This is a genomic window from Dactylosporangium sp. NPDC051541 (assembly GCF_044454505.1).
GTDB lineage: Bacteria > Actinomycetota > Actinomycetes > Mycobacteriales > Micromonosporaceae > Dactylosporangium.
Genome location: NZ_JBITDU010000008.1, coordinates 352,787 through 407,378 on the forward strand (window position 1 = coordinate 352,787; position 54,592 = coordinate 407,378).

60 protein-coding genes (2 of these 60 cut by a window edge) are annotated in these 54,592 nt (G+C 71.1%); 26 read left to right on the plus strand and 34 right to left on the minus strand.

The features are described from left to right. Window positions 1-44, plus strand: the final stretch of a protein-coding gene (locus tag ACIA8L_RS33360; protein WP_395910653.1) for a hypothetical protein. Its footprint begins 277 nt before the window's first position; only the last 44 of its 321 coding nucleotides appear in the window; the start codon falls outside the window, past its left edge; the stop codon is at window positions 42-44. Window positions 45-246: 202 nt separating this feature from the next. On the opposite strand, the gene ACIA8L_RS33365 is transcribed toward ACIA8L_RS33360, so the two are convergent. Together ACIA8L_RS33365 and ACIA8L_RS33370 are read right to left on the minus strand one after the other, a co-directional pair. After that, the gene (locus ACIA8L_RS33365) at window positions 247-933 is read right to left on the minus strand and encodes a hypothetical protein (protein WP_395910654.1); all 687 of its coding nucleotides are present in this window, start codon (window positions 931-933) and stop codon (window positions 247-249) included. Between the two features lie 18 nt (window positions 934-951). Further along, window positions 952-1,155: a hypothetical protein gene (locus ACIA8L_RS33370; RefSeq protein ID WP_395910656.1), complete on the minus strand. Its 204-nt coding sequence runs from the start codon at window positions 1,153-1,155 to the stop codon at window positions 952-954. A gap of 565 nt (window positions 1,156-1,720) precedes the next feature. Here ACIA8L_RS33370 and ACIA8L_RS33375 point away from each other — a divergent pair. After that, window positions 1,721-2,425, plus strand: coding sequence for a class I SAM-dependent methyltransferase (locus ACIA8L_RS33375; RefSeq protein WP_395910659.1), 705 nt, complete (start codon window positions 1,721-1,723; stop codon window positions 2,423-2,425). A gap of 164 nt (window positions 2,426-2,589) precedes the next feature. Here the strand turns inward: ACIA8L_RS33375 and ACIA8L_RS33380 are convergent, their stop codons facing one another. Both ACIA8L_RS33380 and ACIA8L_RS33385 read right to left on the minus strand, forming a co-directional pair. Further along, the gene (locus ACIA8L_RS33380) at window positions 2,590-2,769 is read right to left on the minus strand and encodes a hypothetical protein (RefSeq protein WP_395910660.1); all 180 of its coding nucleotides are present in this window, start codon (window positions 2,767-2,769) and stop codon (window positions 2,590-2,592) included. A 205-nt stretch (window positions 2,770-2,974) separates the two neighbouring features. Continuing rightward, the gene (locus tag ACIA8L_RS33385; protein ID WP_395910663.1) at window positions 2,975-3,523 is read right to left on the minus strand and encodes a dihydrofolate reductase family protein; all 549 of its coding nucleotides are present in this window, start codon (window positions 3,521-3,523) and stop codon (window positions 2,975-2,977) included. 747 nt (window positions 3,524-4,270) lie between these two features. Between ACIA8L_RS33385 and ACIA8L_RS33390 the strand changes: the two genes are divergently transcribed. Beyond that, window positions 4,271-4,807 (plus strand): DUF6882 domain-containing protein, encoded by a 537-nt coding sequence (locus ACIA8L_RS33390; RefSeq protein ID WP_395910666.1) that lies wholly within the window; start codon window positions 4,271-4,273, stop codon window positions 4,805-4,807. A 221-nt stretch (window positions 4,808-5,028) separates the two neighbouring features. Here ACIA8L_RS33390 and ACIA8L_RS33395 read toward each other — a convergent pair whose 3' ends face one another. After that, a complete protein-coding gene (locus ACIA8L_RS33395; protein WP_395910668.1) occupies window positions 5,029-5,574 on the minus strand; it encodes a DUF4240 domain-containing protein in 546 nt (181 codons plus the stop codon). A gap of 376 nt (window positions 5,575-5,950) precedes the next feature. Between ACIA8L_RS33395 and ACIA8L_RS33400 the strand changes: the two genes are divergently transcribed. After that, window positions 5,951-6,502, plus strand: a complete 552-nt coding sequence (locus tag ACIA8L_RS33400) for a DUF3558 family protein (RefSeq protein ID WP_395910670.1) — start codon at window positions 5,951-5,953, stop codon at window positions 6,500-6,502. Window positions 6,503-6,679: 177 nt separating this feature from the next. After that, window positions 6,680-7,168, plus strand: coding sequence for a hypothetical protein (locus tag ACIA8L_RS33405; RefSeq protein ID WP_395910673.1), 489 nt, complete (start codon window positions 6,680-6,682; stop codon window positions 7,166-7,168). A 33-nt stretch (window positions 7,169-7,201) separates the two neighbouring features. On the opposite strand, the gene ACIA8L_RS33410 is transcribed toward ACIA8L_RS33405, so the two are convergent. After that, entirely contained in the window at window positions 7,202-7,990 is a 789-nt protein-coding gene (locus tag ACIA8L_RS33410; RefSeq protein WP_395910675.1) for a DUF4184 family protein, read from the minus strand. A gap of 182 nt (window positions 7,991-8,172) precedes the next feature. Between ACIA8L_RS33410 and ACIA8L_RS33415 the strand changes: the two genes are divergently transcribed. The 4 genes from ACIA8L_RS33415 to ACIA8L_RS33430 all read left to right on the plus strand — a co-directional run bounded on the left by ACIA8L_RS33415 (window position 8,173) and on the right by ACIA8L_RS33430 (window position 11,149). Continuing rightward, window positions 8,173-8,754, plus strand: coding sequence for a hypothetical protein (locus ACIA8L_RS33415; protein ID WP_395910677.1), 582 nt, complete (start codon window positions 8,173-8,175; stop codon window positions 8,752-8,754). A 78-nt stretch (window positions 8,755-8,832) separates the two neighbouring features. After that, complete coding sequence (locus ACIA8L_RS33420; RefSeq protein ID WP_395910679.1) at window positions 8,833-9,738, plus strand: septum formation family protein; 906 nt, start codon at window positions 8,833-8,835, stop codon at window positions 9,736-9,738. Window positions 9,739-9,794: 56 nt separating this feature from the next. After that, complete coding sequence (locus ACIA8L_RS33425) at window positions 9,795-10,295, plus strand: SigE family RNA polymerase sigma factor (RefSeq protein ID WP_395910681.1); 501 nt, start codon at window positions 9,795-9,797, stop codon at window positions 10,293-10,295. Further along, complete coding sequence (locus ACIA8L_RS33430) at window positions 10,292-11,149, plus strand: hypothetical protein (protein WP_395910683.1); 858 nt, start codon at window positions 10,292-10,294, stop codon at window positions 11,147-11,149. Before ACIA8L_RS33425 ends, ACIA8L_RS33430 begins: the two co-directional genes overlap by 4 nt. A gap of 13 nt (window positions 11,150-11,162) precedes the next feature. On the opposite strand, the gene ACIA8L_RS33435 is transcribed toward ACIA8L_RS33430, so the two are convergent. Together ACIA8L_RS33435 and ACIA8L_RS33440 are read right to left on the minus strand one after the other, a co-directional pair. Further along, the gene (locus tag ACIA8L_RS33435; RefSeq protein WP_395910685.1) at window positions 11,163-11,825 is read right to left on the minus strand and encodes a response regulator; all 663 of its coding nucleotides are present in this window, start codon (window positions 11,823-11,825) and stop codon (window positions 11,163-11,165) included. Continuing rightward, the gene (locus ACIA8L_RS33440) at window positions 11,822-12,955 is read right to left on the minus strand and encodes a sensor histidine kinase (RefSeq protein ID WP_395910687.1); all 1,134 of its coding nucleotides are present in this window, start codon (window positions 12,953-12,955) and stop codon (window positions 11,822-11,824) included. Before ACIA8L_RS33440 ends, ACIA8L_RS33435 begins: the two co-directional genes overlap by 4 nt. A gap of 111 nt (window positions 12,956-13,066) precedes the next feature. Between ACIA8L_RS33440 and ACIA8L_RS33445 the strand changes: the two genes are divergently transcribed. Next, a complete protein-coding gene (locus ACIA8L_RS33445) occupies window positions 13,067-13,954 on the plus strand; it encodes a CPBP family intramembrane glutamic endopeptidase (RefSeq protein ID WP_395910689.1) in 888 nt (295 codons plus the stop codon). Here ACIA8L_RS33445 and ACIA8L_RS33450 read toward each other — a convergent pair. Continuing rightward, window positions 13,904-14,731: a HEAT repeat domain-containing protein gene (locus tag ACIA8L_RS33450; protein ID WP_395910691.1), complete on the minus strand. Its 828-nt coding sequence runs from the start codon at window positions 14,729-14,731 to the stop codon at window positions 13,904-13,906. The genes ACIA8L_RS33445 and ACIA8L_RS33450 overlap by 51 nt on opposite strands. 130 nt (window positions 14,732-14,861) lie before the next feature. Between ACIA8L_RS33450 and ACIA8L_RS33455 the strand changes: the two genes are divergently transcribed. After that, window positions 14,862-16,982, plus strand: a complete 2,121-nt coding sequence (locus ACIA8L_RS33455; protein WP_395910693.1) for a carboxypeptidase regulatory-like domain-containing protein — start codon at window positions 14,862-14,864, stop codon at window positions 16,980-16,982. Between the two features lie 57 nt (window positions 16,983-17,039). On the opposite strand, the gene ACIA8L_RS33460 is transcribed toward ACIA8L_RS33455, so the two are convergent. Beyond that, complete coding sequence (locus ACIA8L_RS33460; RefSeq protein WP_395910695.1) at window positions 17,040-19,277, minus strand: Hsp70 family protein; 2,238 nt, start codon at window positions 19,275-19,277, stop codon at window positions 17,040-17,042. Between the two features lie 19 nt (window positions 19,278-19,296). Next, window positions 19,297-19,860: a CBS domain-containing protein gene (locus ACIA8L_RS33465; RefSeq protein WP_395910697.1), complete on the minus strand. Its 564-nt coding sequence runs from the start codon at window positions 19,858-19,860 to the stop codon at window positions 19,297-19,299. A 253-nt stretch (window positions 19,861-20,113) separates the two neighbouring features. Here ACIA8L_RS33465 and ACIA8L_RS33470 point away from each other — a divergent pair, with 253 nt between their 5' ends. Next, window positions 20,114-21,160, plus strand: coding sequence for a 3-deoxy-7-phosphoheptulonate synthase (locus tag ACIA8L_RS33470; protein WP_395910699.1), 1,047 nt, complete (start codon window positions 20,114-20,116; stop codon window positions 21,158-21,160). 46 nt (window positions 21,161-21,206) lie between these two features. Here ACIA8L_RS33470 and ACIA8L_RS33475 read toward each other — a convergent pair whose 3' ends face one another. Then, window positions 21,207-21,908, minus strand: coding sequence for a sulfite exporter TauE/SafE family protein (locus ACIA8L_RS33475; protein WP_395910700.1), 702 nt, complete (start codon window positions 21,906-21,908; stop codon window positions 21,207-21,209). A 40-nt stretch (window positions 21,909-21,948) separates the two neighbouring features. Next, on the minus strand, window positions 21,949-23,268 hold the full coding sequence (locus tag ACIA8L_RS33480; protein WP_395910702.1) for an ATP-dependent 6-phosphofructokinase: 1,320 nt from the start codon (window positions 23,266-23,268) through the stop codon (window positions 21,949-21,951). A gap of 77 nt (window positions 23,269-23,345) precedes the next feature. On the opposite strand from ACIA8L_RS33480, the gene ACIA8L_RS33485 reads away from it, so the two are divergent. Continuing rightward, a complete protein-coding gene (locus ACIA8L_RS33485; protein ID WP_395910703.1) occupies window positions 23,346-23,915 on the plus strand; it encodes a hypothetical protein in 570 nt (189 codons plus the stop codon). On the opposite strand, the gene ACIA8L_RS33490 is transcribed toward ACIA8L_RS33485, so the two are convergent. Then, window positions 23,842-24,093 carry a DUF3303 domain-containing protein gene (locus ACIA8L_RS33490; RefSeq protein ID WP_395910943.1) on the minus strand — a complete coding sequence of 84 codons (252 nt, stop codon included), beginning with the start codon at window positions 24,091-24,093 and terminating at the stop codon, window positions 23,842-23,844. The two genes, ACIA8L_RS33485 and ACIA8L_RS33490, sit on opposite strands and share 74 nt — an antisense overlap. Before the next feature lie 72 nt (window positions 24,094-24,165). Next, on the minus strand, window positions 24,166-26,034 hold the full coding sequence (locus ACIA8L_RS33495) for a ricin-type beta-trefoil lectin domain protein (RefSeq protein ID WP_395910704.1): 1,869 nt from the start codon (window positions 26,032-26,034) through the stop codon (window positions 24,166-24,168). 146 nt (window positions 26,035-26,180) lie between these two features. Between ACIA8L_RS33495 and ACIA8L_RS33500 the strand changes: the two genes are divergently transcribed. From ACIA8L_RS33500 to ACIA8L_RS33525, 6 genes are all read left to right on the plus strand, one after another. After that, window positions 26,181-27,185: a LacI family DNA-binding transcriptional regulator gene (locus ACIA8L_RS33500; RefSeq protein ID WP_395910706.1), complete on the plus strand. Its 1,005-nt coding sequence runs from the start codon at window positions 26,181-26,183 to the stop codon at window positions 27,183-27,185. Between the two features lie 21 nt (window positions 27,186-27,206). After that, on the plus strand, window positions 27,207-27,527 hold the full coding sequence (locus ACIA8L_RS33505) for a YciI family protein (protein ID WP_395910707.1): 321 nt from the start codon (window positions 27,207-27,209) through the stop codon (window positions 27,525-27,527). After that, a complete protein-coding gene (locus ACIA8L_RS33510) occupies window positions 27,491-28,438 on the plus strand; it encodes a hypothetical protein (RefSeq protein WP_395910709.1) in 948 nt (315 codons plus the stop codon). The genes ACIA8L_RS33505 and ACIA8L_RS33510 overlap by 37 nt, the downstream gene beginning before the upstream one ends. Further along, window positions 28,345-28,731 (plus strand): ricin-type beta-trefoil lectin domain protein, encoded by a 387-nt coding sequence (locus ACIA8L_RS33515; RefSeq protein ID WP_395910711.1) that lies wholly within the window; start codon window positions 28,345-28,347, stop codon window positions 28,729-28,731. The genes ACIA8L_RS33510 and ACIA8L_RS33515 overlap by 94 nt, the downstream gene beginning before the upstream one ends. A 73-nt stretch (window positions 28,732-28,804) precedes the next feature. Further along, window positions 28,805-29,164, plus strand: a complete 360-nt coding sequence (locus ACIA8L_RS33520) for a hypothetical protein (RefSeq protein WP_395910712.1) — start codon at window positions 28,805-28,807, stop codon at window positions 29,162-29,164. Next, complete coding sequence (locus ACIA8L_RS33525) at window positions 29,161-29,796, plus strand: DUF2306 domain-containing protein (protein WP_395910714.1); 636 nt, start codon at window positions 29,161-29,163, stop codon at window positions 29,794-29,796. Before ACIA8L_RS33520 ends, ACIA8L_RS33525 begins: the two co-directional genes overlap by 4 nt. Here the strand turns inward: ACIA8L_RS33525 and ACIA8L_RS33530 are convergent. The 10 genes from ACIA8L_RS33530 to ACIA8L_RS33575 all read right to left on the minus strand — a co-directional run bounded on the left by ACIA8L_RS33530 (window position 29,762) and on the right by ACIA8L_RS33575 (window position 39,643). Beyond that, window positions 29,762-30,535: a phosphotransferase gene (locus tag ACIA8L_RS33530; protein WP_395910716.1), complete on the minus strand. Its 774-nt coding sequence runs from the start codon at window positions 30,533-30,535 to the stop codon at window positions 29,762-29,764. The genes ACIA8L_RS33525 and ACIA8L_RS33530 overlap by 35 nt on opposite strands. 122 nt (window positions 30,536-30,657) lie before the next feature. Further along, the gene (locus ACIA8L_RS33535; protein ID WP_395910718.1) at window positions 30,658-31,506 is read right to left on the minus strand and encodes an NAD(P)-dependent oxidoreductase; all 849 of its coding nucleotides are present in this window, start codon (window positions 31,504-31,506) and stop codon (window positions 30,658-30,660) included. Window positions 31,507-31,579: 73 nt separating this feature from the next. Then, entirely contained in the window at window positions 31,580-32,773 is a 1,194-nt protein-coding gene (locus ACIA8L_RS33540) for an endonuclease/exonuclease/phosphatase family protein (protein WP_395910720.1), read from the minus strand. A 36-nt stretch (window positions 32,774-32,809) separates the two neighbouring features. Further along, the gene (locus ACIA8L_RS33545) at window positions 32,810-33,007 is read right to left on the minus strand and encodes a helix-hairpin-helix domain-containing protein (RefSeq protein ID WP_395910721.1); all 198 of its coding nucleotides are present in this window, start codon (window positions 33,005-33,007) and stop codon (window positions 32,810-32,812) included. 18 nt (window positions 33,008-33,025) lie between these two features. Continuing rightward, window positions 33,026-34,366 carry a S8 family serine peptidase gene (locus ACIA8L_RS33550; RefSeq protein ID WP_395910723.1) on the minus strand — a complete coding sequence of 447 codons (1,341 nt, stop codon included), beginning with the start codon at window positions 34,364-34,366 and terminating at the stop codon, window positions 33,026-33,028. A gap of 359 nt (window positions 34,367-34,725) precedes the next feature. Then, window positions 34,726-35,967, minus strand: coding sequence for an FAD-dependent oxidoreductase (locus ACIA8L_RS33555; protein WP_395910725.1), 1,242 nt, complete (start codon window positions 35,965-35,967; stop codon window positions 34,726-34,728). A 114-nt stretch (window positions 35,968-36,081) separates the two neighbouring features. Continuing rightward, window positions 36,082-36,690, minus strand: coding sequence for a PadR family transcriptional regulator (locus ACIA8L_RS33560; RefSeq protein ID WP_395910726.1), 609 nt, complete (start codon window positions 36,688-36,690; stop codon window positions 36,082-36,084). Then, on the minus strand, window positions 36,687-37,553 hold the full coding sequence (locus tag ACIA8L_RS33565; protein WP_395910945.1) for an oxidoreductase: 867 nt from the start codon (window positions 37,551-37,553) through the stop codon (window positions 36,687-36,689). The genes ACIA8L_RS33560 and ACIA8L_RS33565 overlap by 4 nt, the downstream gene beginning before the upstream one ends. A 2-nt stretch (window positions 37,554-37,555) precedes the next feature. Continuing rightward, window positions 37,556-38,440 (minus strand): hypothetical protein, encoded by an 885-nt coding sequence (locus ACIA8L_RS33570; RefSeq protein ID WP_395910728.1) that lies wholly within the window; start codon window positions 38,438-38,440, stop codon window positions 37,556-37,558. 177 nt (window positions 38,441-38,617) lie between these two features. Further along, on the minus strand, window positions 38,618-39,643 hold the full coding sequence (locus ACIA8L_RS33575; RefSeq protein WP_395910729.1) for an SPFH domain-containing protein: 1,026 nt from the start codon (window positions 39,641-39,643) through the stop codon (window positions 38,618-38,620). A 76-nt stretch (window positions 39,644-39,719) separates the two neighbouring features. Here ACIA8L_RS33575 and ACIA8L_RS33580 point away from each other — a divergent pair, with 76 nt between their 5' ends. Next, window positions 39,720-40,400: an NUDIX domain-containing protein gene (locus tag ACIA8L_RS33580; RefSeq protein ID WP_395910731.1), complete on the plus strand. Its 681-nt coding sequence runs from the start codon at window positions 39,720-39,722 to the stop codon at window positions 40,398-40,400. An 875-nt stretch (window positions 40,401-41,275) separates the two neighbouring features. Here the strand turns inward: ACIA8L_RS33580 and ACIA8L_RS33585 are convergent. The 3 genes from ACIA8L_RS33585 to ACIA8L_RS33595 form a co-directional block, all read right to left on the minus strand. Then, window positions 41,276-41,902, minus strand: coding sequence for a DUF4386 domain-containing protein (locus tag ACIA8L_RS33585; RefSeq protein ID WP_395910733.1), 627 nt, complete (start codon window positions 41,900-41,902; stop codon window positions 41,276-41,278). 68 nt (window positions 41,903-41,970) lie between these two features. Continuing rightward, window positions 41,971-42,147 (minus strand): hypothetical protein, encoded by a 177-nt coding sequence (locus ACIA8L_RS33590; protein WP_395910735.1) that lies wholly within the window; start codon window positions 42,145-42,147, stop codon window positions 41,971-41,973. Next, the gene (locus tag ACIA8L_RS33595; RefSeq protein WP_395910737.1) at window positions 42,144-42,911 is read right to left on the minus strand and encodes an SDR family NAD(P)-dependent oxidoreductase; all 768 of its coding nucleotides are present in this window, start codon (window positions 42,909-42,911) and stop codon (window positions 42,144-42,146) included. The genes ACIA8L_RS33590 and ACIA8L_RS33595 overlap by 4 nt, the downstream gene beginning before the upstream one ends. A gap of 69 nt (window positions 42,912-42,980) precedes the next feature. Here ACIA8L_RS33595 and ACIA8L_RS33600 point away from each other — a divergent pair, with 69 nt between their 5' ends. Beyond that, complete coding sequence (locus ACIA8L_RS33600) at window positions 42,981-43,487, plus strand: MarR family winged helix-turn-helix transcriptional regulator (RefSeq protein WP_395910739.1); 507 nt, start codon at window positions 42,981-42,983, stop codon at window positions 43,485-43,487. Window positions 43,488-45,009: 1,522 nt separating this feature from the next. Here the strand turns inward: ACIA8L_RS33600 and ACIA8L_RS33605 are convergent. Further along, entirely contained in the window at window positions 45,010-45,258 is a 249-nt protein-coding gene (locus ACIA8L_RS33605) for a hypothetical protein (protein ID WP_395910741.1), read from the minus strand. A gap of 94 nt (window positions 45,259-45,352) precedes the next feature. On the opposite strand from ACIA8L_RS33605, the gene ACIA8L_RS33610 reads away from it, so the two are divergent. Continuing rightward, window positions 45,353-45,802, plus strand: a complete 450-nt coding sequence (locus tag ACIA8L_RS33610; RefSeq protein ID WP_395910742.1) for a MarR family winged helix-turn-helix transcriptional regulator — start codon at window positions 45,353-45,355, stop codon at window positions 45,800-45,802. Between the two features lie 35 nt (window positions 45,803-45,837). Here ACIA8L_RS33610 and ACIA8L_RS33615 read toward each other — a convergent pair whose 3' ends face one another. Beyond that, window positions 45,838-47,112: an FAD-dependent oxidoreductase gene (locus ACIA8L_RS33615; RefSeq protein WP_395910743.1), complete on the minus strand. Its 1,275-nt coding sequence runs from the start codon at window positions 47,110-47,112 to the stop codon at window positions 45,838-45,840. A gap of 77 nt (window positions 47,113-47,189) precedes the next feature. Here ACIA8L_RS33615 and ACIA8L_RS33620 point away from each other — a divergent pair, with 77 nt between their 5' ends. Then, window positions 47,190-47,648, plus strand: coding sequence for a MarR family winged helix-turn-helix transcriptional regulator (locus ACIA8L_RS33620; RefSeq protein WP_395910744.1), 459 nt, complete (start codon window positions 47,190-47,192; stop codon window positions 47,646-47,648). Window positions 47,649-47,654: 6 nt separating this feature from the next. Here ACIA8L_RS33620 and ACIA8L_RS33625 read toward each other — a convergent pair whose 3' ends face one another. Beyond that, complete coding sequence (locus ACIA8L_RS33625; RefSeq protein WP_395910746.1) at window positions 47,655-47,978, minus strand: L-rhamnose mutarotase; 324 nt, start codon at window positions 47,976-47,978, stop codon at window positions 47,655-47,657. Window positions 47,979-48,042: 64 nt separating this feature from the next. Here ACIA8L_RS33625 and ACIA8L_RS33630 point away from each other — a divergent pair, with 64 nt between their 5' ends. Both ACIA8L_RS33630 and ACIA8L_RS33635 read left to right on the plus strand, forming a co-directional pair. After that, entirely contained in the window at window positions 48,043-49,101 is a 1,059-nt protein-coding gene (locus tag ACIA8L_RS33630) for a serine hydrolase domain-containing protein (protein ID WP_395910748.1), read from the plus strand. Between the two features lie 52 nt (window positions 49,102-49,153). Beyond that, entirely contained in the window at window positions 49,154-51,001 is a 1,848-nt protein-coding gene (locus tag ACIA8L_RS33635) for a transglycosylase domain-containing protein (RefSeq protein WP_395910750.1), read from the plus strand. A gap of 138 nt (window positions 51,002-51,139) precedes the next feature. On the opposite strand, the gene ACIA8L_RS33640 is transcribed toward ACIA8L_RS33635, so the two are convergent. Together ACIA8L_RS33640 and ACIA8L_RS33645 are read right to left on the minus strand one after the other, a co-directional pair. Continuing rightward, the gene (locus ACIA8L_RS33640; RefSeq protein ID WP_395910752.1) at window positions 51,140-51,922 is read right to left on the minus strand and encodes an SMI1/KNR4 family protein; all 783 of its coding nucleotides are present in this window, start codon (window positions 51,920-51,922) and stop codon (window positions 51,140-51,142) included. A 49-nt stretch (window positions 51,923-51,971) separates the two neighbouring features. Beyond that, entirely contained in the window at window positions 51,972-52,559 is a 588-nt protein-coding gene (locus ACIA8L_RS33645) for a nitroreductase family protein (RefSeq protein WP_395910753.1), read from the minus strand. A gap of 173 nt (window positions 52,560-52,732) precedes the next feature. Between ACIA8L_RS33645 and ACIA8L_RS33650 the strand changes: the two genes are divergently transcribed. Continuing rightward, on the plus strand, window positions 52,733-53,854 hold the full coding sequence (locus tag ACIA8L_RS33650) for a pentapeptide repeat-containing protein (RefSeq protein WP_395910755.1): 1,122 nt from the start codon (window positions 52,733-52,735) through the stop codon (window positions 53,852-53,854). Between the two features lie 85 nt (window positions 53,855-53,939). Here ACIA8L_RS33650 and ACIA8L_RS33655 read toward each other — a convergent pair whose 3' ends face one another. Beyond that, a protein-coding gene (locus ACIA8L_RS33655; protein ID WP_395910757.1) for a TetR/AcrR family transcriptional regulator crosses the window boundary here: on the minus strand, window positions 53,940-54,592 show its 3' portion. It continues 16 nt past the right edge of the window; 653 of the gene's 669 nt are visible here — the last part of the coding sequence; its start codon lies off the right edge, out of view; the stop codon is at window positions 53,940-53,942.

Here is a 54,592-nt window from a genome sequence, read left to right on the forward strand (position 1 = left end):
CCCTGCTGATGGTGCTGATGGTGTCGCACATGCGCGTGGTCTGAGTGGCCGGCTGGCTCCGGCACCGCTACGGCATCGGCCGGGTGTTCGATCTGCAGGTCGCCTTGACCCGACCCGTCCGTGCTGGAGGACAACGGGCTCGCCCCGCTGGACAAGGCCGTCGCCGAGTCGCACCTCCATCGCCTGCCCGACCGGCACGATGGTCGCCCGCAGCAACCAGTGCAGTGGCTGAGGTCGCGGCCGACCCTAGGAACCACTGGGCTTGGCCAGGATCTTCGCGGCTACCGTGGCGCGGCGGCTGTTCTTCGCGATCGGCACCCCCTGTGTCGCGCCGCGCAGCATGGCCCGCTCGGGCTCCGAGAGGCGTTCCCAGAGTCGCTCAGTGAGCCGCAACGCCTCGTACTGCTCAGTGCGTGTCGCGGGTTTGGCAATCCCCTCAACGAGCGAGGCGACATCGACGAGCGACGGATCGCCGCCCATGAGACCCAGGACCATTACGCGCATCACGGGCGAGCCGTTCGAGAACAGCGCTCGAATCTCGGCGGCATCAAACTTCTCCCGTTCGGCGATTGTGGCTGCCCGGCGGACCAGGACGTCTTGTACGTATGAGCGTGCGTTGGTGTATTCGGGGTCGGGAAGCACCTCTCGCAGTACGCCGTAGGCTTCGGTGAGCTGCGCGAGTTCGCTGCGGTCGATGATGGCTGCCGCCTTGGGTGCTCCCTGCTCGGCGACATCGCGCGAAAGCCCGAGCTCCAGGCCGGTCCCGCTGACCGACACCCGCTCCAGGCGGTCGATCATGAACGGCGCGACGAGCAGCAGCACCCCGGCGACGACGAGCACGCCACCCGCCGTGCCGCTGTCGCTGACAAGCGCCTTCCACACACCCGCGCCCAACGTGAGAAGACCGGGGCCACCGAGCATCCATCGCCGCATTCGCAGGATCGTAGGGGATCACAGTTCCCCGTAGGCGCGCACGATGGCAGCGCCGGCCTCGGCACAACCTGAAAGACGCCACGCGGAGCGCGGCATAGCGGATGGGTCGGGCATGCTGATGATGCGCATTTGATCGGCGGCGAAGGTTACGGCGTGGTTGTGAGGATTGTCGGATACCAGTTCCCCGATGCTGATGATCCGGTGCAGCGTTGCAGTTGGCACATGGTCGACGGGAGGGCGGTCTGCGCTGCGGGTTCCTGGGAATTCCGCTACCCCGCGTTGACGTGCGACGAGTCCCCGCGGTTGGGGCGGTGGTTGCGCGCTGTGGCCGAAGCGCCCGACTCGGCGCCAGCGGGGGGTCGGCGATGCCGGGCAGCTACCGGCCGAGCTGCGGTTTACGGAGCCGAACCTGTCGCTTGCGCTGGTGCGATCCGAACCGGCCTCGGTGGTACTCGGCATCGGCCTGGATCTGGAGTTCGCGCCACCCTGGCAGTCGCGGTCCACTGCCGGTGCGCCGTTTCGGATCGAGTGCGAGGTGACGTGAGATCAACTCGTGCGGGCGGCGATCGAGTGGGACGCCGAGATCGCGCCCTACCCTGAATACTGACCACCGCCTCAGACGTCGGCACAACAGCAAGCCTCGGCCTCAGCCAGATGGTCACCATCGGCGACGAACTCGGCTGGCCATTGCGCACCAACGGCGGCTTGAGCGGAAACGTGATCACGCGGTCACGCCGGCGGCTGGCATGGCCTGCCGGGTCGGTGCCAGAACCGGCAGAATGCTGTCATGGCGCCACAGACGACGAGCACTGACACGATCGAGTACTACCAGCGGCGAGCCCCTCACTACGACGACGTCTACGGTCGACCCGAACGCCAGCAAGATTTGCGGCAACTCGATGCGACCGTTCCGGAATTCTTCCTCGGCCGGGACGTCCTTGAAATCGCTGCCGGCACGGGCTACTGGACTCAGCGAATCGCCGAAGCGGCCAGCAGTGTCCTGGCCACCGACTACAGCGCCGAGCCTTTGGCCGAGGCCGCGCGGCGCACGTATCCTCACGACAACGTCGAGTTCCGCCGGCTCGACGCATACGACCTGAACCAGCTCTCCAGCCGGCACTCGGCCGCGTTCGCCGGGTTCTGGTGGTCGCACATGCGGATCGACGCGATCGACGGCTTCCTTACTGATCTGACCGCCAGGCTGGAGCCAGAATCGCCGATTGTCTTCATCGACAACCGCTACGTCGAGGGCAGCAGCACGCCGATCTCTCGTGAGGACCAGCACGGCAATACCTACCAGGACCGAACCCTGCCGGACGGCACCAGCTACGAGGTACTCAAGAACTTTCCGGAGCCAGCTGTTCTGGAGGACACCGGGTCGCGCTTCGGGACCGGCGTTCGGGTTGTTGAGCAGCAGTGGTACTGGATGCTGACCTTCACCACTCGTGAGCGCGGCAACCTCGCCGACAGCACGACCTCGGCGAACTTGTGACCACCACCCCGCTCGCAACTACTCAGCGCCGGGCCAGTCGTCACCGATGAGCGTCGCCGTCAGGCGTCCGTCGAGTACGGCAACGCCTACATCCGCGCCGCTCGCCGCGGGCTCGGCGAACGCCGTCCCGGTTTGCGGCGTCGAGCCTCTGAGTCGGCTGCGATTCAGCTGCCATAGGTTGCGATCTGCGCTGCTCCTGGACTGGCACGACGGGCGCTGTGCAGCATGCTGATGCTCACCGCGAGTGTCCAGATGCTCCACACCGCACCCGTGCTGGCTGTGGTCCCCCAGCCCTGGGCGCTGTAGAAGTCCGCCGGATCGTCACCGAAGTACACCGCCGGCACGAAGGCGAGGTTGACGGCGGCGAGCGCGTATGCCGAGCGGCCTACCTACTGTCGAGAATCAGTAGGCAGTCGAGGGTAACGCGGCGTCGCCGCCGCTCGAAGCACCAGTGCAGAAGGGTTCGTGCGCTGCCCCGCGATCAGTCGTTACCACGGCGACGTACGGGTGCCTGCGGTCCTTGCTGTTCAACTCCGAACAGGCGTGACTTCAACTCCGGGGGCGTCTGCGGTAGTTCAGCAGCAGGCAACCGCCCGAGCGGTCGGCGCTGACGAGTTCGAAGAGCTGCGAACCGCCGATGTCTTGGAACAGCCGATGGCCACCGCCGGCCAGGCCAGGGGAAACGACGAGACGCATTTCGTCGACGAGGTGTTCGCGCAACAGGGACCCGGCCAAGGTCAGGCTGCCGTGGATGCCGATGTCGCCACCACTCTGACGCTTCAAGCCGGCGACGTACGCGGCTGCAGGACCGGTGACATGGGTGGTCGCCGACCAAAGGGTGCGGGGAGCAGTCGACGAGAACAGAATCTTCGGGGTGTTGTTGATGAAGTCGGCGAACGGCTGCATCGTGGAGCCGGGCCAGTGCGGGGCCCATTTCTCATATGTTCGCCGGCCCAACAACACGGTGTCCTGGCGTGCGATCACCTGAGTGAGATTGCCCATGAGCCGCTCGTCCGCGTCGACGAACCACTCGCTCTCTCCGGGTTCTTCCGCTACACCGTCGAGCGACATCAATTCGTACAGCACAACATTGCGCATCACGTTTCTCCGTTCGTGATTGACGAGTATGTCTCAGCGCTGTGTGGAGGTCAGCTGCTGCGCAGGCATAGCCGGGCTTGCAGCCGTCAACCTCCTGGGTCGTCATCGAAGCTGTCCGGCAAATATGGGTACGGCATGGCTGCCGCACGAATCGCTTATCCTTCGGCTCCCCGGCCCACCGATCGGCGGAAGCGGCCACGAATCAAGCGGCTCGCCTTGCGCGGCGGCGGCGGCGAAGTCATGCCTCAACCGTAGAAAATGTGCGGGGTCGGGTACATCCGACGTGAGACGGGTCCTGCATCTCCGACTTTAGGATGACGACGGGCCAGACCGACCCGAGCCGGGCCAGCCTCAGGCCGCAGGTGAGCGCGACCCCGTGCCTGGTCAGCGACCCACGAGCCACGCCGGACAAGGTCGGCGATACATCGCACACCTGCGGTTCCCGCTCGCGTCAGGCCAGGCCCGCACCGGGTGGGACACGGCCCGAGGTGGGGCTACAGTCTGCCGCAGAGTGCCGGACGAAAATTCAGCCGCTCGACGGGTCGATGAGACCCGCACAACAGGTCCAAGGACAGGTTCGGACACTTCGGCGGCGTGGGCGAGGCGCTAATCGACAAAAAGCCGGAACGCGTGACGTCTTTTGCATGGCAATGACACGGTGCACGCTCATCGGCATGATGCAGGTAATCCGTTGCGAGGGCAGCGGTTGTCGGACTTCGCGCGTAACTGTATGTGAGACTGCCCGGCATGGGGATTTTCGGACGTGGCAAGCGTTTGGTCGCCTCGAAGCCTGAATCCGCAGACCTGGCCACCCTGCTGCTGCAAGGCGAGGAGATGATCGGCCAACTTGCGCAGGCGCACATGTCGTGGGGACTGGGCACGGCGGACCGTTGGGGTCTCGACCAGCGCACCGGCATCATCACGTGGACGTTCCCAGACAAGATCGCGACAGCTGCGGCCCAGATCATCGGCAGCTACAACCCCTCGGCGGCATCCTGGCTCTGGGCATGGGCCAACGAATCCATCCTTCCCGAGATGAGCCGGGACTCGCGCGCTGTTCGCGCCTGGGCTGAGACGCACGGCCAAACGGTTCTCACCCAGCCGAAGGTCGAGACCGATGACGACATGGCCGCAACTCTTTCCGCGCTCGCCGTGAGGATCACCCGCGCGACCGGCTTCTACCGAGGTTCAGGAACCGCCTCGATTCCGATCATCAGTTTTGGAGACGTCACCCTGGCCACCAACGACGGGAAGACCTCGACCTTCAAGGTAGCAATCGAATAGGGCCGGCTCAGCTCGATCGCCGCCTCGGCTTTCGGCCCCCCGCACAGGACCGGCGATCGAGCTCGAGTGGCCACGGTGCCCGCCGCCGTACGGGCCGCCACTTGCCGAGGAACCGCGGGCCGGTCACGAGAGGCAAGACACTCGCCGGGCCGTTGCGCACGTATGGCGGCATGTCCGGAAACCAAGATCGCCGGGTCCGGCGGTGCGTAACCAGCGGCCGTTCAGGCTCCGTCGCGGAGGAAGCGATCGGCGAGTCTGGGCAGGCGGCGGCGGATCTCGGCGTCGTCGTCGAAATCGAAGTCCCAGAGCGGGTCGAGGTCCGGATGGGCGCCGGTCGTGGCATCGTCGGGTAGTGCGTTACCGGTGACCGTCTCGTAGGCGCGCCATACGACCTTGATCATGTCTTCGCCCCAGAGGTCGTCGCCCGTGGTCGCGACCTCAATCACCGCGGGATGGCCGGCGAGGCTGTCCGGTGATGCGAGCGCCCGCTCGTATGTGGTACGCCCTTGGGCGATCAGCCAGCCTCGGAAGGCATCGAAGCCGTCGTCGGAGGCACCGCCGTTGATGAGGTATGCGGCGACCCACAGATCGACCCGGCACGAGTTGACGAACAGGTCCCACATCGGCTGGGCGAACCCGAGGATGTCGACCGGCCAGCGTCGCGTGAGCAAAGCCTCCATCCGTGCGGCGACGTCGTTCGCCCCTGCATGCTGGGGCAACCCGGCGCGCGCCTCGTCGATCAACCGCCAGGCGGCATCGGTGTGCACGCCGAACATTGTGATCGCGAAGCGCCACTGCGGGCAAGATCATCGCACTGTTTGCGAGTCCCAGGGCGCGTCAAACATCGTCGATGTATCTACAGGCGGCTGGAAGCTCATGGACATGGGCACGCTGATCTCCGACGTTTGCAACGAGCACTGGGAGCGGGAGGTCGACCGCATCCCGCCCCCGCCCCCGCGACAGCGCAAACAGCGCAAACGCTGAGCGGTCCGGCGCTTCTCCACCGTCAGGTGGGGCGTCGGCTCCGCCCGTAGGCGGGTGTGCTCCCGGCGTGGTCGGCAGATCCTTGGAACCTGATGGTCTCGCTGCGGTTGGGTGTGCGGTTCGGCTTGATGCGCGAGGTGGAGCCACTACAGTCGGAGCATGCAGCGAGACGTCTGCCTATGTCTTAGGCTCGCAATCGCGCTGACCGCGGCCCTGCTCGGTGCCGGCTGCTCGCGGGCGCAGCCGGTCCGCACGCCGGTCCCGCCGGCTCCGTCGGCGTCCGCGTCCTCGGCAGCGCCGCAGCCGAGCGGCTACCCACAGGCCGACCTGGCCGAACAGCCGTGCCGGGCGCTCGGCGCCGATGAGCTCGCGACCCTCGGCATCGACGCACCGGGCCAGGTGGAGAACAGCCAGAACGGGCCGTCGTGCCACTACAAGGTCGCGGACCAGAACGTCGGCATCGACCTGGACGTGCCGCAGTCCTTCGAGGAATCCAGGATCAAGGACGGCCGCGTCTCGCCGGTGGCGGTCGGCCGGTACATGGGAGTGCAGGCGGAGTACCAGCGCATCTGCTTCACCTTTGTCGCCGTCGGCGGGCCCGACCATCAGGCCGCCGCCACCACCATCCCCGACCCCGGCGCCTCGCAGGACACCACGTGCAACGCCGGCGCGAAGGTCCTCGCGGCCGCCGTCGCGCACATCGCGGTCTGAGTGCGCCGATGCGCCCGGACGGCGGCGACGATGAGCCAGTACTCACGCCGCGGCTATGACCGCGCATCCGATCAGCGACCGCGGCCGATCATCGGGTACACGCGAGCGGGCTCAGTACGCTCCCGATGCCCGCGCAAGATTCTGGTGCCGGCGGACTCTGGCTGGTACACATCTGTAGTGACGCTCGCTGATCGTCTCGCCGCCGGCTCCGCCGCCATCGCCGGCATCGGTCTAGTCTTTACCGGCGCCCAGTTGTGGTTACTCAACCGCCAGGCCCGTTACGAGCGCCGCATTTCGTACGACGGTGTAGTGGTGACCTGGCATCCCATCGAAGCACCGCACCGCCCGTGGACCGACGGCAACGCCCGTTGGACGTACGAAATCACAGTCAACAACCCTGGGCGGCTACCCATCGACCACATCGACGTTCGCTGGGTCTTCCCTTGCCCCGTGCGGCGTTTACATAGCAGCGGCATCCTCGACGAGCCCTCACCGAAGCTGACCCTGGTCACGCCCGTGCTGGCCGGCGGCGGCGCGCGCAGCTGGACCCGGCAGGTGCAAATGCCGTTCGACAACAGGCACCTACTCGCTGAGACCTACGCCGAAGTGACATACGTCGACATCGACGGCAAACCGCACCGCAATCGGTGGCCCAGGATCGCATAAATACGGGACTGTCAAGAAAACGGCTGTTGCCGGCTATGGGTGGCTTCGGCGTGGGCGTGCTGATGCGCGGTGTACGGCCGTCGCGGTGAGCAGGGCGGCGGCGGTGACGCCGAGCAGCCGGGCCGAGAGGACCGCCGGGCGAGGCAGCGGTGGCAGGAACGGCACGATCCGCTCGCGGGTGGCCGGCGCGAGCACCGCGGCGGCGGTAGCGGTCACGGCGGCGGCAGCGGCCGTGCCCCAGAACTGTGCCGGCCGCGGTGGTACCGCGGGCGCCGGGCCGTGCCAGGCCCGGATTCGGCGACGTTGGCCGATTCGGGCCGACAGGGCCACCCAGCCCGCCGCGCCGGCGGCGCTGGAGGCCAGGTGCAGCGGCATCCACCACGGCACTCCGGGCCGGACCTCGCGGCTCAGCCCGGACAGCCCGACCCGGGTGCCGGGCACGCGGGCGTGTGTGACATGGTCCCACGCGATGTGGCTGGCCGCCCCGAGCAGCGCTGATCCGGCGGTGATCCACCATGGGTGCCGGACGCCGCCGAGTGCGCCGTAGTCGCGGGCGGCGAATGGGCCCAGGGCCGGTAGGTGCGCCGCGACGGTGGGCGCCGCCGAACGTACGAGCCGGGCGGCCGCAACGGTGGCCGGTACGGAAAGGAGCGCACCCCACCAGGTGTGTCCGTATGTGTACGGCGGCCGGCATCCGCCGGCGGCGTACGGCAGATCCGGAGCCGCGGCCCCGATCACCAGCGCCACGCCGTCGAACAGGTCCGGACGCCACAGCTTCAGCGGCAGGACGGCGGCGGCGTGCGACGGGAACGTGGCCGGCATGACGGCGACTGTAGCGGCACACCTGGCCGGGACCACGCGTCGGCGCTGTTCGTTCGCATCGGCGCGCGGTGTCCAGGCGCTCCCACCCCGCGCTTCGCGCGAGACCGTACGGCCGGGATCACGGTTGTGCGGACCTCCGGCCGTCGCGGTCACCGCTGGACAGCACCGCGTACCTTTGGAACGTGCGTCGATTGGTACCGCTTGCCGTGTTGGTGCCCCTGCTGGCGGCCTGCGGCGGATCACCGTCCTCGCGACCCGACGAGGCATCGGTCAGCGCGGACGACGCCGCGGCGACCCTGCGGCAAGTCGCGGCGCTCGCCGCCGAGCGCACACCCGACTCCGCCAAACTGGTGTGTGATGCCCTCGCCGACAGCTGCGACGGGATGTCCAGCGGCTATCGCGCCAACCCGGGGTCAGCGCCGCTGTCGGCCCCCGCAATCGTGTGCGACATCGCTCTTCCCCCCATTCCCGGCCAAACCGGCCCGCGAATCCTGGTCATCACCGGCCGGGACGCCGGCGACCGGGACTACGCCGGCCAGGTCCTGGTCATGCGCCGCAACGGCCACGTCGTCTTGCACGAACCGGCGTTCTGGAACGCAATCCGCTATACCCAGCTCGCCGGCGGCCGAGCCTGGGACGCGGCCAGCGACGACCCGGCCCTGCGAGCCGTGCACGACACGGCGGTCCGCAGCCCCTGCGCCGACCCCGCAGCATTCGCCGCCGCCGTCACCACGACAACCACAGCGAGCCCACACCCGACATGAACCAGCACCACGCAACGCGGGAACCCGTCACGACGTAACGCCCCCGCAGGCGACGGGTCCCCCGCTACTCTGACGATCATGGGGAAGTTCGCGGTCCTCGGGGTGGCCGTGCTCGCGTTCGGGCTGGCCGCCTGCCGGGCCGACACCGCGAGCGCCCCGCCGCCGGCCGCGTCGCCGTCGCCGTCGGTGTCGCCCTCGCCGTCCGAGGCACCGCTCGCGGTCGGGCAGTGTCTCAAGAGCGCCGCCCGGCGGCCGTTCGACCCCCGGTTCTACCGTGCCACCCCGATCGCCTGCGAGCAGTCCCACGCGCTCGAGGTGGTGCTCATCGGCGCCGCCGCTGACGGTGCCGCGCCGCCGGCGACGGGGAGTGCCGAATACCGGGCCGCGTATGCCGCCTGCGGGCAGGCCGTCAACGCCTACGTCGGCGGGGACTGGCACGACGGGCTGCTCGGCATCGACGTGCAGGAGCCCACCCAGTCGGACTGGAGTGCCGGGCGGCGTACGACCGTGTGCACGGTCTACGGCAGCGCGAACGCCTACAGCACGATGATCTTCCGGACCGGCACGCTGAAGGACTCGCTGGCCGGGGCGGCCCCGGCGGCGATGCGCTGCCTCGAGGTGGTGGGCGAGGCCGATGCCGACGGCTGGTACCGCAGCCTGGCCGAGATGCGGCCCATCGACTGCGGGCAGCCGCACGGCGCCGAGTACACCGGGACCGTCACCGTGCCGGGGGCCACGCTGCCCGCCGCCGACGAACTCGCGGACCTGATGATCGACGCCTGCTGGGGCCCGACGGCGAAGTTCCTCGGGCTGAGCCGGGCCCGGGCGATGCGGCGGGCGGACATCGCGGTGACCTTCGAGGGCATGAGCGAGAACCGGTGGCAGTCCGGCGACCACGTCCAGCGCTGCTATGCGGCCGTGCCGTACGCGCGCAAGGTCCACGCCAGCCTGCGCGGGCTCGGCTCACGAGCACTGCCGACCTGAACACCGTGACAACCATTTCCCGGGCCGGCGTTGTTGATCGGCCAGGGAGGTGACCGGTGGAGGATTTTGAGGCGTACGTCGGCGCGGCGTGGCCGCGGCTGCTGCGGTCGGCGTGGCTGCTCACGAACGACTGGCACCGGGCGGAGGACCTGGTCCAGACGGTGCTGGCCCGGGCGTACGGCCGCTGGCCACGGATCAGGGACGGCGCGCCCGACGCGTATCTGCGGGCCATGCTCGCCAGCACGTATCTGAGCTGGTGGCGGCGGCGGTGGCGGGGGGAGCTGCCCACGGAACATCTGCCGGAGCGGGCCGCGGACGGGCGCGACCTCGAGGGGGTCGAGCTGCGCCACCTGCTCGCCGGCGCGCTGTCGCTGCTGCCGCGGCAGCAGCGGGCGGTGCTCATGCTGCGGTTCCACGGCGACTTCACCGAGGCTGACACGGCCCGGGTCCTGGGAGTGCGGCTCGGCACGGTCAAGTCACACACATCGCGCGCCCTGGCGGCGTTGCGCCACGACCCGCAGCTGCGGGCACTGTTGAGCGAGGGAGTGGACCGATGAGCGACGAGGAGGTCATCGACCTGTTCGATCGGGCGGTGGCCACGGTGCCGCCGGCGCTGCTGCCGGCGCCGCACGCCGCGATCCGGCGCCGGGTGCGGCGCCGCCGCCGGGCCGGCTGGGGGGCCGCGGCGGCCGTCGTCCTGGTGATCGTGGCCGGATTCGCGTTCGCGCGAACCGATCCGGCGGCCGTGTCGCCGCAGCCGGCGGCGTCCAAGGGGCCGGCGGCGGGGGCGGGCGTGCCGTGGCTCGGCGCGCGGATCGACCGGGCCGGCACCCGGATCACGGTGTATGCGGTGCCGCAGCTCGGCAAGTGCGTCGAACGGGACCCCGAGCGCGACGATCTGGTGGTCACCGACGACAAGATCACGATGTCGCTGGACGGCGCGTACACCGCCTGTACCGATGACACCAAGGTGGCGGCCCGGACGTTCGAGCTGCCGCAGGCCGTCGGCACCCGGCTCCTGGTCGACGGGCGCAGTCCGTGGGGGCAGCCGTTCGTCTTCTCCGACGCGGATCTGCCGGACCTCCCGGCCGGCGGGTGGAGCGAGGGGTCGCCGTCGTGGCTCGGCTCCGGCAATGCCACCCTCGCGCTCCGGTTCACCCGCGCCGGCGGTCCGAACCTGCGGTTGCTGGCGGTCCGCTGGCAGCCGGAGCCGGACGGCCGGGCCGAGGCGCCGGACCACACCCTGGAGATCAACGGTCACCGGATCGACGTGTACGACCGTGTCGGCGGGCCGGCCGCCGGCTGGTGGTCCTCCGACGCTCAGTCCGTGCGCTTCACCCTGGACGTGCCCGACACAGCGGTCGGGAAGTCCGAGTTCGACGCGATGCTGCGGGCCATGGCCTGGACGTGACCGCACCCATGAGCTATCGGGCCAGGCCGGACTGGTAGGCGATCATCACGAGCTGGGCGCGGTCGCGCGCGCCGAGTTTGGCCAGGAGGCTGCTCACGTGGGTCTTCACCGTCGAGTAGCTGACGTACAGGGCGGCGGCTATCTCGGCGTTGGACAGGCCCCGGGCGACCGCCGCCAGCACGTCCGTCTCGCGCTGGGTCAGGCCGGACAGCGCGGCGACGGCGGCGGGGGACGCGGGGGTCGGGTGGGTGAACTGGTCGATCAGGCGGCGGGTGACGGACGGGGCCAGCAGGGCGTCGCCGGCCGCCACGACGTGGACGGCGCCGGCCAGGTCGGCCGGGGCGATGTCCTTCAGCAGGAAGCCGCTCGCCCCCGCCCGCAGCGCCGCGTAGACGTGCTCGTCGGTGTCGAACGTCGTCAGGACCAGGACCCGCACGCCGGTGGTGTCCGGGGCGGCGGTCAGGTGGCGGGTGGCCTCGATGCCGTTCATGTCCGGCATCCGGATGTCCATGAGCACGACGTCCGGGTGCCGGGCCCGGCACAAGGTCAGGGCCTCGACGCCGTTGGCGGCCTGGCCGACGACCTCGATGTCGTCGTAGGAGTCCAGGATCATCGCGAAGCCGTTGCGCACCAACGCCTGGTCGTCGGCGACGACGACCCGCACCGGCCGGGTCACGAGCGCACCCGCGTGTCCATGGGCAGGACGGCGCGGACCCGGAAGCCGCCGCCGCCGGCGCCGCCCGTCTCCAGCGTCCCCCGGTACATCGCCACCCGCTCGCGCATGCCCGTCAGGCCCTGCCCGCCGGGGCCGTCGCGCCGCACCGGTCCGACGCCGTCGTCGGTCACCTCGATCTCCACCGCCTCCGCCGTGCGGGTCAGGCGCACCTCGGCGCGGGCCGCCCGGGCGTGTTTGAGGCAGTTCGTCAGGGCCTCCTGCACGATCCGGTAGGCGGCCAGCTCCACGCCCTCCGGCAGCGAGTCCGTCTCCCCCACCACGGTCAGGGTCACCGGCAGGCCGGCCCGCTCGACCCGCTCCACGAGGCGCGGCAGCTGGGTCAGCCGCGGCGCCGGTTCGGTGTCGAAGGGGTCGCCGGGGTCGCCCATCCGCAGGACGGTCAGCATGCGCCGCATCTCGGCCAGCGAGCCGCGGCCGGTCTCGGCGATCGCGGCGACGGCCTGGCGGGCCTGGTCGGGCCGGCTGTCCATGAGGTGCTCGGCCACGCCGGCCTGGACCACCATCACGCTCAACGCGTGCCCGAGCACGTCGTGCAGCTCGCGCGTGATGCGCAGGCGCTCCTCGGCCTCCGCCTGGGCCTGGGCCCGGGCCAGGTCCTCGACGTGGCGTTCGCGGCGCTGGCGGACGCCGGTGCCGAGGACCCAGCCGCCGAGCAGGACCGCGCAGTTGACCGCGATCCCTTCGAGGCTCAGGTCGACCGGCCGCAGCGCGACCGTCGCGCCGAGGCCGGCCAGCAGGACGAGACCGGCCCGGCGGGCCCGCGCGGCCGAACCCCACGCGACGACTGTGTAGAACCCGACTTCGACGCCCAGCACCGCGGCACCGACGGAGTAGTGCAGCGCCATCAGCGCGAGCAGGCCCGGCCAGCAGGCGACGAACACGGCGAACGGGCGAATCCGGCGCAGCACCAGCGGTACCACCGCCGCAATTGTGCAGAGCAAGGACAACACGTCCGGTGCCCGGTTCGTGGCCACCGCGTCGTAGCCGCTGCCGTGCACGATCAGCGCGGCCGTGAGCACGGCCGTCGTCAGCAGCAGGTCCCCGGGCCGGGGGTGCGTCGCGGCGGTCATACGCGGGACAGTAGGCCCGCCGGCCCGGGGCGCGCATCGGTCCCGAGACCGAGAAGCATTCCGTGCTGCGGGCCGAGGCCGGCACCCTCGCCGCCGCGCCACACTCGCGCCATGAACCCAATCGGCACCAAAGAGGCCGCCGGGCCGCAGCCGGTCACCAGCGCCAACCCGATCATGCGGCTGGTCCGGCGCCGCCCGCTGCTCACGTTCTTCGTGCTGTCCTGCTGCCTCGCCTGGTGGCCGGCGCCGCTGTACACCCACGGCTGGCTGCCCGCGGCGCAGGCCGGCTTCGGACCGTTCCTGGCCGCCCTCATCGTCCTGGGCGCGACCGAGGGCCGCCCCGGCGTACGCCGGCTGCTGGGCGCCATGGTCCGCTGGCGGGTGCCGATCCGGGCCTACGTCGCCGCGGTCGGCGCGCCGCTGCTGGTGAGCGGAGCGGCGATCGGCCTCAACCTGGCCGGCGGGGCGGCCCGACCGGAGACGGCGGCCCTGGCCGCTTGGGTGCAAATACCAACGACAGCTTTGGTGGTACTGCTCATTCCCGGCATCGGCGGCGCGTGGGAAGAGCCGGGCTTCCGTGGGTACTCCCTGCGGCCGCTCGAGCACCGCTTCGGTCCACTGGGCGGTCCGCTGCTGCTCGGCGCCCTGTGGGCCGGATGGCACCTGCCGCTGTTCCTCACCGGCGGCATCCTGTGGCCGGACGTCCTCGTGATCGTGGCCGCCAGCGTCGTCCTGGCGTCGGTGTTTCACCTGGGCCGGGAGAGCGTCCTCATCGCGATGCTGCTCCACGCCACCAACAACGCGGTCGGCGGCGGCTACGCCAGCGGGCTGTTCCACGGCGCCGACCAGACCCGGCTCGGCCTGTTCACCGCGGCCGGCTGGATCGTCCTGGCGGTCGTCGCCGAACTGCTCCGGCGACTCCGGCCGCCGCGCAAGGGGACCGAGCGGTCAGGCCGGGTCCTGGGCGCGGGCGGCGACGGCGGCTTGAATCCGGCGTAGCGTGCGCAGTGCCTTCTTCGCCGCGACCCGGACCTCGCCGTCGAAGACCGTCGCGCCGCGGTCCTCGGCCTGGAGGCGCTCCAGCACCGGGGCGACCCGTTCGTCGCCGGTCGAGCCGAGGGCGACCGCGGCCCAGTAGCGGCGATTCGGGTCCGGGTCGTCGGCCGCGGCGGTCAGGCGCGGGATGACGTCCGGGGTGAACGCGGCCAGGGCGCTGGCGATGTGGCCGATGCGGGCAAACCGGCGGTGCTCGAACTCGTGCCACAGGGCCTCGAGCGCCTCCGGGCCGCCGATCTCGGCCAGGGCGTCCGCGGCCCGCTGGCGCACCCAGTCCACGTCGTCGGCGAGCAGCGGACCCAGCCGCGGTACCACCGACGCGTCACCCAGACGACCGAGCGCCTTCACGGACTCGTCCACGATCATCCACTGCGGACTGTCCAAAAGGTACACAAGCTCGGGTATCGCCTCGCGCACACCGAGCGCCGCGCAGCCCATCGCGGCCCAGGCCTGGCAGTTGTAGCGGGTGTCGGCCAGCGCGTCCAGCAGCGGCTCCCGCAGCACGTCAGCCGGTGTGTGGGCGGCGATGACGTCGGCCTGGTTCATGGCCCGGGTGTACAGCGAACGGTGATACTGCGGGTAGTCGCGGACGAGCGCCTGCAGCGCCGCGACCGCTGACGGGTCGCCGAAGCGGCGGGCCCGGTCCAGCAGGTCATACAGGTGGGCCTCGCGCGTCTCCAGGTCACCGGCGCGCAGGCCGTCCCGGTCGGCGTCCGTCACCGGCCCTCGTCCATCGCCATGACCAGGAGCTTACCGCCGCCGCTGTACCGTCGATGGCGGGTGCCCCCACGGCGGCGCCGATTTCCGTCATCATGTGCGGGCGGTACACCACCCTCGCCCAGGAGCGCACATGCGACAGCATGCCCCGCGCCGTCCGCTGCTGCTCGCAGCACTGACGGTCATGATCGCCGCCGTGGCACTGGTCCCGGCCGGCCCCACACTCGCCGCGGCCGGCACGGGCACCATCTCCGGCCACCTCACCGATGCCGCCGGCCTCCCCGCCGCCGGCGCCTTCGTCTGGGCCCAGACGCGCGACATGAGCGCGACGGCCTCGGCCACCACCGACGCCGCCGGCTCCTACACGATGACCGGCGTCACCGCCGCTGACTATGTGATGAGCTTCCGGGCGTCCCCCGGTGGGTTCACCCAGTGGGCGCACCAGAAGACCGGGTTCGGCGAGGCCGACACCGTCACCGTGGGTGCCGGCGCGGCGGTCGTCGTCAACGAGCAGCTGCTGCCGACCGGGGTCATCACCGGGAGTCTGCTCAACCGGGACGGCACCCCCTCTACCGGCACCGTCACCGCCTACACGATGCCCGGCCAGGCCTACGTGGACTCCAAGGGCGTGTCCGGCGGGGCCTTCCGGATCGAGCTGCCGGTCGGGGCCTACAAGCTCCAGTTCCGGGTGCGTGACGCCTTCTACCAGTGGAACGGCGGGGCGAAGAGCTTCGAGACGGCCTCGGCGATCCAGGTCGTCGCCGGCCAGACCGTGCAATTGCAGGAGACGGTGCTGCCGACCGGCTCGATCGCCGGGCGGCTCACGAACGCCGACGGTTCGCCGGCCGCCGGGACCAACCTGGCGGTGATCCAGGACAGCCGGTCCTTCTACGGCAACGCGACGACCGACGCCGATGGCCGGTACCGCGTCGACAACCTGCTGCTGGACGACTACACCGTCGGGTTCTACGGCTCCACCGGGGTGCAGCAGTTCGCGCACCGCACGCTCGACCCCAACGCCGCCGCCCGCATCCCGGTCCGCGACGGCCAGGTGACCACCGTGGACGAGGTGTTCCTGCCGAAGGGCAAGATCCGCGTCGTCGCGCACGACGCCACGACCGGCGCGGCACTGTCCGGGTTCTGCGCCTCCTACACGATCCTCACGTGGGTCGGCGGCTGCACCGACGGGACCGAGGTCGTCCTCAACGACGTGTTCGTGGGGGCGTACAACCTGGAGGTCCAGATCGACGACCGGCGGCACTTCAGCGTCCCGAGCGTTCCGGTCACGGTCGCGGCCGGGCAGACGGCCGGCATCGACGTCGGGCTGCGCCTCGGCGCCGCCGTCAACGCGACGATGGTCAAGCGGTCCGGCGGGGCGGCCACCGACGGCTGCGTCCAGGCGGCGCGGGTCGGGGGCGCGTTCAGCTCCTCGCCGTACGGCTACTGCTCGGACTGGCAGGCGAACCCGGTCACCGGCAAGGCGCTGCTCGGCCCGCTCGAGCCCGGGACCTACCAGGTGTTCGCGCAGCCGCGTGACCCGGCGCTGGGCCTGCAGTGGGTCGGCGCGGCCGGCGGCACCGGCGACCGCGACGCGGCCGCGCAGTTCACCGTGGCGGCCGGTGATGTGCTGAACCTGCCGGTTGTGCGGTTCGACCCGGGCGGCACGATCCAGGGCAAGGTCACCGACGTGGCCGGCGGCGCCCCGCTGCCGTACAGCTGTGTCTGGGTGGCCGCGCTGCCCTCGACGTTCAACGGCTCCGGCGACTGCCCGGCCTTCACCGACGCGGACGGCGTCTACACCATCAAGGGTGTCGGCCCGTACCAGTGGCCGGTGGAGTACGCCCGCGGGGACCGCGAGTGGCGCTGGTCGGGCAACACGGTCGACCGGCAGTACGCCACCAAGGTCCAGGTGACGGCCGGCCAGACGGTCCGGGCCGACGCCAAGATGGCGGCCAACGGCGGCAAGCTGACGGGCACGATCCGCACCGCGGGTGGCCAGCCGGCCGACGCGATGGTGACCGCGTACAGCGCGGCCACCGGGGAGCCGGTGCAGTTCTTCGGCGGCCTGTACTCGCCGGACCCCCAGCCACCGGCCACGTTCACCATTCCGAACGTGGCACCGCAGCGGGTCCGGCTGCACTGGTCCACCGCGGACGGCCGCAGCGGCTGGGTCGGCGGTGCCGACTTCGCCCACGCTCAGGTGTTCCAGGTGCGCCGGGACCTGACGCTGACGGTGACCATCACCCTGCCGTGACACCTCCACGGCCGGGGTCCGCGGCGGCGGGCCCCGGCCGTTGCCGAGCGGCGCGGCTCAGGACAGCGGCCACAGCCAGGCGCGGCTGTCGACGGAGCCGGCCGCCAGGAACTTCCCGTCCGGGCTGAACGCCACCGAGCGGACGCTCTCCTTCGGGCCGGGGAACGTCTTCGCGGACTTCCAGGCGGCCACGTCATACAGGGTCACCGGGCCCGCGCTCGTCCCCATCGCCAGGAGCTTGCCGTCGGGGCTGAAGGCGACCGAGTAGGCGTTGACATCCTGAGCCGACGGCAGCTTGTGCAGCTCGGCGGCCGTGGTGCCGTCACGCAGCCGGAACGTGCCGTTCTCGTCGACCGTCGCCAGATGCCGGCCGTCGGGGCTGAACGCGACGCCGCTCACCGACCAGCCGTCGTCGACCTGCTTGAGCTGCTTGCCGTCGGCCACCGACCACAGGCGGACCGTGCCGTCGTCGCCGCCGCTGGCGAGGGTGTTGCCGGCACCGCTGAACGCCAGGGCCTGTACCGGGCCGTCGTGGCCGGTGAGAGCGCGCAGGAATTTGCCGTCGGCGGCGTTCCAGAGCCGGATCGAGCCCTCGTTCCCGCCGGTCGCGAACGTCTTGCCGTCACGGCTGAACGCGACACTCCACACGGCGAGCTCGTGCCCGGTCAGCGTGTGGGCGGACTGGTTCACGTTGAGGTCCCAGATGCGGGCGGTACCGTCGCCGCTGCCCGTGCCCAGGGTGTCGGTCTTCGGGTTGAACGCGACGGCCAGGACGGAGTCACCGTGCCCGGCGAGGGTGTACTGCGCCTGCTCCGGTGCGCCGACGTCCCACAGCCTGACCGTGCCGTCGTTGCTGGAGGTGGCCAGGGTCTTGCTGTCCGGGCTGAACGCCACTCCGGAGACGATGTCGGTGTGTCCGGCGAGGACCGTCCCGCCGGGCGCGGCCGCCGACGGCGCCTTGGAACCGGGCGCGGACGCGGACGCCGAGGTGGGCGTGGACGCTCCGGGTGACGGGCTGCGCGCTCCCGGGTCGGACGCGGAGGCGTTGGCGTAGATGACGATCCCCGCGGCCACGGCGACGGCCGCCGCGGCCCCGGCCGCGACGAACGGCCGCGGATTGCGCCGCCGCGGAGGCGGGGCGGGCATGGGCACAACCGCCGGGGCCGGGGCTGGGGCTGGAACTGGGGAAGGCGCGGCCGGCGAAGGCGCGGCTGGGGCTTCCGGCACGGCGAGGCCGTGCAGGCTTCCTTCGGCGACCACGAGCTCCGGCTGGTCGAGGACCGTCGGAGCGATCCCGAGCGCCCGGTGCAGCAGCGTGGCGGCCAGGGGAATGCGGGTGGAGCCGCCGACCAGGAACACCGCGGCGAGGTCGGCCGGGGTCAGCCCGCACTCGCGCAGGAACGTCTGGGTGCAGCCGACCGTGCTGTGCAGGAACGGGGCGGCCATCGCCTCGAACTCGTCGCGCACGACCCGCACGTCGGCCTCGGCGAGGGGCACGTGCAGGTCGGCCGCCGGATGCCGGGACAGCTGCTCCTTCACCGCCCGCGCGCCCCGCCACAGCGTGTGCCGGGCCTGCTGGTCGGCGACGGTCCGGGGCCGGTCAAGGCGCGGCCACGCGTCGGACGCGCCGGCGGTGAGGGTCCGCGCGGCGGCGACCACGGCGGCGTCGAGGTCGAGGCCGCCGACGTCGGTCAGGCCGGCCGAGCCGACGATCCGGTAGCCGTCCGCGGTGGCCCGCACAGCGCTCACGTCGAACGTGCCGGCGCCGAGGTCGTAGACCAGCAGGGCGCGGTCGGGCGGGATAGTGCGGCCGAGCACGCCGGCGAAGTAGCTGGCCGCCGCGACCGGCTCCGGGACGAACGTCACCGGGCCGAGCCCGGCCCGGTCGGCCGCCGCGGCCAGGACGGCCAGGCGGGCCGCGCCCCAGCCGGCCGGGTGGGTCAGGACGGTCTGCTCCGGCTCGGCCCCGGTGACCCGGCGGGCCTCGGCCGCGACCCGGCCGAGGACGGCGGCGATCAGGTCGACGACCGGATACGCACGGTCACCGAGCCAGACGGCGTTGTCGTCGATGCACCGCTTCGGGTTGGCCTCCAGGCCGGCCGGGTGCGCGATCGCGGCCCGCTCGGCGTCGGCCCCGGTGAGCAGGGTGCCGTCGGGCCCGGCGAACACGGCCGAGGCCAGCAGCGGCGACGCGTCGAACAGCAGCGGCCGGACCCGCCCGTCCGGGCCGCGGGTGACCGCGACGGTCGTCGACGACCCGAAATCGATCCCCAATTGACACCGGGCGATGGGCACCGGCCCACCTTACACACAGTCAGCTCAGCAGGCTGACGACGTCCACCACGCCGTCCACGCGCTCGACGCGGCGGACGAACGACGGGATCGCGGCCTCCCGCCGGACCCGGCCCAGCAGCGTGACGACGCCGTCGGCGACCTCGACGTCGACGCCGGCCCGGGCGCACAAGCCGGCGACCTCGCGGCGGATCTCCTCGTCGCTGCGCAGGAAGACCTTCAACAGGTCGCGGCGGGTCACCATGCCGATCAGGCGGCCGCTGTCGTCGACGACCGGGAGGCGTTTGAGCGCGGCCGCCTCCATGATGCGGGCCGCCTTCGGCAGGGTCGCCGTGCTGACGACGGTGATGGCCGGGGCGCTCATCAGCTCGGCGGCCGCGGTGGCGTGGGCCTTGTCGGTCCCGGCCACCTCCAGTTTCGGTAGCAGATCCGCGGATGACACCACGCCGACGACCCGGTCGGCCGCGTCGACCACCGGGACCGCGTTCACGCCGTGGGCCTCCAGCAGGTCGACGATCGCCTTGAACGGTGTGTCCGCGGTCACGGAAACCGCCCCGAACGTCATGACATCAGCGATATTCCACATGAGCTGACGTTAAGCCTGGCACTCGCCGAGCCCACAGGGCCGAAAGACCCGCCTTCATGCGGTACAGTTGCCGCGTGCTTTTGGGTTATCGCGCCTTTACCGTGGCTCCGGGTGGAGCCGGCGGCATCATGCGCTGACCTGAATTCACCCGGAGCCAGCAAGGGCAGAGACGTCGGAGTCTCTGCCCTTTGTCGTGTCAGACGGCGGGCTGGTTTCGACGGGCCCGCCTCCTCGGAAGGAAAATGAGACGGGCATGGAAACCAGCAACCTTCGCGTCACCGGCTACCGCCCGCTGTTCACGCCGCGCGAGCTCACCGCCGAGTTGCCGATGGACGACGGGCGCGCGGCCGTGGTGCAGCGCGGCCGGGACGACGTCCACCGCATCGTGTCCGGCGCCGACGATCGGCTCCTCGTGGTCGTGGGGCCGTGCTCGGTCCACGATCCGGTGGCCGCCGTCGACTACGCCCAACGCCTGGCCCCGGTCGCCGCCCGGCTCGCCCCGGACCTGGCGATAGTCATGCGGGTGTACTTCGAGAAGCCGCGCACCACCGTGGGCTGGAAGGGCCTCATCAACGACCCGGGGCTCGACGAGACCTTCGACGTGCCCCGCGGCCTGCGCCTGGCCCGCCGTCTGCTGCTCGACGTGCTCGGCCTCGGCCTGCCCGTCGGGTGCGAGTTCCTGGAGCCGACGAGTCCGCAGTACATCGCCGACGCTGTCTCCTGGGGCGCGATCGGCGCCCGGACCCCGGAGAGCCAGGTCCACCGCCAGCTCGCCTCGGGCCTGTCGATGCCCGTCGGGTTCAAGAACGGCACCGACGGCGACGTCCAGGTCGCGATCGACGGCTGCCGCACCGCCGCCAGCCGCCACGTCTTCTTCGGCGTCGACGAGGACGGCCGCGCCGCCGTCGTCTCCACCACCGGCAACCCGGACTGCCACATCATTCTGCGCGGCGCCCGCACCGGCCCCAACCACGGCCCCGCCGACGTGGCCGACGCCCTGGCCCGCCTGGAGAAGGCCCAGATGCCCGGCCGGCTCATCGTCGACGCCAGCCACGGCAACAGCGGCAAGGACCACGTCCGCCAGGCCGCCGTCGCCCGCGAGGTCGCCGGCCAGGTGGCCGCCGGCCAGGACGGCATCGCCGGCGTGATGCTGGAGAGCTTCCTGGTCGCCGGCCGCCAGGACCTCGGCGGCGAGCTGACCTACGGCCAGAGCGTCACCGACGCCTGCATGTCCTGGGACACCACCGAGTCCCTCCTGGACGACCTGGCCGCCGCCGTGCGCGCCCGCCGGGCCGCGTAACCGGGCCCGTGGAGCAGCTCGACGAGCGCGCCGTCGAGCTGCTCCGTCATCGGCCGAGCAGGAACAGGACCCCGGCCGCGACGAGTCCGATCTCGACCAGGAGCACGAACACCCGGTCGCTGATCCGCCCGACGACCCGCTTGCCCAGCCAGGCGCCGGCGAGGGTGGCCGGGGTCAGTGCGGCCCCGAACAGCAGGACCCGGGAGGTCAGCAGGTCGCCGGCCCCGTAGGCGGCGATCTTCGACAGGTGCATGGTGAGGGCACTGGCCGCCTCCGTGCCGATGTACGCCGCCCGGGTCAGCCCGGCGGCCAGGAAGAACGGCGCGGTCAGCGGCCCGGTCGAGCCCAGCAGCGCGGAGCCGAGCCCGGAGCCGGCCCCGACCACGGCGAAGGTGCGATCGGCCGGCTTCGCCGGATGCGGGTTGCGGCGCCGCCAGACGACCACACCGATGAGGAACGCCCCGAGCAGCCGTTTGAGCGCACCCAGCGGCGCGTGGGCCAGCAGCAGCCCGCCGCCGACCGCGAACGGCACCGCGCCCAGGGCGAACCACCCGATCAGCGGCCATCGCAGGTCCCGCCGGTTGAGCCACATCCGCGACGCGTTGCTCGACACCTGCGTCAACGTCAGCATCGGTACCGCCACCCGCAGCCCGAACAGCGCGGAGAACACGGGCAGCAGCAACACCCCACCGCCGAACCCGGCCACCGCCGACAACAACGCCAGCCCGAACGCCGCTCCGGACGCCACCAGCAAAGTCAGCCACGGTTCGATACCCAGAAGGTACCGCTCAGGCGAACACGGGTGGCTGGCCGGTCGCCTCGAGGACGGACAGCCACAGGTCCCCGTCGGGGTCGACGAGGTTGCGCGAGCTGATGGCGAGCGCGATCGGCACGTGCACGAACCGGCCCCGCCAGCGGCCGACGACCATCTCGGTGCGGCCGGCCATCGCGGCGTGGACCGCGGCGTGGGCGAGGCGGATGCAGTAGACGCTGTCGTACGGGTCGGCCGGAACGCTGCGGATCGTGTAGCTGGGGTCGATGTACTTCAGGTTGGCCTCGACGCCCGCGGCGGCGAAGTGCTCGGCGATCCGGGTGCGCAGATAGCGGCCGAAGTCCTCCAGGCGCACGTTGCCCGACACGTCTCGGCCGGTCGCCGTCAGGTACTCCTGGCCCGCGCCCTCCGCCACGACCACCATCGCGTGCCCGCGGTCCACGACCCGCCGGCGCAGGTGCTCCAGGAACCCGTCCGGCCCGTCGAGCGCGAACGGCACCTCCGGGATGAGCACGTAGTCGGCGTCGTTGTTGGCGAGGGCCGCGTAACAGGCGATGAAGCCCGAGTGCCGGCCCATGAGCTGCACCAGCCCGATGCCGTTCGGGAACGCCGTCGCCTCCACGTGCGCGGCCCGGATCGCCTCGGTCGCCTTGCCGAAGGCGGTCTGGAAGCCGAAGGAGCGCTCGATGTACGGGATGTCGTTGTCGATCGTCTTAGGCACCCCGACGACGGCGATGCGCAGGCCACGCTCGGCCACGGTCTCGGCGATGCGCAGCGCGCCGCGCATGGAGCCGTCGCCGCCGATCACGAACAGCACGTTGACGCTCAGCTGCTCCAGGCAGTCGACGATCTCGCCCGGGTCCTGGTTGCCGCGTGAGGCGCCCAGGATCGTCCCGCCGTACTCGTTGATCCCCGCGACCACGTCCGGGTTGAGATCCAGGACCGGCCGCCCGTACCGCGCGATCATTCCCTGGTATCCGTTGCGGAACCCGAAGATGCGCCGCACCCCGTAATGGTTGGTGAGCTCCAGCACGAGGGCCCGGATCACGTCGTTGAGACCCGGACAGAGCCCGCCGCACGTGACGATCCCGACCCGGGTCTTCGACGGATCGAAGTAGATTCTGGACCGCGGCCCTCCGGGCTCAAAGCCAGGAAGCTCCTTGATCGGTACTCCCCGGGCCGCGACCAGCGCCACCGTGTCGTCGAGCAGCACCCGATCGGCCTCGTCCACGTAGTGCTGCGTGGTGCCCTGCCGCCGCAGCAGCGCCGAGAGCGGCGAGTCGACCCGGCACGAGCCGAGCGTGGCCACCTCGAGCTGCGCGCGTTCGTCGACCATGCGTCCATGCTCCGGCAGCGTCGTTTCAGCCCGGTTAATCGGTTGAGCCGCGGCGGTACCGGCGCCACGCTGGAGGCATGCGGGTGACGTTCATTCGGTTCCCCGACCACCAACGGGCCCACGTGCGGATCGAGCGGGACGACGGGGTCGTGTATCGGCTCGACTCCGGGCCGGCGAGTGCTGAGACGCCGCACGACCTGGTGCACTACACGGTCGAGGACGCCCTCGGGCTGTCCGACGGGATCTGGGGGGCCATCGCCGGTGGCGTGGTGTTCCGCAGCATGCGGCACGAGTCCGGGCGGCGGCCGCCGCACGCCGGGGAGCGCTCCAAGGACATGATCCGGGAGCATCGGGAGCTGCTGCAGCGGGCCGAGCTCATCGGCGGGCTGTGCGAGCGGGCGGCCCATGCGCCGGACGGGGAGCTGCCGCGGTTCCACGCCCGGGAGCCGTTCATGCCGATCACCGTCGAGCAGCTGCGCACGGCCGCGGCCGCGCTGCACCGGGCTCAGGGCGCGTGGTCGGAGCTGGCGGTCGGGGGCGAGCTGCACCTCGAGTGGCCGGCCTGGCGGAAGCTCAGAGCAGCGGCGACGCCTGCGCGGACGGGACGACCGGAACGATCTCGAAGTCGACCAGGTCGCTCCAGCTAGCCACCCAGCGCATCAGGAGCGTCAGGTCGTCGCACTCCATGAGCTGGTAGCAGCGGGCGAAGTCGGCGGCGACCCAGCTGTCGACGTATCGGAGGCCGTCGGGGAGCAGGCGGCCCTGTTCGCGGGCGCGGGAGTACACCGGCCGCGGTTCGCCGTTCTTGAAGCGTTCGATCACCATGAAGAGCACGGCTCAACATAATCCGGGTCCCGGGCGGCCACCCCACCGGTGCCGCCCGGGACCCGGACGTCTTTACGCGGGCAGGCTCCAGCGTTGGTTGGCGCCCGCGAAGCACGTCCAGATCTGCAAACGCGCACCGTCGGCCGTCGAGTTGTCCGACACGTCCAGGCACTTGCCCAGTGAACGCAGCGTCCCGTCGGCGTTGGCCGTCCAGGTCTGCGCGGCCGAGCCGTTGCAGTCGTAAAGCTGCACCTTCGTGCCGTCAGCGGCGTTCGCTCCGGTCACATCCAGACATTTGCCCAGTGCGCGAACGGTCCCGTCCGTCCCGACCGTCCACTGCTGCGCACTCGATCCATTGCACGTGTACATCTGCACAGCCGTACCGTTCGCGGTGTTCGCGCCGGCCACGTCGACGCACTTGCCGCCGAGGCCGGTGATCTGACCGGTCCGCGCACCGCCGCCGCCACCGCCGGACACCCCGGACTTCCAGGTGAACGTGGCCGACGTCTTCGTGGGCAGGCTGTACGTGAAGTGCTGGCCGCCCCAGTTGACGGTCACCGGCTGCGCGGACCCGGTGTTGTTGTACGCGATCAGCGCGCGCGTCCCGTCCGGGTTCAGATACGCGATGTTCGGCACCGACGCGTTGGCGGTCGAGTCGACCCGCCACGCGCCGGGCTTCACGAACTTCGTCAGGTGGCCCATCGTGTAGTACTCGACGGTGTAGTCGACCTGGCCCGACCGCGAGTCACCATTGTGGACGGTGATGAGGCCGGTGCAGGTGCCGCAGCCGCCGTTGTGCGGGCCCATGTTCTGGTCGACGGCGAGGCTCCACTTGGTGAACGACTTGGACCAGTTGCGGCCGTAGTCGATCAGGTTGAGCATGTCCTCCTGCTGCTGGTTGCCGATCCAGGTGCCGCCGGAGTGCTCGGTGCTGTACGCGTCGACCGCCGGGTACTGATTGTGCACGGACGTCTGCTTGTTCACGTCGCCGCCGTAACCGTGCCAGGCGATGCCACCGAAGAGCGGGTCGTTGCGGATCGCCGCGTCGTTCACCGACTGGGCGGCGTAGGCGTCGTACACGTCCCAGTTCCAGTCGTGCACGAGCACCTTGGTCGACAGCCCGGCCGCGTGGAGCGCCGGCAGCAGGTTGGAGGCGACGAAGAAGTCGAGGCCGTTGCCGTTCCAGCTCATCGACGGATAGCCGGCGCAGCAGGTGGGCTCGTTCTGCGGCGTCACGAAGTCGACCTTCACGCCCTGGGCCTGATACGCCTGGATGTACTTCACGAAGTACTGCGCGTAGGCGGCGTAGTACTGCGCCTGCAGCCAGCCGCCGTTGAGGCTGCCGCTGTCCTTCATCCACGCCGGCGCGGTCCAGGGGCTGGCCATGGTGGTCAGCTGCGGGTTGAGCTGCTGCGCCTGCTTGGTCAGCGGCAGGACGTCCGCGAGGTCGTGCGCGATGCTGAAGTTGGCCAGGCTCGGGTCGGTCTGGCCCGCGGGCCGGTCGTCGTAGGAGTAGCCGGACCGGGCCAGGTCCGACGCGCCCATCGGGTTGCGCAGGAAGCTCACGCCGATGCCGTTGACCGGATCGAAGAGCTTCTGCATCACGGTACTGCGCGTGCCCGCCGACAATGCCCCGGAGCTGTTCATGAGCCAGGCCGCGGTGTCGGTGAACGATGCACCGCCGCCGGTGAACGTCTGGTATCTCGTGGCGTCGTTGACGTTGATGGTTTGCGCGCTGGTTGCAGTACCCCCGGAGAAGCTTATGGCGGTTTGTTGCGCGAGTCCGCGCGTCACGTTCCGGCCGCCGGCGTCACTTGTCGTCGTGAGCCAGACGTTGACCGTCTCGGCCGCGGCGAGTGCGTTCGGTGCAACGATGAAACCGACAGCGCCGAGCAACACCGCGGCAACCGCGGCGAACGCGTAGCGCAACTTGATGCGCATGTGTGGCCTCCTAGGGCCAAGCTGTGTGGGCGGGGCGGACGCCGACAGGCGATGTAACGGAATGAAACGTCATGTAACATCGCTGGGCATCAGCAAACCGTGCGCGAGATTGACTGTCAAGTGTCCTAAAAGAAAGAGGGGTGACGATGGCCGGCCATCGGCGGGTGACCGTGCGGGACATCGCGGCCGAGACCGGCATGTCGATCGCGACCGTCTCGCGCGCGCTCAACGACCATCACGCCGTTACGCCCGCGACCCGAGACCTGGTGCACGAGGCGGCCGAGCGGCTGCGGGCCCGGATCGGCGTCAGCGGCAAGTCGAAGGGCGGCACGGTGTTCGTGCGCTGCCCGTATGTGCTCACCGACTACTTCGGCGTGATCGTCTCCTCCATCGCCGAGACGCTCACCCTGCACCGCCGCCAGCTGGTGCTCACGGCCGGCGAGGCGGCCCAGCGCACCCCGCTGCTGGCCGACCTGGACGGCCGCGACGGCGTCACCGGCGTCATCGTGATCCTGCCCCCGGAGCCCGGCGACGACCTGGTCGAGCTGCAGCGGCGGCGGATGCCGTTCGTGGTCGTCGACCCGCGCACCACGCTGCCGAAGGACATCGTGTCGGTCTCGGCCGCGCACTTCGCGGGGGCCCGCCGCCTCACCGGCCACCTGGTCGAGCTCGGCCACCGGCGCATCGGCGTGATCGGCGGCCCGACCGAGTGGCTGGCCAGCGACGCCCGCCTGGCCGGGCACAACGCGGCCCTGGCCGACGTCGGCGTGCTGATGGAGCCGGAGCTGCTGCACAGCGTCGAGCCGACCACCGAGCGCGGCCATCGTGCCGCGGCCGAGCTGCTCGACCGGCCGGACCGCCCGACCGCGCTCGTATGTTTCAACGACAAGGCCGCCGTCGGTGCGCTGCGCGCGGCGGCCGAGCGCGGCTTGCGGGTGCCGGACGACCTGTCAATCACCGGATTCGATGATTTGGACCTGGCCCAGGCGACGGGTCTGACGACGGTGCGCCAGCCCCTGCAGGAGATGGGCCGGATGGCCGTGTCGTTGCTGGTCCGGCTGCTGGAGCAGCACGAGCTCGACGCCCTGCACATCGAGCTGGCCACCCAGCTCGTGGTGCGGGCATCGACCGCACCGCCACCTCTGGTCTGACCGGGTGCGATCCTGGTGGGCATGACGCCGCGCATCTGGTTCGTCCTGCAGCACCGCCCCGGTCCGGCCGCCAAGCCGGGGGTCCGGGTCACCGACCAGCCGGGCTTCGCGGAGCACCTGGCGTTTCTGAACCGGCGCGCGGAGGACGGCACGTTAGTGATGGCGGGGCCGTTCGACGATGTCGACGGCGCCGTCGACGAGGGCATGACCGTCCTGGCCACTGCCACCCTCGAGGACGCCCGCCGGCTCGCCGAGACCGACGACGAGGCGGTCCGCTCGGGCCTGCTCGCGGTGACCGTGCGCACGTGGACGGTCGTCATGACCCCGGTCACCGAGGACTGACCGCCGTGCTCTTCGTCTACCGCTCGCACTACGAAGGCCCGTGGAGCAAGCTGATCCGGCCGTTACCCGACCGCAGTGTGCTGGACTTCTTCCGCCGCGCCTGGTCCTGTGACAACGCTGAGGCCTTCCTCGAGGCCGAGCTCGGCGCCGACGTCTACGGCCTCGACTCCGTCTTCGAGCGGGCCCGCGAGCACCGCCTGCCGGCCCCGACGAGCGTCGATGAGCTGCGGAAGGTCCTCCACGAGCACCTCTACGTCGAGGGTGAGGCGGGCGACTACATCCGCCTCGACGAGCACAGCCTGCGCGTGCGGACCGACGACGACGAGGTCGAGCTCGCCTACTTCTTCCTCGACGACGTCGCGATCGCGCGGTCGCCGGACCGCCTCGCGTACGTCGTGCACCCCACCGCGCTGCCCACCGACATCATCGCCGAGGCCGCGGGCGACCACACGACGTTCGCGGTCTTCCTGACGTACTACGACGGGGCCAGCCTCGACTGCCCGCCGCCGTTCGCGTTCCCCGGCATCACGCTGCCCGAGCTGGCTTCGCACCTGCGCGCCACCACCCCGGACGCCGAGGCCTGGCCGCCGGAGCTCGTGGTGCTGCGGTCCCAGGTCGCCGCGGACGACACGTCGATCGGCCCCGCCTTGCAACGTTGCAACCTCTGGCCGGGCTTCAACCTCAACGCCGACCCGGTCGCCGTCCCGGCATCGGACGAACTCACGTCGGGCCGCCGCCCGGAGCTGAGCCGGCTCGAGGTGTCACCGCACATCGCGCAACTGGCCATGCACTGCGACGAATTCTTCGGATTTCAGCAGTGGTACCTGTTCGACACCGTCTGGGCCGACGCGCACCCCGATCTCGCCTCGTCCCTGCTCCGCTACGCCACCGACTGGGATCCGCTGGGGTAGTACCCCCGCCCAACGCCATAACCTTCGCCGACGCGTCCGCCTGGGCCCCCGATCTCGACGCGATCGGACTGCGCCCGCGCACCGGCGGCATCTCGGCGACCGGCACCCGATCGGGCCGCCGCGTCGACATCGACCAGGCCAACCAGCAGTGGACCGTCAACACCGACGGCACCGTCCGGGGTGCGCAGTCGGGCCGGTGCCTGGACGCCGACAACAACGCCACCGCCAACGGCACGAAGCTGGTCCTGTGGACCGGCAACGCCCAGTCCAACCAGCGCTGGACCACAGGCTGATACGCAGATTTACGTACACCCGGGCCGCCACGGGGCGGACGCCTCGGCGGCCCGGGTCACGCATCCTCGGACGGTGACGAAAACAACGCTTTCGCTGGCGGGCCTGGGAGTCGGCATCCTAGGCCTGGTCGTGCAGTGGATCGCCGACCCGGGCAAGTTCGGCGGCTTCCCCTTTCCGCCGGGCATCGCCTTCATCGCCGTCTTCGGCGCCCTGACCGCCCTGCTGTCCCGCCGCCGGCACTGGCGCTGGGCCCCGATCTTCGCGGTCCTGATCTCGCTGTGGATCGTGGTCGGCGGGACCGCGGCCGGCCAGATGCTGCCCAACTTCACGTCAGACAATCCAGGGACCGTCATCGGTACCGCCGTGATGACGATCGGTCTGCTGTTCGCCGCCGGCACCGGGGTCGCCGCGATGGCCGCCCGCCGCCGATGACGCGCACCCGGCTGCCGTGGCTGGTCCTGGCCGTCGCCGTCGTCTTCGCCGCGGTGCTCGCCTACCCGTACCTGAGCCTGGACATCGCGAACAGCCGGCTCGACGTGCGCGACCAGCTGCAGTACACGGTGCTGGTCGTCCACATCTTCACCGCCACCGTCGCCCTGGTCCTGGGCCCGCTGCAGTTCGTCCCGAAGCTCCGCGCCCGCCGCCGCCTGCACCGCGCGCTGGGCCGCACCTACCTCCTGGCCGGCGTCCTGCCGTCAGCCGTGGCCACGATCCCGGTCGCGATCTGGTCCGGCCGCCTCCTGACCCAGCTGGGCCTGACCACCGCCGCCGTCCTATGGCTGGCGACCGCCGCCCTGGCCTACCGGGCCGCCCGCCGCCGCGACTTCACCGCCCACCGAGCCTGGATGCTGCGCAACTACGCCCTGACGTTCCTGGCCGTGACCGCCCGCATCCTGGTCCCGCTCATGCTCCTGGCCCAGATCCCCTTCGGCGGCCTGGAACCGGGCGAGATCGGCGAACGCGCACCCGAGATGATCCCGATCGGCCAGACCCTGGGCTGGATCGTCAACCTGCTGCTGGTCGAGCTCCTCATCCGCCGCAAGGAAAGTCGGCCAGCTCGCTGACCGCGGTGTCCAGGGACCGGTCGACGCCCTGCTCGACCATGCGCTGATAGGCGGGGTCGCCGGCGATGGCGAGGCGCCGGATGCCGTCGGCGGAGGCGGTGACCCGGCCCCGGACCGCTTCGATGAACTGCTGTACCGGCCCGTTCCAGCCATGTGTGTCGAGGAACAGGCGCAGACGTCGCGGCCGCTCGGCGAGCTCGGTGAAGCCTTCCGCGGCGACGACGTGCCGGGCGTGGAGCGGCACCCAGGCGAACGCGGTGAACGCCAGGTCCTGCTCCGGGGTGACCGGCCCGGCGAAGTCCCAGTCGAAGAAGCCGGTCAGCCGCCCGTCGACCCAGACGGCGTTGTACGGCGCGGCGTCGTTGTGACCGATCACCAGGCCGGCCCGCCAGGTGCCGCCCTCCCGCCAGGTCGCATCGGCGGACGGGGTGAACGTGGCGATCGCGGTGTGCAGCTCCCGCAGCCACCCGGCGACCTGCACCAGCGCCTCGTCGCTGTGGACCCAGGACGGCCACGGCCGGGTGTCGCCCACGACGTTGCCCGGGAGGAAGGACAGGATCTCGCGCCCCCGGTCGTCGAAGCCGAGGGCCCGCGGGGCGCGGGTGAAGCCAACGGACTCCAGGTGTCGCAGCACCTCGTGCACCGACGGCGTCCACGGGCCGGCCGCCCGTCGAACCGTGTCGCCCACTCGGACCGCCCCGCCCGTGTTGCCGCCGGCCAGCCGCTCTTCCGCGTCCATGGTGGACCGATCCTACGCAGCCAGCACGTTCGCCGTCGCTGTGCGGGCCGGGTTGGCGCTACCCCAGCCGGCGTCGGGGTGGACCCGGTGCCGCGCAGGCCGTGTTCGGCGGCGGGCCAGCGTCACTTGGGTGCTCGGATGGCCTCGTAGACGGCGGCCAGGTCATCGTCGCCGTGACCGCGGGCGACGGCTTCGTCCAGCAGGCCGCGGGCGGCGGTGGCCATCGCCGCGTCCACGCCCAGCGCGCCGGCGAGCTCGGCGACGAGCCGGGCGTCCTTGGCGGCACCGGCGGCCGGGAACGCGACCGGGTACTCCCGCTCCCGCATGAGCGGATGCTTGAGCTGCGCGTAGGGCCAGTCGAGGGGCCCACCGGCGATCAGCGGCAGGAAGTCGACGCCGAGCGCGTCGGCGAGGGCGGCGCTCTGGGCCAGGGCGGCGGTGACGGTCACGACCCAGCTGTTGACGACGAGCTTGACCCGGCTGCCCTGCCCGGCCTCCCCCACCCAGGTGACCTTCGCCGCGATCGGCGCGGCGAGCTCCTCGACCCGGGCCCGCACCGCCTCCGGCCCGGACGCGAGCACGTTGAGCTTGCCCTGCTCGGCCGGGCCGCGGGTGCCGAGAACGGGCGCGTCGACATACACGAGCCCGAGTTCGTCGGCCAGGCCGGCCAGCTCGTCGGCGGCGTCGGCGCCGACGGTGCTCAGCTGCAGCCACAGCGTGCCGGGCGTGAGGCCGGGCGCGGCCGCGCGCATGACGTCGGCCACCGCGTCCGCGTCGAACAGCATCGTCACGACCGGGTCGGCCCCGGCGACCGCCTCGGCCGGCGTGCCGGCGACCTCGGCTCCGTCCGCGGCGAGCGGCTCGGCGTTGGCGCGGGTGCGGTTCCAGACCCGCACCGCCTGCCCGGCCTTGAGCCAGTTACGGGCGATCGCCGCGCCCATGATTCCGGTGCCCAGCACTGCCAAAGTCATGCCGCGATCCTTGCACGCCGAGCGGCCGAGCGTTTTTGCGGTCCGCGTTTTCTCACCTTGTGCAGTCGGTTGACTACAGATCGAGGTCGACCCAGACGGCGGCGTGATCGCTGGCCGCGTGCTTGGCCTCGGTGAGCTCCGGGTAGATGCCCCACAGCTTCGGCGGGGTCTTGTTCGCCGGACTCCCCCACAGGCCCTTGCGGAAGACGCCGCCGCCGGTCACCTTCGCCGCCAGCTCCGGCGAGAACAGGATGTAGTCGAGCCGGTTGGAGATCGTGCAGGACTGGAACGTGCCGGGCCGCTCGTGCTCGTCGTCCTTCGGGTCGAACAGCTCCCCGAACGCGTCCAGGTCGAAGCAGCTGACGAGCGGCGACGCGGCGCCGAGCAGGGCCTCCAGGGTCGGGTGCAGCTTCGGGTCCTTGCGGTCGGGGCCCCTGTTGAAGTCGCCGAGGACCGCGACGTACTCCGCGCCGTCGGCCCGCAGCCGGTCGTAGATCGCGCGGACCTCGGTGCTCTGCCGTGTGCGCAGCGGGTCCGGGTCGCCGGACGCGAACGACTGGCTCTTCAGATGGTTCAGCAGCAGATAGAGGGTCTCCCCGCCGGTGAGCCGCAGCTTGTACAGCGGGCAGTCCCGGCTGAAGAGCCGCTTGCCCGGTGTCGCCGGATCGGGCACGTCGACATGACTGCGCACCCAGTCGATGTCGATACCGTTCGTGCACAGCAGCCCGACATCGATCCCGCGCGGATCGTTGCCGTCGACGAGCATCGCGTGCTCATACTGCCGCCCCAGCAACTCGTCGTTGAACCGCACCAGCGCCGGCCGGTTCTCGGCCTCGACCAGACAGATCACGTCCGCCGCGACGTCCTTGATGACCCGCGCCGTCATCCGCGTCCCGACCTCGTCGACGGGCTCGGTGATCAGCTCCACCCACCCGGTCCAGTCCCCGCGCCCGGACGCCACGATGTGCGGCTCCCTGTCCGCGGGCGCGGCGAGGAAATCACCCCGATTCTCCCGCAGCAGCGCCCACGCGGTGTCGAACTGGCGCGGATTGAGCCGCCGCCCGTCCCGCGTCTGCACGAGCACGCCGAGCGTCACCAGAGCGTCGAGCATGGCCACTTTGTCTTCGCTGGTGTACTGCTTGTGGGCAGCGACCCGATTGAAGACCTCGAAGGCCGCGAGCGCCGGCTCGCCGACATCACGCACAGTGTTGTCCATCGCCTTGGCCCGGGCGAAGAGGTTCTCCACGTTGAACGAAGCGAGCCGCATGTCACGCAACGTAGCAGCCGCCCACGCTCGGTCAGGTCAGCTAAACGACAGCCCGTGCCGCTCCAAGGCCTCACCCAGGATGCCGAGCGCCTTCGGCCCCATGCCGTGCAGCTTGGCGAGATCGGCCCGGGCGACCCCGGCGAGCTGACGCAGGCTGGTGTAGCCGGCGTTGTGCAGCGCCCGGGTCGCCGGAGCCCCGATCTTCGGCAACGAATCCAGCTCCGCGTCGTCCATGCGGACGATGCTATGTCCTCAGCCCCAGGTCGCCGTGGACCAGTCGTCGCTGGACCAGTAGTGGCCGGACCACGTGCCGTTCGACCAGTAGTGCCCGGACCAGTAGTGCCCGCTCCAGTCCGGGTCGGACCAGGAGCTCGCGCCGCCCCACGGGGAGCCGGTCCAGCTCACGGCGGCCCAGGTCTTCGAGGCCCACGACTTGCCGGTCCAGCCGTCGCCGGTCAGCCGGTAGCCCATCCACGTGCCGCCGGTCCACGCGTCCCGGCTCGCGCTCTTCGGAGCCCAGACCGTGGTCGTCAGCGGGCCCCAGACGGTCGCCTCGCCGGACAGCGTCACGTTGTCGCGCACCACGTGGCTGTCGCCGCGGGCGTCCTCGATGCTGCCGGTACCGCTCGACCACGCGTAGTTCTGCGTCGACGCCGGCGTCGTGGCGGCGAGCGCGGTGTTCACGTTGACCTCGCGGTACCCGAGGCCGGCCGCATTGCCGGAAGTGAGCACGCTGCCGTTGTACATCACGAGGTTCTTCACCTGATCCGGCGTCAGCTTCGGCCGGGCCTGCAGCAGCAGTGCGACGGCCGCGCTCGTGACCGCGGTCGCCTGGGAGGTGCCGCTGCCGCGGAACAGCGTCGCGCCGACCTGCGCGGACGGGTACGACGTGTCGATGTTCGAACCCGGGTCGCGCAGCGACATGATCGACTGGCCGGGGGCGACCACGTCCATGCGGCGGTTGCTGGCCAGCCCCGAGTACTGGTTGGTGAACGTCGAGATGGTGTCGTCGGCGGTCGTGGCGGTGCCCTTGGTGTCGGAGGAGCCGACGCTGAGCACGAACTGGTCCGTCGCCGGGTCCGTCATCTGGCCACCGCTGTTGCCGGTCGCGGCCACGACGACGATGCCGGCCCTCCACGCCTGCTCCGCGGCGAACTGCACAGGATCAGTCCAATAATTGGGGGTACCGCCTGTGCCGTACGACAGATTGACAACGCGGATCGGGTTCGCCGGATCGTCGTTGCGGTGCTCGACCACCCAGTCGATCGCGGCGATCATCTGCGACACGTCGACGGCGCCGTTGGACGTGCCGACCTTGATCGAGGTGAGCTTCGCCTTCGGCGCGAGGCCGACGGTCCCGGTCGCGGTGTCGTTGCCGACGATGATGCCGGCCATGTGCGTCCCGTGGCCGTACGTGTCCAGGTACCGCAGATCCGCGGACTGCGACTCGAACGAAAGGTCAGGCCCGTTCACGACCTGCGCGGCCGGGAGCCCGGCGACCGGCGCCACGCCGGTGTCGATGAGCGCGACACCCACACCGGCCCCGGTCAGGCTCGCCGCCGCCCCAGTACTCGCCCCGATCGCCCCGCGCACGTCAGCGAGCGTGAGCCCGCTACCGGAGGCGGCCGTACCCATCCAGATGTTCGACGCCCAGGCACCGGACTCGTGTCGCCCTGCCACTGGTGTGCCTTGACCGCCGACCAGCGCGACGGGCAGCACCACAGCAACCGCCGCGGCGCCGAACCATGTCTTCCGTAACATGAGCCCAACGTTCCGCACGCAAGCCGCCATCGTCATCGGCGCGGACCCGATCCTCACCGAACCGCACCCGCCCCCTGTCACCCGCCGCGCCGCGATATCCCCCGAACACCCGTCAGCATTCGACGACGAGGCCACACGAGCCGACGGCCAGCAACCGATCGCCAGTAAGCCCGGCAGCGGACGACCGGACTTCAGCGGACGGCGGCGGCGAGCGGCACGACCGGGGCGGCGAAGTCGATCGGGTAGTCGAACTGCCACGCGAACTTCTCCGGGTCGCCGAACGCCTTCATCGCGATCGGCATCAACGCGTCGCGCAGGACCCGGGCGATGGGGCCGGCGGCCTTGTCGGCGTTCGTGCGGGAGGCCATCTTGATGATGCGCTCGACCCGCTCGCGGCGCATCCGCTCATACTCGGCGAAGGCCTGCGGCACGGGCAGGTCACGCAGGCAGCGGGCGAGCTGCACGGCGCTCTCGATGGCCAGCGACGCGCCCTGGCCCGAACTCGGGGACGTGGCGTGGGCGGCGTCTCCAAGCAGTACCACCGAAGCCTTGTGCCAGACGGGGACGGTCGGAATGTCCTCGAGGCCGCCGGTGATGACCAGGTCCTCGGGCCGGGAGCGGCGGACCATCTCCACCGCGGGCGTGCGGTCGTCGCGGAACGCCTCCGCGATCCGCCGCAGCCACTCCTCGGTCGGCACCCGCTGCGCTTCCGCGGCCCGCATCGGCGTGGGGTGCGGAAGGTTCGCGAACCAGCCGGCCTCGTCGGGCTCGATCTGGTACCCGAAAAATGCGCGTTTGCCAAAAACCATGTGCATCTTCGGCCCGGTCGGCACCAGTCCCTCGCCGGTGCAACGGGCACCAAAGCCCAGCAGCCCGGCGTACCGCGGTGCCGGCGCATCGGGATCAATCGCCGAACGGACCGTGGACCGAATCCCGTCCGCACCGATCAGCACGTCCCCGATGGCCGTGCTGCCATCCGCGAACGCAGCGCGCACCCCACCCCCGTGCACGCTTCCGCCCCCGTGCGCGTTTGTGGCGTCGTGCAGCGAGACCAGGCGTTTGCCGTGCTCGATGCGGATGCCGCGGCGGGTGGCCTCGGCGTAGAGGGCGCGGTAGAGGTCGGAGCGCCAGATCAGCAGCTGCGCGGGGAGCCGCTCGGGCGCGCCGAACTCGGCCAGGCGCTTGCCCGTCCAGCTCTGCATGACCATCGCGCGCATCGGGCGGCCGGCCGCCGCCACCGCCGCGTCGGCGCCGATCGCGGCCAGGGCCTGCCGGCCGTTCGGGGCGATGCTCAGGGCGCCGCCGACTCCGGTGGCCGGGCCGTCGTACGCCTCGTAGACAGTCGCCTCGATGCCCGCCTGTTGCAGCGCCATCGCCGCGACCGGACCCCCGATGCCGCCGCCGATGACGATCGCCTTGCCGATTCCGGCCATGACCAGTCCCCGCTTCCGTCAGGCGGCAGAGGCCTCGTCCGTGAAGACACGGCCGCCTGGCGCCAACTTGGATTAGTTGACTCCAACTATCCATGGGCGACTAGTCAGTGTCAACTATTCAGGGACGTACTCCGCACCGTGGCCGGCGGCCCACATCGGGCCCCACCCCTTCTCGGGATCCGTGATCTTGGTGATGAATTCGGTGACGAAGACGCTCTCGGCTTCGAGCAGGCTCAGTCGGTACACCTCCTCGATCAAAAACAAAGGGGGAAGTCCCTGCGCCTCGGAGGTGTCGATCACCTCCTGTGCGGCCCGGCGCTGCTCCGCGAGGCCGACCAGCCGCGCGCGCAGGAGCGGCACGACCTCGTTCGGGGTCAGCGCGGCGACCAGCGACAGCGCGGAGACGAACGCCGGGTATTCGTGCTGCGGCTCCCCCACCAGCTCCCGCAGCCAATCGCGCAGCTCAGCCCGTCCGGCGTCGGTGATCTGGTAGACGGTCCGCTCGGGCCGCGCGCCGTCGCGGTTGACCTCCTGCTCGGCCACGAACCCGGCCTTGGCGAGCTGCTGGACGACCATGTACAGCGAGCCGTGGTTGAACTTGATACTGCGCGCGTCGCCGTGGTTACGCAGCGTCTTCGACAGCTCGTAGGGGTGCATCGGCTGCCGACTCAGATACGAGAGCACGGCGAGCGCGAGGAGGTTGCTGACCTGCCGTTTTTTCATCCGGGGGTACCGGCTGCATCGAGGTCCCGCCGCGCCTCGCCGTCGAGCTCGAGGCGGCCGGCGGCCACGTTCTCCTCCAGGTGCTCCAGCGACGCGGTGCCGGGGATGAGCAGCGTGTTGGGTGCGACGGCGAGCACCCATGCGAGCGCGACCTGGGCCGGGGTGGCGTCGAGGCGCTCGGCGACGGCCTTGACCTTGGGGTGCCCGATGACCCGGGCCCGCCCGAACGCCGCGCCGAGCGGGAAGAACGGCACGAAGGCGATGCTCCGTTCGCGGCACAGGTCCAGGACCGGCCGCGACTGCTGGTCGACCAGGTTGAACGGGTTCTGCACGCAGACGATCTCGGTCTTGGCGAGGGCCTGCCGCAGCTGCTCCTCGTCGACGTTGCTCATCCCGATCCCGTCGATGAGCCCTTCGTCGCGCAGGGCGATCATGGCGTCGAGCTGCGCGTCGAGCTTCTCCGGCGCGTCCTTGGCGTGCAGCCGCAAGTTGACCGCGTGCAGCTGGTCGATCTTCAGCGCCTGCAGATTTTCCAGCACGCCCGCGCGCAGCTCCTCCGGCCGGTCGGCGGGCAGCCAGGCGCCCTTCTCGTCGCGCCGGGCCCCGACCTTGCTGACCAGGACCAGGTTGTCCGGGTACGGGTACAGGGCGCTGCGGAGGATCTCGTTGGCGACGTCCGGGCCGTAGTACTGGGCGGTGTCGATGTGGTCGACGCCCAGGTCCACGGCCCGGCGCACCACGGCGAGCGCCTCGGCGCGGTCCCGGGGCGGCCCGAAGGCTCCGCGCCCGGGCAGCTGCATCGCGCCGAACCCGACGCGGTGGACGACATGTTTGCCCAGCGGGAAGGTTTTCACGCCCCCCATCGTCACACGACGAGGTTGAGCCGTCGTTCGGCGACGCCGATGCTCACCCGCTGCCCCCACGCGAGTTCGAGCCGGTCGCCCTCCAGCCCGTCGGCGAACACGACCAGCCGCTCCCCCTCGCACCCGAGCTCCAGCCGCTCGTCCTCCCGCAGTTGCCCGCTGGTCAGGGTGGCCCCGGTCGCCGGCGACGGCCACGCTTCCCGGACGAACCAGCACACCGCGGCCGCCTGCGGCTCCGGCAGCTCGGGCGCGCCCTTGCGATCCAGCACGATCGATGAGCACCAGCCGGTGGCGCCGGTCCCGGTGCCGACCACCACGCCGGACGAGGACTGCCGCTCGTGCTCGCCGCCCGGTTTCCTGAGGGTGTACCGCGCGGACTGGTGACTGACGTGCCCGAAGTACACCTCGTTCAGCCCCAGCAGCTCCTGCCCGTCATCGAGCTTCGCCGACACCATCGTCCGCCGCTCAAGGTTTCGGTTCTTCTGCAGGAGCCGCGGGATCGCCTCGGGAGCGTGCCGGACGAGCACCCCCGGGTTGCGCCCCGGCTCGGGATCGACCCCGATGACGGGCTGCCCGTCGAGGTACTTCGCCACGTTCGCGACCAGCCCGTCCGGCCCCACCGCGACGACGATGTCCTCGGGCCCGAACAGGAACCGCGGCAGGTCCTCCCGATCGATGTGCCCCCGCCGCCAGTCCGCCGGAATCCCCGACCCGACCACGGTCAACGCCTGCCGCAACGCCGCGTGCCGACCCGCGACCTCGTCGAGATCACGCCCCCGCTGCCGCAGGTAGTAGTCGGCCGCCGCCCTGGTCCCATGCCGGGCGAGCAGCTCATCGAGCTCACTGCGCCGCGACACGAGCACAACTCTCGGGGCGAGGCTGCTCATGGGATCTCGCTCTCCTTCGCCCGAGCCGTCATCAGTTCTCGCACGTTCTTCGCGCCGGCCGTTCTCGGTTTTCGTTTGCCACTCTCATCCGCGCCGGCCGTGCTCGGTCCTGGTTGCCGCTCTGGTCCGCGCCGGCCGTGCTCGGCTTTTGGACGCCGCTGTTCTTTGCCCGGGCCGTTACCGGTTCAGCCGGTTGAGCAGGTCGGTGACCACGTCCGGGGTGATGGTGAGCTGCCCGATCTCCGGCAACTGCCCGGCCAGTTCGCGAAGGGCGAGAGCCTGCAGTACCGCCGGCGGCAGATCCCGGTAGGCGGCGAGCCGAGCCGCCTCCGCCTCCCCTTCCGCGAGCCCGACCGCCCGCACACCGTCGGCCCGGGCCTGGGTCCGCACCCGGTCCGCATCGGCTTCGGCCACGGCCGCAACCGTCGCCCGCTCCGCCTCGGCCTGGGCCGCGACCAGCGCCGCCGTCGCGTCGAGCTCGGCCTGCCGCTGCGTGTTGGCGCCGTGCTGCTCGACGAGCTGCTGCTCCCGCCGGGCGAGCTCGATCTTGTTCTGCAGCTCGTTCTCGGAGATGGCCCGCTCCTGCTCGACCGCCCGCGCCCGCCGGGCGTAGGTGGCGCGGTCAGCCTCCTGCTGGACAGCCTCCCGCGTGGGCGTCTGCAGCGCCCGCTCCAGGTCGGGCTCGGGCCGGATGGCGACGACCCGCGCCGAGACGACACTCACCCCCGTGTCGGCCAGCCGCGGATCACTGCCAAGCGCCGCCGAAACCGCTTCCCGCACGGGCGCGATCCCGGCCGTCAGCGCCTCGGTCAGCGGCAGCCGCGCGAGCAGGTCCAGCGCCGGCTGCTGCGCGAGCTCGGCGAGCAGCGTCGCCACCTGGTCCAGCGGCTGCGCCCGCCACTGCCCACCTTTGGGATCGACGGAGAAGTCGAGCCGCTCGGCCGCGGTAGCCGGCGCACTGATCCGGTACGTCACGGTCGCCTGCACGGTGACATCGGCGAAGTCGCTGGTGCGAGCGTGGAATAGCAGCGGCAGCTCGCGATCATCGATGGGCACTTCGGAGAGCACGGCGGTCAGCGGCCGGTACCAGAACGACTGCCCAACCCCTTCGTGCCGCACCTTCCCCCCGACGTGGTGCCGAACCCAACTGGTCGGCGCCCCACGCAGGTGCCGCATGAACATCCGCCGAGACACATCCGCCATGACGTCCTCCCCATGAGTTATCGTCACGTAGACGATATAAGTCGTCGCCCTTTCTCGTCAACGTGGTGATAAATACATGGCATTCGCGGTCACGGTCGACCTGGTCATGCTCACGGTCCGCGAGGACGCCTTGTGCGCCTTGCTGATCCGCCGGGCCATCCCCCCGTTCGAGTCGTCCTGGGCGCTGCCGGGCGGCTTCGTGCAGGAGACCGAGGATCTGCCGGAAGCCGCGATCCGCGAACTGTCCGAGGAGACCGGCATCCACCAGGAGGCCGCGCACTTGGAGCAGCTGGCCACCTACGGCACCCCGTCGAGGGACCCGAGGGCGAGGGTAGTGACCGTCGCCTACCTGGCCCTGCTCCCAGCCGCCCCCACCCCACGAGCAGGCACCGACGCCGCCGAGGCGAAGTGGCTCCCGATCAGCGACCTGCCCCCGCTGGCCTTCGACCACGCGAAAATCCTGGAAGACGGCGTGGAACGAGCAAGGTCCAAACTGGAGTACTCCTCCTTGGCCACAGCGTTCTGCCCTCCAGAGTTCACGATCGCCGACCTCCGCGCGGTCTACGAGGCGGTCTGGTCGGCCCCCTTGGACCCAAGGAACTTCCACCGCAAAGCCACAACAACCCCAGATTTCGTACTCCCAACCGGCCGCTCAACCACAGGCGACCGCGGCCGCCCAGCCCAGCTCTACACGAAGGGCCCAGCAACAGTCCTCCACCCTCCGCTCCTAAGAGCCCTCCCCCCGACACCGAAATAGCCTCTCCTTCCGCGAGTAGCCCACCGACCACCAGACACGACATGCCAGCTCCCGTTTAGCGCCCGCTTTCGCCCCGCCGCGGCGGCCATGAAACCCGTGTCCACGGACCCGGGCTCGCTCTCCGCGAACCGCGCCTGACAGATGCCCGTTGACAGACGATCAGCCCAGCTGCGACAGCCCCGGATCGCGCAGGTCCCAACCGCAAACGCCCACACCACACACCCGTTCGCACAGAACCGCTTCCCAATGCCCGACGCCCGCCAGACCGATACAGCCGGGCCAGGCCAGTACAGCCGGGCCAGGCGGATACAGCCAGGCCAGGCCGATACAGCCGGGCCGGACCGATACAGCCGGTCAGACAGATACAGCGGCGGGGCCACGGAAATGCAGCACCCACGCATTCGCGCACCCCACGGGCGCCGACAGCGTGAAGCGCTCTGACCGCAAAGTGAGCTGAAGCGCTCTGACCCACAGTGGTCTGAAGCGCTCTCGCACGGCGGTCAGAAATCTCTCTGCGCACGGTGATCTGAAGCGCTCTGACCACACGGTGATCTGAAGTGCTCTATCCGCACCGCACGATGGCCCGAAGTGCTGTCTCCGCACGGTGATCTGAGCGCTCTGACCGCACGGTGGCCTGAAGCGCTCTCGCCGCACGCTGATCTGAAGCGCTCACACCGCACGATGGCCCGAAATGCTGTCTCCGCACGGTGATCTGAGCGCACGGTGGTCTGAACTGCTCTCGCCGCACGGTGGTTTGAAGTGCTCACACTGCACGGTGGTCTGAACTGCTCTTGCCGCACGGTGGTCTGAAGTGCTCGCACCGCGCGGCGGTCTGGAGTGCTTCGCCGCGCGGCGGTCTGGAGCGCCGGGGTTGGTCATGCTTCGGCTCGGGCCCTTTGGCGCGGCAGGCGGAAGCCGGCGATGATGAGCCAGGCGAACGCGGTGAAGCGGGCGACTGGCAAGAGGTACGCGGCGCCGTCCACCAGCAGTGCCAGCGTCGACAGCTCGGCGATCCCCGCGATTATCAGGCCGGCCCAGGCTAACCACGCGGGCATGAGGCGGGCGAGCAGACCCGGCACGGCGATGCCGGCGAGCAGCAGGCCCAGCGGGACGACGTGCCCGACGCCACCGGCGGCGAAGTTCAGCATCTGGAGCGCTCGGACCAGTGCCGGCTCGGCGTGCAGCTCGGGCCGGCCCAGCGTCCAGCCGATCAGACCCGACAGTGCCAGGAAACCCGAGGCGAGCAGACCGCCCGAGAGCGCGATCGTCGGACCGGGCACCCTGATGCCGAGCTGGTGCAGGCGGGCGCTTGCGGTCGCCGCGTAGATGGCCAGCGGGATGGCCGCGCCGAACTGGAACGCGCCGCCGATCCTGACCGCATCCGCATTGTCGCGGAAGTACACGAGAATGCTTGTCGCATCTCCAAACGGGGACGGGTAAGGCTTGCCGCCGGCCAGGATCGTGCTGAGCACGAGGCCGAGCAGGAACAGCGCCGCGAACACGATCGCCAAGGCACCCAGATGCGGACCGCCCTGCGTCCGCCGTCGCGGGCCCGTAGGCACGGTGCTGGTCATGCGATCACCGCCCCGCCGGCCAGCGTCGTGCTGGGCAGCCCCGGCCGCACGTGGATCCACTCGGCGCCGGTGACACCGAGCAGGGACAGCGCGGCAAACACGATCGCCAATGCGCCCAGGTGCGAACTGCCCGGCGTCCTGAGCATCAGGCCCGTGGGCGCGGTGCCGGTCATACGATCACCCGCCCGCCGGTCAGGTCCAGCGTGGCGCCGGTGATCCAGGAAGAGGCGTCGGAGGCGAGGTAGAGGACGGCTTCGGCGACGTCCTCCGGCCGGCCGATGCGACCGAGCGGGAAGTGCGACGCGAGCTCGGTGAGCTGCTCGTCGCTCATGTGCTCCTGCATGCGGCTGTTGAGGACGGCCGAGGGGGCGAGGCAGTTGACGCGGATGCCGTGCCGGCCGACCTCCGACGCGAGGTGCTTGCTGAACATGACCACGCCCGCCTTGGCCGCGGCGTAGGCGGCGCTGGCCAGCCCGGGCATGCGGCCGGCGGTCGACGACATGGTGACGATCGTGCCGGTGCGGCGCTCGATCATGCCGGGCAGCACTGCACTCACGGCCAGGAACACCGAGGTCAGGTTGACATCGACGGTGGCGCGCCACTGCTCGGCGCCGAGCTCGTGGGTCGGGACCGGCCGGCCCTGGCCGCCGACGAACGGGGCGAGAATGTCGATCGGTCCGAGCGCCTGCTCCACTGCCTCATGGATGCGATGCACGGTTTCCGCGTCGGCGGCATCGCCGGGCACGGCCAGCGCGTTGCCACCGGTCTCGGCGATCGCGCCGACCAGGCCCTCGACGGCGGCGGCGTCACGGCCGTTGACCGCGACCCGCACACCGTTGGCCGCCAACGCCCGGCTGGTGGCCGCGCCGATTCCCCGCGATCCGCCAGTAACGAGCGCGACCTTCCCGGCGAGGTCGGGATGACTGGTGAACGACATCAGGCACTCCCTTCTTGATGATGAATAGTTCAGTGGAGTGAATCGTTCGTTGTGGTGTACCATAACGGCATGGAGCGACGCGGGCAACCCCGGCGGCCACGAGGAGCGGCTTTCCTTCTGGCTCAACTCGGCGCACACGCGGCCGAGAAGTTCGCGGGCCGCGTGCAGCAGCTCGGCCTCTCACCGGCGGAGGTCGGCCTGCTGCGGATGATTTCCGGCCAGCCGGGCCGCAGCCAGCAGTCGGTCGCGATCGACCTGGGCGTGGTGCCGAGCCGCGTCGTCGTGCTCATCGACAACCTGGGCCACAAGGGCCTGGTCGAGCGGCGGACCGGCGCGACCGACCGCCGGCACCACGAGCTGTACCTGACCGTGGACGGGGAACAGATCATGATGGACATGCGATCGATCGCCACCGAACACGACGATGAACTGCTCACCGCCCTCGCCCCGGAGGAGCGGGCGCAGCTGACCGAGTTACTGCAGCGGATCGCCGACCAGCAGGGCCTGACTCCCGGCGTACATCCGGGCTACCGTCAAGCGGCCGTGCGTCGAAAACCCGTCGCCCAGGACAAGTAACGGCGCGGGGCGCTCGAGGCGAGAACGGTCATCGCACGCGAGCGATGACCGCCGAGGCTCTTTTCCTGGAGACCTGCGGCGCGGGCACATTGCCACAGCTGGGCGGCATTGCGCAGGCCGGGCGGCGTTGTTCGTGCCGGGGCGCATCATGTGTGGGCGAGCCGCGTTGCGCGTGCCCGGGCACATCGGCAGAGTTGGGCGGCGTTGCGCAGGCCGGGCGGCGTTGTCCGCGCCGGAGCGCATCGTGTGTGGGCGAGCCGCGTTGCGCGTGCCCGGGCACATCGGCAGAGTTGGGCGGCGTTGCGCAGGCCGGGCGGCGTTGTCCGTGTCGATCGCGTTGCACAGGCTGGGCGGCATGCAGCGGGTTCGCTCTGTTGTGGGCTCCGCTCCAAGCTACCGGGTTCGCTCCGCCGCTGCGGGTTCACTCCACGCTGCGGGTTCGCTCCGCGATGTGGGTTCGCTCCGCGATGTGGGGTTTCGATCTGCGCTGCGGGTTCGCTCTGGGTGGCGGGCTCGCTCCGCGCAACCGGGTTCGCCCTGCGCTGCGGGTGCGCCATGTGCGGTGGGGTGCGCTCTGGGCGATGGGGCTCGGTGGGCGGTTGGGGTGGTGGCGCCGGCGCGGCCGGGCCCTTGTTGGCCACGATGGCCTCGCCGAACTGGGTGAAGCTGCGCGGCTGGGCTAGGAGGTGGGGCTGGGGGGTGGGACTTTAGTGACGTACGTCGGGGTGGGGGCTACGGTCTACGGGCATGAGTGGACCGCACGAGGGGCTGGCTGGGGTGGTTGGCGGCTCCGTGGTTGAGGTGGGGTCCTCTTCTGGGGCTGGAACAGGCGCTGGGGCTGGGGCTGTTGGGCTTGGTAGCCGGATTGTCGCGTTGGTTGGAGCGGTTGCCGCGCTGCTTGCGCTGGCGTTGCCCTGGGCTCGGGAGGACAACACCGTCACGGTTGAGACTGACCTTGGGGCGGCTACGTTGTTGCAGCGCGGTGGGGTTGTTTGGAGTGGGTGGGCGTTGCATGGGGCCAGTCGGATCGATGGGCATCGGCCGGTCAGCGTGGCCATGGCTATGTTGTTGATTACCGCGACGCTGGTCCTGCTGGGGGCGGCCTGGGTGACCTTTGAGCGGCCCCGGATGGTTTGGGTGGCGCCGGTCATGGCTTTGGCGGCGATTTTGACGCTGGTTGTCAGTGTTCCTGGGCTTGATGGGGTTGGTGGGCGGTTTGGGGCTGGGCATGCGACCACGCCGGAGTTTGGGATTGTGGTTTGGCGTTCCGCCCTCGCTGTCGTCGCTGTGGGTGCGGGTCGGCTGGTGTTGCTTCAAGGGATCCGTCGGGCGTAGCTGGAAAAGCGCAACGAGATCAGAGAACTGCTGGAGACCGGAGACCCCCAAAGACGAAAGACCCCGCGAGACCGAAGAGTCCGGGAGGCCGAAGAGGCCGAAGAGACCGGGAGACGAAGAGACCGGGAGAGCCCATAGGACCGGAGAAAGGCCGACCGGCGTAAAGGCCCCGGTGGACCTCTCAGAGCTAGCGGTCGGTGGGGGCGGGAGTGGTGGTTCGGCGGGCGGCGGCGGCTTGTTTGTGGGACTCGCGCATCTTCTTGTACTGGGCCTGGGCCTCCGGGCTCCAACCCTGGATCGCGCCCTCGACCGTCGCGGGGCCGAAGATTTGGAAGAAGAAGGTGCCCACCCGGTCCGGTTTGGCGGCGGGGCGGCGCTTGCCCGAAGACTGGTCCCCCGACGTCGGGGTCGCAGGAGACGGCTTCCTACCGAACATCGCGAGCTCCTTGGTGGGCTAATGATTGGTGCACCAATCGTTGGTGTACCGCTAGTATGGCAGCACACCTCAACCGAAGGGAAGGCGAAGTCGCGTGACCGAGGACGCAGTGGGCCGGGATCCGCTCGCGCTGGAGCATCAGGTCTGCTTCGCGCTGGCCGTGGCCTCGCGGAACGTCATCTCGCTCTACCGGCCGCTGCTCGAACCCATGGGGCTGACGCACCCGCAGTACCTCGTGATGCTGGCCCTCTGGCAACAAGCGCCGCTGTCCGTCAAAGAGCTCAGCCGCCTCCTCCAGCTCGACCCCGGCACCCTCTCGCCCCTGCTCAAACGGCTCGAGTCGACCGGGCTCATCCACCGCGGGCGGGCCGGGCACGACGAGCGGCTGCTCGAGGTGACGCTCACCGAAGGCGGGCGGGAGCTGCGGCGGGAAGCCGAGAAGATCCCGGCCGCGGTGTTCGAGCGGCTCGGAATGCCCATGGACGAGCTCCTCCAGCTGCACGCCGCACTCACACGCGTCATTGCGATCACCAGAAGCGAATAACGAAGCGAATAACGAGGCGAATAGCTGAGTAGCGCTCAGCCCCGCGTCTCATACAGCGAAGCCTCGAAGCGCCGCTTCATCGCCGGAATCCGGTCGGTCGCGCGCAAAAAGGTGCGCTGGAAAGCCAGCGCCGCGCGGCCGATGACCGGGCGGTGGACGAGCTGGTCGCCGCCGGTCTGCGCCTTGGACGCCTCGACCGCCCGGAAGCCGTAGTCGAGCATCTCGCGCTCATAGTCCGCGACCGCTGCGAGCGTCGGCCGGCCGCTGGTGAGCGCCTCCACCAGGTGCTGGGCGTCGCGTAGCGCGGTGTTGGCGCCGACGCCCTGGCCCGGCGTCATCGTGTGGATCGCGTCGCCGAGCAGGGTGACGCTGTCGGTCGGCCACGGCGGGATGCGGACCGACGTGCGGATGTTGATCGGGAAGCACGTGGTCGGGTCGGTCAGCGCGAACAGCCGGTGCAAGCGCGGATCCCAGCTCGGCGTCATCGCGGTGACCAGGCCGATCAGATCAGCGCCGGCCAATCCCATGACATCGGCCGGCCACTTGCCGGTGGCGGCGGACAGGCCCCAGTTCAGGTAGTTGCGCGTGTTGTCGAACAGGAGGCTCTCCGCGCCACCCCCGTCAAAACGCTGGTCCAGGAACGGAAACTCCATCGAATGCAGAATGCACGCCATTCCCCGCGGCGCCAGCACCATGCCGATGCCCGGAAACAACCAGTCAGGCACAAGCGAAAGACTTTCCGGCGTCATTGGTACTTTCGCCGCGACCGCGATGATCCCGGCGTCCTCGAGCCGAGCGTGCGGCAGCCGCTGTTTGCGCACCGGTGAGTTGACCCCGTCCGCCCCGACGAGCAGGTCCCCCGTGGCGCTGGTGCCATCGGCGAAGTGGGCGGTGACGCGGCCGTCGGGCTCGTACGAGTACCGCCGAAACGTCTTGTCGAAATGCAGCACGTCCTCCATCCCGGTGAAGAGCACCTGGCGCAGGGTCATGCGGCTCACGGACTTCTCGTCGTTGACGTCGTCCGCAGGCTCACGCAGCGTGATCGTCAGGGTGGGGCGGAGGTGCTCGTCGAGGAACGCGAAGCGCTTCGGGGGCAGGGCGCAGGTGTCGACGAACGTGCGGTACAGCTCCGGCGGCAGGCACGCCTTGAGCGCCTGGGAGCCGTGCGGGTCGATGCCGACCCGGTAGCCGTGCAGGCCACTCGTGCGGGTCCGGTCGCGCTCGTACACGGCGACGTCGATGCCGGCCCGGCGCAGGCCGTGGGCCAGGCACATGCCGCCGGTACCGGCACCGATGATGATGACCTTCACGTCAGGTTACCTCGCTGATCTAGTCGCTAGAATTTCTAGTTACTTAGCGTACGAGGCAAGCCGGTAGGATCGCAAGGGTGAGTTCGGAAGACCTCGTGGCCGCATTCGGGCGGGCGATGCAGGAGTACCAGCGGGCGGTCGACCTGCTCGACCAGCGCGTCGCCGAGCGGCTCGGCCTCAACCGGACCGACATGCGCTGCCTGGAGCTGCTGCTGGAGCCCGAAGGCGCGGCCATGTCGCCGGGCGAGCTGGCGGTCGCGGCCGGCCTGACCACCGGCGGCGTGACCACAGCCATCGACCGGCTCGAACGGGCCGGATACGTGACCCGTGAGCGGGACGCGGGCGATCGCCGGCGGGTGACGGTGCGCCCCACCCCGCTCGCGCAACAGTCGGCGTGGGAGCTCTACGGGCCGATCGTGACGGCCGGTGGCGAGTTCCTGCGGCGCTACAGCGACGAGGTCCTGCAGAGCATGATCGAGGTACTGGAGTTCTCCACCGGCCAGTACGACGAGCACGCGAAGCGCATCAAGGATTGACCCCGGCTAATCCAGGTGCCAGACCTCGGTCAGCGGAGCCCACTGCTCACCGTCCGGGGTCCCGTCCAGGCGCTGCTGGCACGGGTCGGTCAGCGTCCACCATTCACGGGTGATCGGGTCGTTCGCCACCGCGGCGGCGTCGGTCCGATAGTCGTCGCCGGTGTACTCGTAATAGGCGAACAACACATCCCCGCGCACGAAAATCGTGTAGTTGGTGAAGTGGCTCTCGGTGAGGCGGGCCTCGACCCCGGGCCAGACCCGGCGGTGCAGGCGAAGATACTCCTCACGGTGTTCGGGGCGCAGCCCGATGACGGCTCCGAATCGACGCATGCCAAGAGCATCAACGAGAAAAGGGCGAGCCGCACGTCGAGGAGAGCCGGTAAGGTCCGCGAGCATGGTGGATCCTGTCGGCGGTACCGTCGCGAAGGGCTTCGAACCCGTCGCCGAAGCCTTCCGGGCACAGCTGGAGTCGGGGGCCGAGACAGGCGCCGCGGTCGCCGCCTACGCCGGTGGCGAGCTCGTCGTCGACCTGTGGGGCGGCTGGGCCGACGCCGCCCGGACCCGACCCTGGACGGCCGACACCCTGGTCACCGTGTTCTCGGCGGGCAAACCGGTCGCGGCCCTGGCCGTGCTGGCCCGGGTCGCCGACGGGCGGATCGGCCTCGACGAGCCGGTCGCGAAGTACTGCCCGGCGTTCCGGGACCCGCGGGGCACGGTCCGCCACGCCCTCGCCCACCAGCTCGGGCTGCCCGCGATCGCCGAGCCGCTGAGCGCCGCCGAGGGCCTCGACTGGGCCCGCTGCACCGACGCCGTCTTCGCCTCGCCCTTCGAATGGGAGCCGGGGACCGCGGTGGGCGAGCACGCCCTGACCTACGGCAACATTCTCGGCGCGATCCTGCGCGGCGCGACCGGTGAGACCGTCGGCGACGTCGTCCGCGGGTTCGGCCTCGACGTCCATTTCGGACTGTCCGCCGCGGACCAGGGCCGCTGCGCCGAGGTCGAGCACGGGACGCCGGACTGGCCCGAGCAGTCCGTGCACGGCCACGGCGACCTGTGGGCCCGGGCCCTCGGCAACCCGGCCGGGCTCCTCGACACCGCGGTGCTCAACGGGGCCGGCTGGCGCGGCGGGGAGCTGCCGGCGGTCAACCTGCACGCGAGCGCCCGCGGGCTGGCCGGCGTGTACGACGCCCTCCCCCGCCTGCTGCCGGCCGGGCTGCTGACCGAGGCCCTGGCCCCGCAGGCGGTCGGGGTCGACCGGCTCCTCGAGGAGGAGGCGGTGTGGACGCTGGGCTGGCGGCGCGATGAAAACTGGGTCGGCATGGGCGGCATCGGCGGCTCCTCGGCCGGCGGGTTCGTGGGTCCCGGCGGATACTGGCTGGCCTACGTGACCAGGCACCTCGCCGACCATGACCGCAGCACCGCCGTCTACGATGCGATCGAGGCGTGTATCTAAGGCGAAGTTCGAGCAAGTACGATGCGTCCGTCCATGGGGAGGACTGACGCTGATGAACCGGAAGCAACTGCTCGTCGGAGCCGCGGTCATTGTGGTGCTGCTCGGTGGGGCCGCCGCCGCGGCCGGGATCTACGTCGGCAGCGTCACGCCGCTGGAGCTCGGTGAGCCCGGCGGGTCGACCGACGTCCTGTATGCCGACGGCTCGATCATGGCCCGGAACAGCCCGGACGACCAAGTCGCGATCGACACGTCACGGCTGCCGGGGTACGTCGCCGAGGCCGTCGTCGCCGCACAGGACCCCGGGTTCCCCGACGGGCACTGGTTCGGCCGGCCGACCCGGATCACCGTGCAGCTCGCCCGTCACCTGCAGCCGGACACGGACACCGGGACGGCGAAGCTGCAGGCCCAGGCCGCCCGCCTGGAGAGCCGCTACGGCCGCGCCGCCGTCCTGGACCGCTACCTCAACACGATGTACTTCGGCCGCCAGGCCTACGGGATCGAGGCCGCCGCCCAGGCCTACTACGCCAAGCCGGCCGCGACCCTCTCCCCCGGCGAGGCGGTGATGCTCGCGGCGCAGCTGGACGCGCCCGGCGACGCCACCTACGACCCGACCGTGCACGCCGACGCGGCCCGGAAGCGGTTCGAGGAGATCCGCAAGAACATGACCGGGGCCGGGACCGGGGTCGTGTTCCCGGAGGGCACCACCCGCACCGCCGAGGACGCCAAGCAGCGGCACGACGCGCTGCGCCCGAAGGACAACGCCGGGCTCATCGCGGCCAAGGTGCTCGACGAGTTCAAGGCCATCGAAGTCCCGCGCGAGGGCGCCCGGATCACCACGACCATCGACCCGAAGCTGCAGAACTCGCTGCTCGGCGCGGTCGGCACGGCGATGGGCGGCCAGCCCGCCAACCTGACGGCGGCCGCGGTGGCGGTGCAGCCGGGCACCGGCCGGGTGCTGGCGTATTACGGCACCCCGGCCGGCACGACCATGGACTACGCGGCCCTCGGGCACCCGGCGGGCGGCGCGTTCGTGCCGATCACCCTGGCCGCGGCGCTCAAGGCCGGCATCTCGCTGGAGTCGAAGTGGCTGGCCCCGGCCGAGGGCGAGTTCCCGGCATCCGGTCGCACGATCCGCAACGGCAACCCGATCCGGGACGGGAAGAAGTGCCCGGGCGGCAAGCCGTCGTGCACGCTGCTGGACGCCCAGCGCGACGTCCTGCGGGTGCCGCTGTTCGCGGTGACCGAGAAGTCGGGGCCGGCGACGGTCATCGACATGGCCCGCGCGGCGGGCATCGGCACCATGTGGGTGAACAGCCGCGACGGCGGGAGCAAAGCGGTGCCGCTCGACCAGCCCGGCAAGGAGCTGTTCCCCGAGTACTTCGGCACGGAGATCGGATACGGGCAGTACCCGGTGAAGGTCATCGACGAGGCCAACGCCATGGCGACGTTCGCCGCCGACGGCAATCGGGCCAAACCGCACTTCATCGCCCAGATCACCTACGGCAGCAAGACCCTCTACCGGGCCACCGAGCAGTCCGAGCCGGCCATCGACGCGCCGATCGCGCAGAACGTCGCCTGGGCCATGACGCAGCAGCCGGCCGGGCGCCTCGCCGACGGGCGGCCGACCGCGCTCGCGGCCGGGGAGTGGCAGTTCGGCGCCGACACCAGCCGGACCGGCAACGCGATGGCGGCCGGCTTCGCGCCGCAGGTGGCCGTGGCCGTGTGGGTCGGCAACAAGACGAACGAGCAGCCGCTGGTCGACAAGGGCGGGGCTACGATCACCGGCACCTCGCTGCCGGCCGCGATCTACCGGCAGTTCGTGAGCTCCGCGCTGGGGACCGCCCGGACCGACATCGACCAGCCCGCGCTCGTCGGCGACCCGAAGGCCGGCAACGCTTGACGCACTGACGCGGGCCGTAGTGGCGACGGTTGCGTGGGCTTATGGGGTCGGCGCCCGGATCGCCGTCGACGCCGCATCGCCGCGCGGGCTCAGGCGACGACGGGCGACGGTTGCGTGGACCTGTGGGGATCGCGGGCCTCAGGGGGTACCGAAGCCGAGATTTTGCAATGCTTTTCGGGCTTCTCCGGCGTCGTCGTCGGCCGTCTCGACGATGATCCGGCAGCGCGGGTCGGCCGGCAGGCGCAGGGTCGTCTCCGTGGTGACGACGACCTGGCGGCCCTCGCGGTGGAAGCCGGCGGGCACGCGGTTCTCGCTCAGCCAGACCTGGGCGTTGCCGTCCCGGAGGCGGGCGTGGAGCCGGCGGTAGCCGTGCGCCCAGTCGCCGCGGTCGACGAACGCGCAGCCGAGCTCGTCGCCGAGGCAAGCCGCCAGGTCGTCGAGGCCGATCCCGGAGCGCACCCGCAGCGCCGACGCCTCCGTCTCGTCGACCAGTCCGGCGAGGAAGGCATCGAAGTCGGGCGCGATCGGCGTCTCCTCCTCCCCGTCGACGTCGACCATGACCACCGCGGGCTCGCCGGCACCGCCCCGGTAGTCCAGGCACAGGTCCCAGTGCCCGCCGCCGTCGAACGGGATGAGCCGGTCCGCGCCCGGCGGCACCCACATCTCGTCGTCCTCGGCCGGCGACCGCCACCACGCCTCGTCGCGGGTGATGCTCGGGAAGTGCGGCCCGATCCCGGCCAGCGCCCGGTGCGGCGAGCCCGGCCAGGTCGCGCGCAGGGACCCGCCGTTCTGGACCTCGAGCATGGCCAGGTACGCCGCCGGCAGCGTGACCCGCAACTGCTCCTCGGCCCGGCGGACCGCCGCGGCCGTCAGCGGTGGCTGCACGTAGGGCAGGTACGCCGGCACATCCCACAACACCATGCCGTCCAGGGTAAAAACGGCCCCCGGCGCGCCGCACCTCGGGCCGAGCTCAGCCGTCGGTCGTGAGCCGGTTCTCCGCCCAGAGCAGCTCGACGACCGGGCGGCGGTCGCGGGGCGGGCCGGGAGCCGGGCGGGGCGGCGAGCCGGCGTCGGCGGGGACGCGGCCGATCGCCGACATGGAAGTGACCTCCCAGTGGCTGGGCACGCTGAACTCGTTCGCTATGCCACTCTGGTCGAAGGCGCGGAACTGCCGGACGGACAAGCCCAGCGCCTGCGCCTGAAACGTCATGTGCGCGACCGCCTGGCCGAGGTCGTACTGGGCGAACTCGGAGAACTCCCAGTCGGTACCCTCGACGAAGCGGTGCGCCAGGTTCGCCACGAGCACACTGGCCGACGGCGCCCAGCGCCCCGAGCTGCGGGCCAGGTGCCGCACCAGCCGCCGATGCGTCTCGTCACCACGCCGGGCCACGATGAACGCCCACGGCTGCGAGTTCCCGGCCGACGGCGCCCACCGGGCCGCCTCGACCAGCAGCTCGGCCTGCGCGGCACCCACCTCGAACTCGGGGTCGAACGTGGTGGGGCTCCAGCGCGCGGCCAGCAGCGGATGCAGGCCAGGCGGGATCAGGTCGTCCGGCACCCGGACAGCCTCGCACAGGTCCGCCACCGCGCGGCCACGCACCGGCGGTCGGTCCTCCACCCCGGGCTCGGGCCGGCGCGTGTCGCTTTCGCGACTGACGGTGCGGCTGGTCCGCGGCCGACGTGATGATCGAGCTGCATCGAAGGGTTCGGCGGCGGGCGGGAGGCGGGCGGATGGGGCGTTGGGCGTCTGCGCAGCGGGACATCACGGTGGCCTACCTGCGGCCGTGGCGGCGGCGGACGGGGGCGGTGGTCGCGGTCGCGCTGGTGGTCATCGTGCTCGTCGCGGTGGTCGTTGTGCTGTCGCCGCGGTTCGTGCTGCGGTGGGATCTGGGCGGGGCGGCGCCGCCGGCGGATCGGGCCAAGGCCGTCAACGACATCCGGGCCAGCCTGCTGCAGGGGCTCGCCGGGATCGGGCTGCTGTTCGGGGTCGTCTTCACCTGGCGGCAGATCCAGGTCACCCGGCAGGGCAACGCCCGCGACGGGTTCGCGACCGCGGTGCAGCATATGGGCGGCGAGAGCATCGACCTGCGGGTCGCCGGGATCTACGCGCTGGAGAGCGTCGCCGTCGCGCACGGTGCGGAGCGGGACGCGGTGGTGGACGTGCTCAGCTCGTTCGTCCGGCGGCACGCGGCCCTGGCCGACGACGAGCGGCGGGCGTGGGTGGCGGCGACGGAGCTCGGCGAGGGTGAGATCGGCGCGGCCTTGCGCCACGCGCGGCCGGACATCGATGTCGCGCTGCGGGTCCTGGCCCGGCGGGCGCCTCGGCGGGGTGAGGTCCTGCATCTGGATCGGCTCGCGGTGCCGGCCGGGCGGCTGGAGTTCGCGCGGCTGGCGAACGCCGATCTGCACTACAGCGACCTTCGCCTCGTCGACCTGCAGGGGGCGGCGCTGCGGCACGCGGACCTGACCGGGTCGAACCTGACCCAGGCCCGGGTCACGGCGGCGGATCTGCGGGCGGCCGATCTCCGCCAAGTCCTCGCCGGTGGGCTGGTCGCCGAAGGGGCCGACCTTCGCGGTGCCGACCTCAGCCAGGCGTACCTGGCCGGGGCGCGGCTCGGGCGGGCCCGGCTGGGGCGGGCCGACCTGCGGGGCGCGCAGCTCATCGGCGCCGATCTGTCCGCGGCCGACCTCAAAGGCGCGCTGGCCGACGACACCACCGCGTGGCCGGCGGGCTTCGACTGGCGGGCGCGTGGCGTGGTCACCGACGCCGGCGCGCCGCCGCTGCGGCCGACGGACTGGAGCCGGCCGGCGCCGTCGGCTCAGAGCTCAGGCGAGGACGCCGAGGCGGTCTGAAGCCCGCACGAACTGCTCCGTGACCACAACGCGCCACCCGCTGCGGCCGACGGACTGGAGCCGGCCGGCGCCGTCGGCTCAGCGCTCACGCGGGGACGCCGAGGCCGTCGAGGAGGCGGTCCAGGCCCCACGTGAACTGTTCCGTGCCGATGTAGGTGGCCATCGTTGCGGCCTCGGCGGCGGTTCTTGGGAAGAGCTCGGCGGGGACGCGGTCGAAGGCCTGGCGGCGGGCGGCTATGCGGTCCTCCTCGGGCGGGGCGGGCCGGGTCGGGTCCAGTTCCAGCGCTTCGAGGGCGACGGAGCCCAGGAGGTACACGATGATCAGGTAGCTGGCTCGTGCTCCCGACGGACCCTCGACTCCGGCGTCGGCCAGGGCGGAGAGCAGGTGCTCGCCCAGGAGCATGGCCTGCGGGCCGTCCATCGGAGCGCCGAGCAGCACCGAGGCCGCGCCCGGGTGGCGGATGAGGCCCGCGCGCAGGCCCAGTGCCAAGGTCCGGATCCGGGCCCGGGGCAGGCCGGACGAGTCGGCCAGAGCCGACAGGTCGGCGTGCGTGCCGATCAGGCGGTCGACCACGGCGCGCAGGACCGCCGCCTTGTCCGGGAAGTACGTGTAGAGCGCATTCGGGGCCACACCCAGCTGCGTCGCGATGCCGCGCATCGACATCGCCTCCGGACCGCGGGTGTCGAGCAGGAGCAGTGCGGCGTCGACGATCACGTCGTCGGACAGGATGCCGCGGG

Coding starts and splice junctions, on each gene's coding strand:
- ACIA8L_RS33365 (WP_395910654.1), bottom strand. CDS start 933: ATGCGGCGATGGATGCTCGGTGGCCCCGGTCTTCTCACGTTGGGCGCG.
- ACIA8L_RS33375 (WP_395910659.1), top strand. CDS start 1,721: ATGGCGCCACAGACGACGAGCACTGACACGATCGAGTACTACCAGCGG.
- ACIA8L_RS33385 (WP_395910663.1), bottom strand. CDS start 3,523: ATGCGCAATGTTGTGCTGTACGAATTGATGTCGCTCGACGGTGTAGCG.
- ACIA8L_RS33390 (WP_395910666.1), top strand. CDS start 4,271: ATGGGGATTTTCGGACGTGGCAAGCGTTTGGTCGCCTCGAAGCCTGAA.
- ACIA8L_RS33400 (WP_395910670.1), top strand. CDS start 5,951: ATGCAGCGAGACGTCTGCCTATGTCTTAGGCTCGCAATCGCGCTGACC.
- ACIA8L_RS33410 (WP_395910675.1), bottom strand. CDS start 7,990: ATGCCGGCCACGTTCCCGTCGCACGCCGCCGCCGTCCTGCCGCTGAAG.
- ACIA8L_RS33420 (WP_395910679.1), top strand. CDS start 8,833: ATGGGGAAGTTCGCGGTCCTCGGGGTGGCCGTGCTCGCGTTCGGGCTG.
- ACIA8L_RS33430 (WP_395910683.1), top strand. CDS start 10,292: ATGAGCGACGAGGAGGTCATCGACCTGTTCGATCGGGCGGTGGCCACG.
- ACIA8L_RS33440 (WP_395910687.1), bottom strand. CDS start 12,955: ATGACCGCCGCGACGCACCCCCGGCCCGGGGACCTGCTGCTGACGACG.
- ACIA8L_RS33445 (WP_395910689.1), top strand. CDS start 13,067: ATGAACCCAATCGGCACCAAAGAGGCCGCCGGGCCGCAGCCGGTCACC.
- ACIA8L_RS33455 (WP_395910693.1), top strand. CDS start 14,862: ATGCGACAGCATGCCCCGCGCCGTCCGCTGCTGCTCGCAGCACTGACG.
- ACIA8L_RS33465 (WP_395910697.1), bottom strand. CDS start 19,860: ATGTGGAATATCGCTGATGTCATGACGTTCGGGGCGGTTTCCGTGACC.
- ACIA8L_RS33470 (WP_395910699.1), top strand. CDS start 20,114: ATGGAAACCAGCAACCTTCGCGTCACCGGCTACCGCCCGCTGTTCACG.
- ACIA8L_RS33480 (WP_395910702.1), bottom strand. CDS start 23,268: ATGGTCGACGAACGCGCGCAGCTCGAGGTGGCCACGCTCGGCTCGTGC.
- ACIA8L_RS33485 (WP_395910703.1), top strand. CDS start 23,346: ATGCGGGTGACGTTCATTCGGTTCCCCGACCACCAACGGGCCCACGTG.
- ACIA8L_RS33490 (WP_395910943.1), bottom strand. CDS start 24,093: ATGGTGATCGAACGCTTCAAGAACGGCGAACCGCGGCCGGTGTACTCC.
- ACIA8L_RS33495 (WP_395910704.1), bottom strand. CDS start 26,034: ATGCGCATCAAGTTGCGCTACGCGTTCGCCGCGGTTGCCGCGGTGTTG.
- ACIA8L_RS33500 (WP_395910706.1), top strand. CDS start 26,181: ATGGCCGGCCATCGGCGGGTGACCGTGCGGGACATCGCGGCCGAGACC.
- ACIA8L_RS33505 (WP_395910707.1), top strand. CDS start 27,207: ATGACGCCGCGCATCTGGTTCGTCCTGCAGCACCGCCCCGGTCCGGCC.
- ACIA8L_RS33525 (WP_395910714.1), top strand. CDS start 29,161: ATGACGCGCACCCGGCTGCCGTGGCTGGTCCTGGCCGTCGCCGTCGTC.
- ACIA8L_RS33530 (WP_395910716.1), bottom strand. CDS start 30,535: ATGGACGCGGAAGAGCGGCTGGCCGGCGGCAACACGGGCGGGGCGGTC.
- ACIA8L_RS33535 (WP_395910718.1), bottom strand. CDS start 31,506: ATGACTTTGGCAGTGCTGGGCACCGGAATCATGGGCGCGGCGATCGCC.
- ACIA8L_RS33540 (WP_395910720.1), bottom strand. CDS start 32,773: ATGCGGCTCGCTTCGTTCAACGTGGAGAACCTCTTCGCCCGGGCCAAG.
- ACIA8L_RS33545 (WP_395910721.1), bottom strand. CDS start 33,007: ATGGACGACGCGGAGCTGGATTCGTTGCCGAAGATCGGGGCTCCGGCG.
- ACIA8L_RS33555 (WP_395910725.1), bottom strand. CDS start 35,967: ATGGCCGGAATCGGCAAGGCGATCGTCATCGGCGGCGGCATCGGGGGT.
- ACIA8L_RS33560 (WP_395910726.1), bottom strand. CDS start 36,690: ATGAAAAAACGGCAGGTCAGCAACCTCCTCGCGCTCGCCGTGCTCTCG.
- ACIA8L_RS33565 (WP_395910945.1), bottom strand. CDS start 37,553: ATGGGGGGCGTGAAAACCTTCCCGCTGGGCAAACATGTCGTCCACCGC.
- ACIA8L_RS33570 (WP_395910728.1), bottom strand. CDS start 38,440: ATGAGCAGCCTCGCCCCGAGAGTTGTGCTCGTGTCGCGGCGCAGTGAG.
- ACIA8L_RS33575 (WP_395910729.1), bottom strand. CDS start 39,643: ATGGCGGATGTGTCTCGGCGGATGTTCATGCGGCACCTGCGTGGGGCG.
- ACIA8L_RS33580 (WP_395910731.1), top strand. CDS start 39,720: ATGGCATTCGCGGTCACGGTCGACCTGGTCATGCTCACGGTCCGCGAG.
- ACIA8L_RS33590 (WP_395910735.1), bottom strand. CDS start 42,147: ATGACCGGCACCGCGCCCACGGGCCTGATGCTCAGGACGCCGGGCAGT.
- ACIA8L_RS33595 (WP_395910737.1), bottom strand. CDS start 42,911: ATGTCGTTCACCAGTCATCCCGACCTCGCCGGGAAGGTCGCGCTCGTT.
- ACIA8L_RS33600 (WP_395910739.1), top strand. CDS start 42,981: ATGGAGCGACGCGGGCAACCCCGGCGGCCACGAGGAGCGGCTTTCCTT.
- ACIA8L_RS33605 (WP_395910741.1), bottom strand. CDS start 45,258: ATGTTCGGTAGGAAGCCGTCTCCTGCGACCCCGACGTCGGGGGACCAG.
- ACIA8L_RS33625 (WP_395910746.1), bottom strand. CDS start 47,978: ATGCGTCGATTCGGAGCCGTCATCGGGCTGCGCCCCGAACACCGTGAG.
- ACIA8L_RS33630 (WP_395910748.1), top strand. CDS start 48,043: ATGGTGGATCCTGTCGGCGGTACCGTCGCGAAGGGCTTCGAACCCGTC.
- ACIA8L_RS33635 (WP_395910750.1), top strand. CDS start 49,154: ATGAACCGGAAGCAACTGCTCGTCGGAGCCGCGGTCATTGTGGTGCTG.
- ACIA8L_RS33640 (WP_395910752.1), bottom strand. CDS start 51,922: ATGGTGTTGTGGGATGTGCCGGCGTACCTGCCCTACGTGCAGCCACCG.
- ACIA8L_RS33650 (WP_395910755.1), top strand. CDS start 52,733: ATGGGGCGTTGGGCGTCTGCGCAGCGGGACATCACGGTGGCCTACCTG.